Annotated in this window: 51 protein-coding genes (1 of these 51 cut by a window edge); 15 read left to right on the top strand and 36 right to left on the bottom strand. The window is 27.8% G+C overall.

All coding sequences use genetic code 11. The features are described 5' to 3' along the window. Positions 1 to 156 (top strand): integrase core domain-containing protein (locus tag GCL60_RS10330; RefSeq protein ID WP_153420637.1); only part of this gene is annotated, 156 nt, incomplete at its 5' end. Here the strand turns inward: GCL60_RS10330 and GCL60_RS10325 are convergent. After that, positions 153 to 434: a hypothetical protein gene (locus GCL60_RS10325; protein WP_153420580.1), complete on the bottom strand. Its 282-nt coding sequence runs from the start codon at positions 432 to 434 to the stop codon at positions 153 to 155. The genes GCL60_RS10330 and GCL60_RS10325 overlap by 4 nt on opposite strands. A gap of 164 nt (positions 435 to 598) precedes the next feature. Continuing rightward, the gene (locus GCL60_RS10320; protein ID WP_153420579.1) at positions 599 to 961 is read right to left on the bottom strand and encodes a hypothetical protein; all 363 of its coding nucleotides are present in this window, start codon (positions 959 to 961) and stop codon (positions 599 to 601) included. Between the two features lie 339 nt (positions 962 to 1,300). Between GCL60_RS10320 and GCL60_RS10315 the strand changes: the two genes are divergently transcribed. Beyond that, on the top strand, positions 1,301 to 2,785 hold the full coding sequence (locus GCL60_RS10315) for a hypothetical protein (protein WP_153420578.1): 1,485 nt from the start codon (positions 1,301 to 1,303) through the stop codon (positions 2,783 to 2,785). On the opposite strand, the gene GCL60_RS10310 is transcribed toward GCL60_RS10315, so the two are convergent. From GCL60_RS10310 to GCL60_RS10300, 3 genes are all read right to left on the bottom strand, one after another. Further along, a complete protein-coding gene (locus GCL60_RS10310) occupies positions 2,780 to 3,412 on the bottom strand; it encodes a hypothetical protein (RefSeq protein WP_153420577.1) in 633 nt (210 codons plus the stop codon). The genes GCL60_RS10315 and GCL60_RS10310 overlap by 6 nt on opposite strands. A gap of 725 nt (positions 3,413 to 4,137) precedes the next feature. Beyond that, on the bottom strand, positions 4,138 to 5,970 hold the full coding sequence (locus tag GCL60_RS10305; protein ID WP_153420576.1) for a P-loop NTPase fold protein: 1,833 nt from the start codon (positions 5,968 to 5,970) through the stop codon (positions 4,138 to 4,140). Between the two features lie 27 nt (positions 5,971 to 5,997). After that, positions 5,998 to 6,975 carry a tyrosine-type recombinase/integrase gene (locus GCL60_RS10300; RefSeq protein ID WP_153420575.1) on the bottom strand — a complete coding sequence of 326 codons (978 nt, stop codon included), beginning with the start codon at positions 6,973 to 6,975 and terminating at the stop codon, positions 5,998 to 6,000. 359 nt (positions 6,976 to 7,334) lie between these two features. Between GCL60_RS10300 and GCL60_RS10295 the strand changes: the two genes are divergently transcribed. Together GCL60_RS10295 and GCL60_RS10290 are read left to right on the top strand one after the other, a co-directional pair. After that, positions 7,335 to 8,201: a type IV toxin-antitoxin system AbiEi family antitoxin domain-containing protein gene (locus GCL60_RS10295; RefSeq protein ID WP_153420574.1), complete on the top strand. Its 867-nt coding sequence runs from the start codon at positions 7,335 to 7,337 to the stop codon at positions 8,199 to 8,201. Next, positions 8,185 to 9,027, top strand: coding sequence for a nucleotidyl transferase AbiEii/AbiGii toxin family protein (locus tag GCL60_RS10290; RefSeq protein ID WP_153420573.1), 843 nt, complete (start codon positions 8,185 to 8,187; stop codon positions 9,025 to 9,027). Before GCL60_RS10295 ends, GCL60_RS10290 begins: the two co-directional genes overlap by 17 nt. Position 9,028: 1 nt before the next feature. On the opposite strand, the gene GCL60_RS10285 is transcribed toward GCL60_RS10290, so the two are convergent. Next, a complete protein-coding gene (locus tag GCL60_RS10285) occupies positions 9,029 to 9,382 on the bottom strand; it encodes a hypothetical protein (protein ID WP_153420572.1) in 354 nt (117 codons plus the stop codon). Beyond that, positions 9,382 to 10,344 carry a ParM/StbA family protein gene (locus GCL60_RS10280; RefSeq protein ID WP_153420571.1) on the bottom strand — a complete coding sequence of 321 codons (963 nt, stop codon included), beginning with the start codon at positions 10,342 to 10,344 and terminating at the stop codon, positions 9,382 to 9,384. The genes GCL60_RS10285 and GCL60_RS10280 overlap by 1 nt, the downstream gene beginning before the upstream one ends. 350 nt (positions 10,345 to 10,694) lie before the next feature. On the opposite strand from GCL60_RS10280, the gene GCL60_RS10275 reads away from it, so the two are divergent. Beyond that, positions 10,695 to 11,141: a hypothetical protein gene (locus GCL60_RS10275; RefSeq protein WP_153420570.1), complete on the top strand. Its 447-nt coding sequence runs from the start codon at positions 10,695 to 10,697 to the stop codon at positions 11,139 to 11,141. A gap of 10 nt (positions 11,142 to 11,151) precedes the next feature. Here GCL60_RS10275 and GCL60_RS10270 read toward each other — a convergent pair whose 3' ends face one another. The 10 genes from GCL60_RS10270 to GCL60_RS10225 form a co-directional block, all read right to left on the bottom strand. Further along, positions 11,152 to 11,457 carry a hypothetical protein gene (locus GCL60_RS10270; protein WP_153420569.1) on the bottom strand — a complete coding sequence of 102 codons (306 nt, stop codon included), beginning with the start codon at positions 11,455 to 11,457 and terminating at the stop codon, positions 11,152 to 11,154. Next, complete coding sequence (locus tag GCL60_RS10265; protein ID WP_153420568.1) at positions 11,457 to 11,984, bottom strand: HNH endonuclease; 528 nt, start codon at positions 11,982 to 11,984, stop codon at positions 11,457 to 11,459. The genes GCL60_RS10270 and GCL60_RS10265 overlap by 1 nt, the downstream gene beginning before the upstream one ends. A 14-nt stretch (positions 11,985 to 11,998) precedes the next feature. Beyond that, positions 11,999 to 12,298 (bottom strand): hypothetical protein, encoded by a 300-nt coding sequence (locus GCL60_RS10260; protein WP_153420567.1) that lies wholly within the window; start codon positions 12,296 to 12,298, stop codon positions 11,999 to 12,001. 120 nt (positions 12,299 to 12,418) lie between these two features. Continuing rightward, on the bottom strand, positions 12,419 to 12,625 hold the full coding sequence (locus GCL60_RS10255) for a hypothetical protein (RefSeq protein ID WP_153420566.1): 207 nt from the start codon (positions 12,623 to 12,625) through the stop codon (positions 12,419 to 12,421). Between the two features lie 56 nt (positions 12,626 to 12,681). Continuing rightward, positions 12,682 to 13,509 (bottom strand): DUF932 domain-containing protein, encoded by an 828-nt coding sequence (locus GCL60_RS10250; RefSeq protein ID WP_153420565.1) that lies wholly within the window; start codon positions 13,507 to 13,509, stop codon positions 12,682 to 12,684. Between the two features lie 86 nt (positions 13,510 to 13,595). Further along, complete coding sequence (locus GCL60_RS10245) at positions 13,596 to 14,003, bottom strand: hypothetical protein (RefSeq protein ID WP_153420564.1); 408 nt, start codon at positions 14,001 to 14,003, stop codon at positions 13,596 to 13,598. Between the two features lie 47 nt (positions 14,004 to 14,050). Beyond that, a complete protein-coding gene (locus GCL60_RS10240; RefSeq protein WP_153420563.1) occupies positions 14,051 to 14,365 on the bottom strand; it encodes a hypothetical protein in 315 nt (104 codons plus the stop codon). Positions 14,366 to 14,428: 63 nt separating this feature from the next. Then, on the bottom strand, positions 14,429 to 14,821 hold the full coding sequence (locus GCL60_RS10235; protein WP_153420562.1) for a hypothetical protein: 393 nt from the start codon (positions 14,819 to 14,821) through the stop codon (positions 14,429 to 14,431). 22 nt (positions 14,822 to 14,843) lie between these two features. Beyond that, positions 14,844 to 15,314 carry a hypothetical protein gene (locus GCL60_RS10230; RefSeq protein WP_153420561.1) on the bottom strand — a complete coding sequence of 157 codons (471 nt, stop codon included), beginning with the start codon at positions 15,312 to 15,314 and terminating at the stop codon, positions 14,844 to 14,846. A 60-nt stretch (positions 15,315 to 15,374) separates the two neighbouring features. Next, positions 15,375 to 15,713 (bottom strand): hypothetical protein, encoded by a 339-nt coding sequence (locus tag GCL60_RS10225; protein WP_153420560.1) that lies wholly within the window; start codon positions 15,711 to 15,713, stop codon positions 15,375 to 15,377. A gap of 448 nt (positions 15,714 to 16,161) precedes the next feature. On the opposite strand from GCL60_RS10225, the gene GCL60_RS10220 reads away from it, so the two are divergent. The 8 genes from GCL60_RS10220 to GCL60_RS10185 all read left to right on the top strand — a co-directional run bounded on the left by GCL60_RS10220 (position 16,162) and on the right by GCL60_RS10185 (position 30,955). Next, on the top strand, positions 16,162 to 16,533 hold the full coding sequence (locus tag GCL60_RS10220; RefSeq protein WP_153420559.1) for a hypothetical protein: 372 nt from the start codon (positions 16,162 to 16,164) through the stop codon (positions 16,531 to 16,533). After that, positions 16,530 to 18,815, top strand: a complete 2,286-nt coding sequence (locus tag GCL60_RS10215) for a type IV secretory system conjugative DNA transfer family protein (RefSeq protein WP_153420558.1) — start codon at positions 16,530 to 16,532, stop codon at positions 18,813 to 18,815. Before GCL60_RS10220 ends, GCL60_RS10215 begins: the two co-directional genes overlap by 4 nt. A 25-nt stretch (positions 18,816 to 18,840) precedes the next feature. Continuing rightward, the gene (gene mobF / locus GCL60_RS10210) at positions 18,841 to 26,289 is read left to right on the top strand and encodes a MobF family relaxase (protein ID WP_153420557.1); all 7,449 of its coding nucleotides are present in this window, start codon (positions 18,841 to 18,843) and stop codon (positions 26,287 to 26,289) included. 23 nt (positions 26,290 to 26,312) lie between these two features. Continuing rightward, positions 26,313 to 27,725 carry a UvrD-helicase domain-containing protein gene (locus GCL60_RS10205; protein ID WP_153420556.1) on the top strand — a complete coding sequence of 471 codons (1,413 nt, stop codon included), beginning with the start codon at positions 26,313 to 26,315 and terminating at the stop codon, positions 27,723 to 27,725. An 877-nt stretch (positions 27,726 to 28,602) separates the two neighbouring features. Next, on the top strand, positions 28,603 to 28,854 hold the full coding sequence (locus GCL60_RS10200) for a hypothetical protein (RefSeq protein ID WP_153420555.1): 252 nt from the start codon (positions 28,603 to 28,605) through the stop codon (positions 28,852 to 28,854). A gap of 171 nt (positions 28,855 to 29,025) precedes the next feature. Next, positions 29,026 to 29,736 carry a hypothetical protein gene (locus GCL60_RS10195; protein ID WP_153420554.1) on the top strand — a complete coding sequence of 237 codons (711 nt, stop codon included), beginning with the start codon at positions 29,026 to 29,028 and terminating at the stop codon, positions 29,734 to 29,736. A gap of 38 nt (positions 29,737 to 29,774) precedes the next feature. After that, on the top strand, positions 29,775 to 29,969 hold the full coding sequence (locus GCL60_RS10190) for a hypothetical protein (RefSeq protein ID WP_153420553.1): 195 nt from the start codon (positions 29,775 to 29,777) through the stop codon (positions 29,967 to 29,969). A gap of 254 nt (positions 29,970 to 30,223) precedes the next feature. After that, positions 30,224 to 30,955, top strand: a complete 732-nt coding sequence (locus tag GCL60_RS10185) for a BTB/POZ domain-containing protein (protein ID WP_153420552.1) — start codon at positions 30,224 to 30,226, stop codon at positions 30,953 to 30,955. A 1,049-nt stretch (positions 30,956 to 32,004) separates the two neighbouring features. Here GCL60_RS10185 and GCL60_RS10180 read toward each other — a convergent pair. From GCL60_RS10180 to GCL60_RS10090, 19 genes are all read right to left on the bottom strand, one after another. Beyond that, a complete protein-coding gene (locus tag GCL60_RS10180; RefSeq protein ID WP_153420551.1) occupies positions 32,005 to 32,418 on the bottom strand; it encodes a hypothetical protein in 414 nt (137 codons plus the stop codon). Positions 32,419 to 32,609: 191 nt separating this feature from the next. Further along, positions 32,610 to 33,392 carry a restriction endonuclease gene (locus GCL60_RS10175; RefSeq protein ID WP_153420550.1) on the bottom strand — a complete coding sequence of 261 codons (783 nt, stop codon included), beginning with the start codon at positions 33,390 to 33,392 and terminating at the stop codon, positions 32,610 to 32,612. A gap of 102 nt (positions 33,393 to 33,494) precedes the next feature. Further along, positions 33,495 to 33,806, bottom strand: coding sequence for a hypothetical protein (locus GCL60_RS10170; RefSeq protein WP_153420549.1), 312 nt, complete (start codon positions 33,804 to 33,806; stop codon positions 33,495 to 33,497). Positions 33,807 to 33,906: 100 nt separating this feature from the next. After that, the gene (locus tag GCL60_RS10165; RefSeq protein ID WP_153420548.1) at positions 33,907 to 34,122 is read right to left on the bottom strand and encodes a hypothetical protein; all 216 of its coding nucleotides are present in this window, start codon (positions 34,120 to 34,122) and stop codon (positions 33,907 to 33,909) included. Between the two features lie 51 nt (positions 34,123 to 34,173). Then, entirely contained in the window at positions 34,174 to 34,479 is a 306-nt protein-coding gene (locus GCL60_RS10160; RefSeq protein ID WP_153420547.1) for a hypothetical protein, read from the bottom strand. A 96-nt stretch (positions 34,480 to 34,575) separates the two neighbouring features. Next, positions 34,576 to 35,172, bottom strand: coding sequence for a hypothetical protein (locus tag GCL60_RS10155; RefSeq protein WP_153420546.1), 597 nt, complete (start codon positions 35,170 to 35,172; stop codon positions 34,576 to 34,578). Between the two features lie 184 nt (positions 35,173 to 35,356). Further along, the gene (locus tag GCL60_RS10150) at positions 35,357 to 36,112 is read right to left on the bottom strand and encodes a M23 family metallopeptidase (protein ID WP_153420545.1); all 756 of its coding nucleotides are present in this window, start codon (positions 36,110 to 36,112) and stop codon (positions 35,357 to 35,359) included. Further along, on the bottom strand, positions 36,109 to 37,209 hold the full coding sequence (locus GCL60_RS10145; RefSeq protein ID WP_153420544.1) for a hypothetical protein: 1,101 nt from the start codon (positions 37,207 to 37,209) through the stop codon (positions 36,109 to 36,111). The genes GCL60_RS10150 and GCL60_RS10145 overlap by 4 nt, the downstream gene beginning before the upstream one ends. Beyond that, on the bottom strand, positions 37,202 to 38,083 hold the full coding sequence (locus tag GCL60_RS10140) for a hypothetical protein (RefSeq protein ID WP_153420543.1): 882 nt from the start codon (positions 38,081 to 38,083) through the stop codon (positions 37,202 to 37,204). The genes GCL60_RS10145 and GCL60_RS10140 overlap by 8 nt, the downstream gene beginning before the upstream one ends. Continuing rightward, positions 38,073 to 38,702 carry a hypothetical protein gene (locus GCL60_RS10135; RefSeq protein ID WP_153420542.1) on the bottom strand — a complete coding sequence of 210 codons (630 nt, stop codon included), beginning with the start codon at positions 38,700 to 38,702 and terminating at the stop codon, positions 38,073 to 38,075. Before GCL60_RS10135 ends, GCL60_RS10140 begins: the two co-directional genes overlap by 11 nt. A 6-nt stretch (positions 38,703 to 38,708) precedes the next feature. Continuing rightward, positions 38,709 to 39,797: a hypothetical protein gene (locus GCL60_RS10130; RefSeq protein ID WP_153420541.1), complete on the bottom strand. Its 1,089-nt coding sequence runs from the start codon at positions 39,795 to 39,797 to the stop codon at positions 38,709 to 38,711. Positions 39,798 to 39,802: 5 nt separating this feature from the next. Continuing rightward, positions 39,803 to 40,750 carry a hypothetical protein gene (locus GCL60_RS10125; protein WP_153420540.1) on the bottom strand — a complete coding sequence of 316 codons (948 nt, stop codon included), beginning with the start codon at positions 40,748 to 40,750 and terminating at the stop codon, positions 39,803 to 39,805. Positions 40,751 to 40,765: 15 nt separating this feature from the next. Continuing rightward, on the bottom strand, positions 40,766 to 43,504 hold the full coding sequence (locus GCL60_RS10120) for a hypothetical protein (protein ID WP_153420539.1): 2,739 nt from the start codon (positions 43,502 to 43,504) through the stop codon (positions 40,766 to 40,768). A 10-nt stretch (positions 43,505 to 43,514) separates the two neighbouring features. Beyond that, positions 43,515 to 43,850, bottom strand: a complete 336-nt coding sequence (locus tag GCL60_RS10115; protein ID WP_153420538.1) for a hypothetical protein — start codon at positions 43,848 to 43,850, stop codon at positions 43,515 to 43,517. A gap of 24 nt (positions 43,851 to 43,874) precedes the next feature. Further along, a complete protein-coding gene (locus tag GCL60_RS10110) occupies positions 43,875 to 44,624 on the bottom strand; it encodes a hypothetical protein (protein ID WP_153420537.1) in 750 nt (249 codons plus the stop codon). Continuing rightward, entirely contained in the window at positions 44,621 to 44,866 is a 246-nt protein-coding gene (locus tag GCL60_RS10105; protein WP_153420536.1) for a hypothetical protein, read from the bottom strand. The genes GCL60_RS10110 and GCL60_RS10105 overlap by 4 nt, the downstream gene beginning before the upstream one ends. Before the next feature lie 105 nt (positions 44,867 to 44,971). Beyond that, on the bottom strand, positions 44,972 to 45,412 hold the full coding sequence (locus GCL60_RS10100; protein WP_153420535.1) for a hypothetical protein: 441 nt from the start codon (positions 45,410 to 45,412) through the stop codon (positions 44,972 to 44,974). A gap of 112 nt (positions 45,413 to 45,524) precedes the next feature. Continuing rightward, a complete protein-coding gene (locus GCL60_RS17470) occupies positions 45,525 to 47,963 on the bottom strand; it encodes a leucine-rich repeat domain-containing protein (RefSeq protein WP_153420534.1) in 2,439 nt (812 codons plus the stop codon). A gap of 83 nt (positions 47,964 to 48,046) precedes the next feature. After that, positions 48,047 to 49,687, bottom strand: a complete 1,641-nt coding sequence (locus tag GCL60_RS10090) for a leucine-rich repeat domain-containing protein (RefSeq protein WP_153420533.1) — start codon at positions 49,685 to 49,687, stop codon at positions 48,047 to 48,049. 512 nt (positions 49,688 to 50,199) lie between these two features. Between GCL60_RS10090 and GCL60_RS10085 the strand changes: the two genes are divergently transcribed. Next, on the top strand, positions 50,200 to 50,724 hold the full coding sequence (locus tag GCL60_RS10085) for a hypothetical protein (RefSeq protein ID WP_153420532.1): 525 nt from the start codon (positions 50,200 to 50,202) through the stop codon (positions 50,722 to 50,724). Between the two features lie 24 nt (positions 50,725 to 50,748). After that, a protein-coding gene (locus GCL60_RS10080; protein WP_153420531.1) for a hypothetical protein crosses the window boundary here: on the top strand, positions 50,749 to 51,035 show its beginning. 394 nt of this gene lie beyond the right edge of the window; the window shows 287 of its 681 coding nt (coding positions 1-287); its start codon is at positions 50,749 to 50,751; the stop codon falls past the right edge of the window.

The following is a 51,035-nucleotide window of genomic DNA, read 5'->3' as shown; positions in this document are numbered from 1 at the left end:
GGTACGTTTAAAAGAGATTATGTTTATGTCAATGATTGTTATTCTGCTGATTGGGTTTTAGAGCATTTAGAGGAATGGTTTTATGATTATAATCATCACGCACCACATTCCGGACTTGCAATGATGAGCCCAATACAGTATCAAAATTCACATTAATCATGTGTCAACTTAAATGGGGTCCAAAGCATAATATAGTATTTAATTTCTTCATTCAGATACATACTTAAAATGTCAATAAATTTAGGATCTCGATATTTTAAGTCATCTCTATTGTAGTTTTTCATAAAAAGTATAATTTCTTCGACATAAATAGTTTCAAAAGCTTCATTAATATGACCTTCCATAGCGTCATCTATTGTAATATCAACGTATTTTTTCATGTATCTTATTACATCTGAAAGGTCATATTTGTTAAAATCTTCAATATCTCGCATATCAAATCTCTAATAAACGTTATAAATACTATCAAAAACACAACTAACACTATTAAATAAGGATTTCAATCTATTTGTAGACAAGTTTTGTAATATTTTTACACGAATAAATACTATATTAATATTTAAAATTATAACTGAATTATCCAAAAATAATTAAAATCTTAATTTTTTTGATTTAACTTTAATTCATTTTTTGTAAGGGAAGATTCAATTAAATTTATAAACCAGATGATAATCTCACTTGGTTTTTCGATTTTTTTATATTTGCTTTTATTTTGCTTTAAATAAAATTCAGAAATTATTGTGAGCACATTAAGCTGATCCTCTTTTAGGTCTTCCCCAAGCCAACCTCCAACTTCTTTATCTTTAAGACCATTAGAAATATAATAAAGTAATTCAGAAAATGTCTTTGATTCTTTGATATATTCATTCACTTTTTCTTCAGGAAGAAAGCTACAAATACAAACGATAATAGAATTTAAATATTTTTTTAACATTAATTTTTCATTTTTACTTAATTTCATAAAGAATTATATCTCATAAACATAATTAATATTCTAATTTAAAATAAACATTTTTAAATCAGTAATAGGTTATCTCAAATATCCACTACTTTAGTAGAAACTCACTGTCTATTAAACCAATTATCCGTATATTTTTTTGCTAAGACTGAATCTTAAATTAGGGTTACCAACCTGCTTCGAGAGAAAAACATCTTCATTAAATTTAACCTTAAAAAATTAATGCTTTTATCAATACTCAAATACTACTTTTAGGTTATATTTGACAAAGACGCAATGAAGTATAAACTTATTCTGATTGTTCATAAAATAACTCAAATCTTAATAATGAAGGAATTATAGTTGAACATAAATGAAACAAAAGATGTTGCTACACTTCAATTAGAGCTTTTTAATCATTTTGAAAATGTTTTTAAATCGATCACTGGCTCTTCTTATCAAGATATACATAATGAAGAAGATATTGGAAAACATATTCTATCTTATAATTCTGAAAAAGGTCCTGAATTAATCCATAAATTATATGAAAATTCCATAAATGATTTAAAACAGTTTTATCATAATTATTCAGTAATTCTATTCAATCAAGCAAAAGAACTTGGTGGCTTAAAAATTGTCTTAGGAGGACAAAAAACTTTTTGGGAATCAGCGTCTCATGCTGTAAAACAAATGTCCACTTATGTTGACACTCAATTAATCCCCGACCCTATATACCCTTTCTTTGAAGGTGATTTAGATTTAAAATTTAAATATGCAAATTTTCTGCTTAATCTTCTTTATATTTTACAATTTAAACCATTTGTTGAATTAAAAATGAATTGCCCTCCAATTTTTATTTTTCCAAGTTTTGAAAAAACATTAGAAAGTCATGACAAAAAAACTTTTGATGGAATACTTGTTATCTTAGTGAATTTAATAAAACACTTTTCTTCAGAAAACATAAATTCAATTGAAGAATTACTAGATTTTGAAAATAAATTTCCTGATAAATTTATCAAATTAGTGTTAGAAAATAAACTATTTATTCCTCAAGGAGAGTCACCAGATGAACATTTTTCAGAAAATGAACTTTTTGAAAAATATCTTAAATCATTAGAAGAAACAAAAAGTGAAAAATATGTTCTTGATATAAAAAAACTTCCTAGATCTAGAATGCTCATGCATGGAATAACCGAACGTATTTTACCTCAATATCATTTGCTTGAGAATTGTGAAGAGTTGTCTGCACAACCTCTTTTAAGCCAAGAAGTACATTGGCACTATTACACAAAATGTTCAGAAGCAAACTCAAGAGGTCTTCTAAAAAGTGAGCTTATTAATGAAGAAACATTTAATCTAATTAAAGCGTTTCAAAATAAAAAATTCTCATGGATGTCATCTATTAATATTAATGAATTAGCATTAATTATTAAAAATCGAGAACATCTAGACTTTCGCAATAAACTAAATGAATGTATTTCATTTATCTCCACAGCAGATAAAAAAAATATAAATAATATTGTAAAAGAAATTAATTATTGTTTTAATACATTAATTGATGATCATAATAAAAAGATAAGTGAATTAAGCATTCATTACAAAAATACCAACCCATTAAATATATTAGGTTTAGGATCAGGATTGCTTGCATTTCCTACAGCAATATTATCATGCTTTGGAAACATGAATTTAAGTACAGTAGTACCTTCTCTTATAGGAAGTTTGGGGGCAGGATATGCTCTATCCAAAGTTAATAATTTAAATAAAGAGATGAAAGAAAAGCAAAAATTAAATAAATCCTTAATTGGAATTTTTGCAAAATACAAAAAAGTTCGTACTAATTTATAAAACACTAAATATTTCTTCATAACTTTCAAGAGTAATTCCCTCTAAATCAGAAAATTCTTTTATAATTTTTTTGTTGATAAAATGATGACAATTTTTATAAATATTCCCTGGACAGCATTCTCCATAATCGTTTAATTTAAAATTAATTAAAGCATTTGTAAGTAAGCCTTTATATTTTAAAAATTCTTGAGAAAAAAAGACTGCTCTTTTAGATGATCTGGTAACATTTCCCAACTGCTTTATAGATATCTTATCCTCAAGTTCAGAAAATAATATATAATCAGCTAAAGCTAGATTTTTTTCTAGCGCTCTTCTTATATTGCGCTTTACAGTTCCATCATAAATTAATTCAGAATCACTAACAAAAATAATGGAACTAGATTCATCTATATTATGTGTTATATCAATTAATTTATTATTATGGTTGCACCAAACTGAATGAAATTCAGCTTCTACAAAATTCATTAATTTACATTTTCTAATACGCCATCCGTAAATTTGACTTCCACCGTTTCTTTTAACATGATCTTCGACATTAAAAAAACATTCATTTAAAGTTGATTTTCTTGAAGGATTTACCTTAACTGATATTGGCCCTCTAAGCCGATAGCTTCGTTTTGACGCCATTTGAAGCCAGAAAATAACTTTTTTCCCTTTAAAAAAGGGAATTTAACTTGCAAAAAATTTGGTTACACTTGTTTTAACTTTTAAGAAAAAAATGTTCGCATTTTTTTAACAGAGTGAGAATTTAAAGGTATTTTTAAAAATAATTGTATTCAAAGTGTGCAATTTTATCTCAAAATCAAGTTAAAAGTTCGTACTCTGCCCGTTGTGCGAACTTTTTTAGTGTTTTTCTCATAACCAATTTTTTTAAAATTTAATACTATATAAAATATGGATAACTATTAAAAAAACGGGGTCAAATGGCGTCTGGCCACAGCCATCGGCTTAGAGTGCCATATTGGATATTTATCAAAAAAATGTTTAGAAAATTTTTTAATTACTTTATCATTTATTAAATCCATATAAAATCCCTAATCTTTATTTGTTATCTATTATATTTCATAGTTCTGAGATGATTTTAGTTTTCTTTTTCTTCAAGAAACCTAGCAAGGTTGTCATTTCCTTTAGACATTCTGACTGACACCTTAATAATATTAATATCTTGCCCAAAAACGATTGGACTGAATTTGACCCATAGTTTTGTTGACTGAGCATCAATATCCCAGAAGATCTTGCGACTGTATAACGAGTAAAATTAAAATCTTCTGTAATATCAATTCAAGTCTTAAGCACACCAGGAATAGTCCAATTGGCTGAGGGAAATGACATGCATATTTTAGTCTAATAATTTATATTTTTTTCTTATAATTTTCAATTTTTTCAATAGCATTTTTTATTTCTAATTTAAGCTTTTCCATAAAATATTTAGATAGCAAATTTAATTTATTAGTTTCTGATTCTACTCTAATTTCTAAATCTTTTAGCCAATCTAATTCATCTAAAAGCGCATCATTATTTACTAAATAATTATAACGTTCCTCAAATACATGTTTTATAAATCCTCTATTTTCTGGTTTAATTTCAATCCATTTTTTTATAAAATCAGTTTGACTTAAAAATTTTAAAATTGAAATATTGCTGAATTTACCATTAATTATTAATTCTTTCATAAAATCAATTGGATTTTTTTCCATAGTAATAAGTAGTTCTTTAGCTTGCTTTTCTAGTTCCTCATTTTCTTTAAATTCTTGATAATCATTTAGTAACTTGGAAATTTCTTTAAATTCATGTGATTCCCTTTCCCAAAAAATATATCCTTCAAAAGAATAATCTCGCCATTCTTTATAAAATCTGTTTTCTAACTCAAAACTCTCTAATTCAACTAGATTATTATGAATCATATGTTGAATTATATATTTAGATTTTTGAAATATTTCATTCTCATTTTTTTCTATAATTTTCATTTTTGAAAAGTATAGAAACATTCCAAAAGTATGTTTTAAAATACCTTGTTTTTTATACTTATAGCTTTTAAACTCTTCATAGACAAGCTTAAATAATTCTTCAAATTCAATATCGGTTAATTTGTCATAATTAATAAGTTTTTTCCAATTCGGCATGGAATCATTATAAAAATATTTACTATTATTTATATCATCAGAAGAAACAAAACCAAACTCAAAGAACTGATAAATTGAATTCAAATCTGGATATAATCCAATATAGCCAAATTTTTCTAAATAATTTAAAATTCCTTCAATACTTTTTTCTTTTTCATCCAGTTCCTTTTTCTCTTTATTTTTTTGATAAATAGAAACTCTTAGTTTTTCAACTAAATTAATATCAGAGTTTTTTAACTTACCATTTTTTAAATGAATATCTATTATAAATAAGGAATAAATACATGATTTTATAAACTCATCATTTAATCTAGCATTTTCTGGTAAATTTTTGATAAAACGATCACATTCAATAATAGATTTTTTTAATGTTCTTAAGTTTATATAATCAAAATTTTTATAAATATCTAAAATATTATCTTTGTTTTTTTCAAATATATTTTTATTTTTTATATCTTTTAAGAATTCTAAAAATGCTTTATTTAAATCCGTTTTAATTTTAAATTTACGACCAACTATTTTTTCTATGATTTTATCATATTTTTCAGTGCAAATATCTTTTGTTTTTTCAATTTCTTTTTCATTTGCTATAATAATGATTTTTTGATTATTATTTTCTATAAAATTGTTAAGATATCCTAATAATTCTGTTGTAGGCAATTGGCACCGTTCAAAGTCATCAATAATAAAAATATGTTTATCTGTATTAGTTAAATAATCAGGAATTTTATCAATTTCTTTTTGAAGATCAATTTTAATCGTATTTTTTACTAGAGATGAAATTATTCTCGATGTAATTTCAAATGGTTTTGATTTTAATACTGGATATAATTGCCTAAATATTTGATCATCAATTTCAGATATAGATCTAACTCCAAAAAGAGAAATTCTTAAAAAATTACTCCCTATATTTTTGTTAGTAAAATTATTAATAAACCAAGTTTTTCCACTGCCCCATTCTCCATCAACAAGAACTGCAAAAGATGGATGAACCATTTTTATATACTCATTTAGATAATTTTCAATATGCTCATTATTTACTGAATAATCAATATTTGCCATAAAATTAAAAATCCTTTTTTATTTATTTTATGAATTAATTATCACTTCTCCCTTTTCTTCAAGAAACCTCGCATGGTCCTCATGAGTGAATTCAGAGTAAATTGAAGTGGTTTCAATTCTAGAATGTCCTAACATTTTTTTAAGAGCAGGTAAGGGAACAGGCTCACGATTTAAAGCGTAACCCTTTGGATCAAGTGCAGCACGAGCAAACGTATGTCTTAATCTATGGGGCCCAAGGCAAACATCTAAATTTGCAAGCTGCCCAATTTTTTGGGTGATATAATGAACCCCACGAGTGGTTAAAACGCCTCTTTGTCCTATGAATAAATAATCAGAATAAACCCACTTGGGAACCTCTTTTCCTTTTTTTAAAAAACGCTCTTCTATTTTTTTTAAAATATCATTTCTTGCATAAAGCCAAGGTTTTAATCCTTCCCTTGCATCTAAATTTAAAGGAACAAGACGTTCCTTTAATCCTTTTCCTTTTCTAACAAGAACTTTTCCTGTTTTTTCTCTGATTTCAAGATCAGAAATACGAATAGCAACAAGTTCACTTGCCCGAAGCCCTGCATGTCGTAATAAAGTAACAATCGCTAAAGAAAGACCATGATCCTTTTCTTCTAAATTATCGGCAAAACGGAATACTTTATTGGACTCATTGCGATCAATGGATTTAGGGGAGGTGCGGACAATTTGAATTTGTTTTAAATTGCGAAAGGGATTTTGCTTATCAGCAACATCAAGGTAAGATAAAAAAGCTGCAATGCTTTGGATTCTGCGGTTGATGGTGGATGCCTTATGACTTTTTGCAATCAAATTCTCACGGTAGTTTCTTGCTGTGCTCATGCCGATGTTTTTGGCAGACGAGTAACCGCCACCACTTTCTTTAAGCCACTCCAAAAATTGTCTCACATCGCGTTTGTATTCACGAAGACTTGCTGGACTCAGATCCTTTGTTTCGAGAAATTGAACCCAGTGATTAAAATCGTCCCAAATTTTTTCCATAACAAGCCCTTTCCGATTAGCAGACGAGATTTTGCTTGGATCTGCAAATCCACTTCAAGTCTAGTCTGCATGAAATGACAAGGCAAAGTGGGCATTCGAAAAAGTAAGGCAAATCTTCAAAACGAGAAACTTGTCTGCTAATGGAACTTAGCGGATGAATATAGAAACTTAAGATTAGATGTCTTATAAATATATCAACAATTTCATTATATTATATAAATACATGATATTGTTATTGATGTTTTATTTGAGATAAAACCTTTATAGGGGTTTAACTAAAATAAAATATCAATTGATTCAAACTTATCCTTGTATTGATATTTTGTTTGAGATAAAACCTTTATAGGGGTTTAGCCAAAATGAAATATCAAGAGGTCCCAAAAAAAAATCGAAATGTTCAAGACTATCAATTGATTGCCTATGGAATTAAAAAATCCCAGGGAAAACCATGGGCTATCCTTTCTACTGAAGAGGTAATGCAAACCTTGGGTCTTTCTTTGGCACAGACAACGAAGCTTTTCACAAGACTTCATTCACAAAATAGAATCCAGAAAATTAAAAAAGGTTTATATATTGTACCAGGCCGTTTTCCTCCTCTTGGAAAAATCTGGAAACCATCCCCCTATGAAGTGCTTTGGTCTTATATGAACTGGCTTGGAGCTTCATGGCAAATTACAGGTCTAGCTGCATTTACGCGCTACTCATTTTCAACCCAAGTTCCACAAGTTATCACTGTCTGTAATGATAAATTATCTGGAAAAATGGAAATCGGTGGGAATTCATTTGTTTTTATAAAGATACCAAAAAAAAAGATTGGAAATAATAATGCTTTTCCAATAATAGGAGCCCTTCAAATTCCATTTTCATCTAAGGCAAGAACTATTTTTGATGCTGTTTATTTTTCTAATATATTTGGAACACTCCCGGCTGCTTATACTTGGATAGCATTAATTGCTAAAAATAAAGATGATATTAAAGAACTAATTGAATGCTGTAATTTATATGGGAATAAGCAGACTATTGCCAGAATAGGATTTTTCCTGGAAAAAATGAACATAGATACTTCTCTAATTAAAATTGAAAAAGAAAAAATAACAGAAACACTTTTTCCTCTAATCCCTGGTACTCGCAGAGGTCCTATTAATCGTCATTGGGGTATTATTGAAAATGAATCGACAACTAAAATTCTATCTGTAATGGAGAACCCTGATGAAGATGACATCTGATGATCTAAGAGATGCCATTAGTTATACAGCACAACGAACTGGCTTTTCTTCTTCTCTTATAGAAAAGGATTATTATTGTTCATTAGTTTTAAAAATTCTTTATGAACATGACCAATTAAAAAATTTATTAATTTTTAAAGGGGGAACTCTTCTATCAAAAGGGTTTTTTAATTTCTTTAGATTGAGTGAAGATCTCGATTTTTCTATAAGTAACAATTTCTGTACCAATCGCAATGAAAGAAAAAAAATAGCGGATATTTTTAAAACAATGATACCTCTTGTTCTTAAAGAGCTTAACTTCAAAGTAGTTTCACCATTTAGAGGATACAATGAATCCAGTCATTATAATGGAATATTTGGATACGATTCTGTTAATGGCTTACCTGATACTATTAAATTTGATGTTGCCTTAAAAGGAGATCTTGTTCATGAACCAATTGGAACAAATCTTAAAACCCTATTGATGAATCCAATCTCAAATACTGCTATTTTCCCAAATATATTTGCATTAGCGCTTACCAAAGAAGAAGTTTATGCTGAAAAATTTAGAGCTGCTTTAACTAGAGAACCTTCAGCAATAAGAGATTTTTTTGATATCGAAAAAATTCTTGACTCAGGTTTTAATATATTTGAAGAGTCTTTTATTGAGCTTGTAAAAAATAAAATATCTTTTGATACTCAAGCAAATATTAATTTAACTCTTGAAAAAAGAAAAACTCTTGAATCTCAGATTATAACAGATCTAAGACCAGTCTTAAAATTAAATGAAGATTTTAATTTAGAAAAAACGTGGTCATCTATTCAAGATTTAGTTAAAGTATTATAATTTATTGCTTAACAAGTCCACTATAAGAAGATTTTTTCTGAGAAGTTTTTTGTTCAGCTATTTCTTCATTTTTATCGTAATTTTCCTGAGAATATCTATTCTCTTTAGAAGCATTCTTTAAATTTGTTTGTTCGAAATTTCTTAGCTCAATTGGTTTATGAATAATTTTTACTTCTTCAGTGGCTTCAATCATTTTACGCACTTCAAGAGGGTGCATTCCTTCAAAATTTCTGGCGCAAGCTAGAAGCCATTTTACACGCATTCCTCTCCCAAGAGTATCTAAAAAGTCGATCACTTTTTGATGCTCTTGGTTTAAAGGATCTAGAGAAAATTTAACGACTTTTTCTTTATTCATTAAATCATGCCTTTTCCAATAATGAGTTGCCCTTTGACATTTGAAAAGAGATCCATTCTTTTAGTCCTTTTTTCACATTCCCATGGAAGTATAAATGAAGCACCACCACCAGTGAGAACAACTTCATTTGAAGCTCTCCATGTATCCGCTAAAAGTTCACTTAACTTGTTACTTAATTCACTTGTAAGAAGTTTCGTTTGATTATGATATATATCTTTAAAATCAATTTCATTACTTCCTATTTGCAAAACAAATTCACCTTTTTGAATTGCTCTAGTTATCTCATGATATCCAAAATCAACTGGAATAGTTCTCTTTTCATTTATCTTATCACGAATTCTTCTAATAAAAACAGAAGTTGAAATTTCAAGAATAGAAGTACAATCCTTTTCTTTATAAATATAAGTTTGATCATCGTCGTCCCACACAACGCTTACAATATCTGTTGTACATGAGCCAATATCAATAAGAGTAAGTAAACGTGGCATTTTTGAGCCTTGAAATTCATTTTGATACAACGCCAAAGCGCCTACTCCCTGTGGGACCACAATAACTTTCTTAAAAATAATTTCTTTTTCAATGCCATTAGAATTTTTCCATTTAAAAGTTTTTCTATTATTTATTAAATTAACAACTTTATCATTTGAAAATGTTTCATAAGGAAGAGAAACAATGAGCACCTCATGATTCCCTTCTAAATTTTCTTTTTCAAAAGCATACACCCATTGAATGACTTGTTTCTCTGAACCATGGAAATTTCCGCTAATTTCAGGCTCCACCTCATATGAACTTTTTTGTTGTTCAGCTCTTTTGCCTGCAACATACCATTTACCAGAATAAAAAATTTTCTCTTGAATTGAACTCTTTTCTGAAACTTCCTCTACTAATGAGGGTTCACAAAAAACCTTGTCCGAAAGCGCAATTTTTAAATTCGAGCTGCCACTATCTATTGAAATGATCATACCGCATCTCCTTTTGCGATGAACTGTTAATAAAGTACATTTAGTCTACATAATTTAATTTTAAAGACTTTATGTACTTTTATATTGTATGTTGTTACTTTTAAAATGTCTATACTGTCCTTAAAATAGTTTTTAAAAGGCTTTATGTTCTAATAAAATGGTCTCTATGTAATGAAATTTTGACACATTTGGTATGTTTAGATTAATTTTTAAATCTTTCTCATTATATTTGTACATTTATATAACTAATCTTTATCTTTTAATTGTATTGGAAGGTTTAACTCTTTCTTTTTTTTATGAATTGTCATAGTTTAAATTTCTAATTCATTCTTTGATCGAGAGTTTTAGAAATGTTTCTTTATTTCATGAAAATTGAACAGGCTTTAAATAATTTTACGGAACGTATTTCAAAATTATCCTATAATTTAGAGTTAAATAATAAAATTATAAAGCAAATTCAGATCTCAATTAAAAGCAAAAAACTCGAACGACTATTGAATGATCCAGCTTTGAGCAAGGAAAAAAGAGATTCATATCGTCAAAAAATAGAAGAAATTTATTTAGAATCATTAAGAGAATTTAGAAAACATAATGTTGGTTCTATTGTATCTCAAGAAGAAATAGAAAAAGATGAGCTTAGGAAACTCAAATATTTTGGGCATAGACTAAAAACAAGAACTAGAGGAAAATTTCTAAGATTTTATAAGAAAGAAGTGAAGCAAAAAAAAATTTCCAAGATACTTTACTTTAACATAAAACGAAATATTCCAATAAAGCATAAATCTAAAATCTTTTAACTAAATATTTTCAAATATAACTATCAGAATAATCTTTTGATAGTTTCCGTAGAATTTTTCCAGAATAAAATGTTGTATTAAGATTATTTACAATATGTTGTTCAGTTGGAAATTCAGAATTATATAGTTTATTATATGCTAAATCCAACACTCTTCTTATAGTGTCTCTTTGCTTGCCAAGAATTTCACATAATTCATTTGTAGAATATAATTTATCATCTCTAAAAAACTGATTAATATGAAGATCAAGAAGCCAATCTGGAGGTGGACGCCCCTTACCTCTATTTTTTTTAGATATTAAAATTTTTGAAGTCATTACACATCATCCCATAAAGTATTGCCAACATATCCGATAAATTCATTTCTCTGTTGCTCTTTTGTTAACTTAAAATGACAACCCGAACAGAGAGTTTGCATGCCTTCAAGCCCACAACCTCCCCCTCCATGGCGAACTGGGACAACATGATCGGCATCCCATAAGGCTAAATTTCTACTTATAAAACCTTTTATTCTACCAATAGGTATAGAGAATGAGCTTAAAAATTCAGAAACCCTGTACTCATCAGTAACATTAAAAAGTAACCGAGCCTCATATTTTAATAATTCGCAGTCCAAACCGCATTTAGCGCAAATTCCTAAATCTCGTTTAAAAACATGCTCTCGCATGTAGTCAATATTGGAACGTAGGCGATGTTCATGTACGCAATCATTTGAGCAAAATGTACGCCTTTTTTTAGGGACCTCTTTGCCACACCATCGACATAAAAAATTTTCACTGCCTTTTTCAATTCTTCCGCGTAAAGGCTCACGAAGTTTTTTGTTTATTTTGCGGCCAGCATCCATATTAAACCAATAAGTTAAATTGAATTTTCTGTTTCTATTGACTCTGTTTGTTGTTTCTTTTGTTCAATAGATAAATTAAATTTTCTCCATGAAACAAAATCAGCATCATTGTTAAGAGTGGCAATAAGAGCATCAATAATCGAATCTTCAGATAAGTTTTTTAATTCGCTTTGATCATTTTTAAATTGCGTATACATTTTTAAAAGCGATTCTGATTCTCTCATAATTGTAAATTTTTTATGAACGGGTTCATAAATTTTTATATCCAAAAAAGGTTTTGTTTTTTTTGACTCTGCACCAGATCTTTTTACCATCACTATCTCCTCTAGTATACACACTACGCTTGACGTGTGTTTTTTAATTTCATTTTAAGCATAGCATCAAAAATTATTAATATAAACTCAAATGAGTATATATTAATAAAAATTATAAAATCAAGAGGTCTCAAATTTTTCTTTTTCAAGATTTTCTTTTAAAATTTTTTTCATTCTTTTGATGATATCAGGATCAACATCTAAAATTAAATTATTAGCATCAATATAATTATAAGCCCGACCTTCAAGCTTTCTTTGCTTATCTCTTTTAAGCCAAAGAGTTTTACTTCTTTTTTTGAATTCTTTAAGATTAATTACATTAGTCATAAAAAAACCTACCTCGATAAATTAAGAAATTATTTTTAAACTTATAAAATATTTTGCTATCTCAAATACTTTTCTGCCAAATTCCATAGCCCTTTATTAATTTTCAAATTTGCTTCAATTGATCCTACCGCTCTGGTTCTCGAACGTTTCAAATATCCTTTTTCATCTCTTTTAAAAACTCTTATGCCACCTCTTATTAAATTTTCCTGTGTTGCGTTAAATATATTAAATAAATTTTCTGATTTATCAGCATAGCGTCTAGGCGTTAATAACTGCAATGGTGAAAAGTCTTCAAATTCATGATCATCAAACCTTAAATCGTATGCCTCGCTTGCAAATTTAATTTTTTGGGATTCAGATAGATCAATTTTTTGCATTTCAGATGATAATAAAAGCCCCGAATTTGATGTGTCCAAAACTTCAAAAACAGCATCAATGATATCGCTTTCATTGGATCCAACATGCCTGATATTTATTGATGAATTAATATCGCCTTTTATTAAGCCATTCGTACATACAAATCGGAAAATGCCGCTCATAAATCGAAATGAAGAGAGCCCATCGTGAGATGTCATCAAAACGATTTCAGGAATTAGACCGCCTGCATTTTCTAATTGACGTTTAGATTCTGAATGACGAAACCTGATCATGTGTTTAGTAGTTTCTTTTTTCTCTATAGTTCTAGCTCGAGACTGCATTGCTGAATAAGGTAAAAATTTATTTTTTTCTAAAATATCCATAATATTTTTCGTTGAAATAAAATTGTATTTATTAGAAACAACGCAGCTAGGAGTTTGAGCAAATGCCGCCGGACAAATTTCTACTAGCTGACTTTGTAAAAGTGGACTGTGATCAGAATTTCTATAATCATAAGAATAATTCATAATGGATCCTTTTTTTATAAATAAGAAATTGTTTACAATATTTTATACTCTAATAAGTATATAATAATTAATTATGAAAAATAAAATCAATAACACTCATTATATTTTGAACAATATTTCCCAATTTCTAAGATCTCAGGAACAAGACCATAACTATCACATTGAATATCTAATTTAATTTTTTCTATGTATTCATTTTTTAATTGGAAATAATCACATTTTTCACACATTTCATTTGTAAAACCTAAATTGATTTTTTTAAATGAATGTTGACATTTATTCATCTCATTGTATCGTTTCCATATCCAACCCTCAAAATGCTCTAGTGTTTTTAATTCACACAAAATAACAGTACAAAGATCAGGTATAAAAATTTGAAAATGCAGATGCTCAGAAAAATCATTGTACAATCCTTTAGCTATAGTGCCTGCAGGCCATGATTTAGTGAATTCAAATTTTGATCTAAAATTAATTTTATTAAAAAATGGTTTCATATAAACTTCCTTTTTTTCAGATTCTTTTAAATTATCAAGATTCAGGTTTAATTGTAAATGCATTCGTAATTACATCTTTTTTCGGTTTCTGTTTGTCCCTCGCTATACGACAATTTTCTTATTAAAACTTCGCTATCCATGCGATTACAAATTGGCGAGCCTCCAAAAAAATCTTTTAACGAATTATATAAAGCGCACTTCTCGATATCTTCATCAAACGGATTTCCAAACCAATTTTCAAAATCCAGACGATCAAAAGTTTCTTTTTTTTCATCATAAGACATCTTTGTAATTAAAATTTGCGCCTCTTTATTTAAGTGCTCATATGTTTTTAATTCATTCTCGTACATGATATCGCTCATTGATAGCTCCTAAAAATTTTAAACTAAGTTAATATATACTTATTTGAGTATATATTAAGGACATTATCTTAAATTACCAAGAACATCAGTTTTAACCAAAGTCTTACCTTCAATCATAGCTGTATATTGTTTTGCAGTTGTATCAATAAGAGCAACTCTACAACGTCCATTATCTTCAAATTTTATACAATGCTCATTTATATCAGAAATCAATTTTTTTTCGCTTTCATGCACACGAACAAATTTATAATGTACAAGCTCAAATTTTTTACAGACAAAATCAATATCCGAATTTTCAGATGAAGAATATTCACCTCTTAAGCAATGTAAAAATTTATGTTCAACATGATAATTTTTTTTATTTTGCCATGCCGCAAAAACAAAAAGACTTATAAAAAATAAAGCAATTAATGATGTATAAAAAATCGTATCTATTAAACACTTGCGATTATTCATTTTTGCCTCCTAAGTATTAATCTCAACCTATAATTATTTTATACTCATTTAAGCATATAATCAAGTGATCAAAATTTATTTTTAATTCATAGTCGAGCAAGATTTCAATTATTGCATCTTTAACTTTTTCGAGATTATCATGTTCAGAATTTAATTCTATAGAATTATAAGCATACTCATGATCTATGCTCTTATAATTTCTATAGTATGAAAGTAAAATATCTTCATGCCGTGGGATCAAATCCAAATAATCTTTTGCCGTGTTATATGCAAATATAAATACTGAAGTTTTATTTTGACAAAAAAAGTTATAAGTAATTTTAAAAATTCTTTCACTTAGATTATTAATACTTTTAATTTCACTATCACTCAATAATTTTTTTACTTGCTCATACTTCATTGTTCCGTAATGATATTTGATTTTTCTGTATTCTGAATCATGGTTGAATTGATAATATTCTAAAACCCTGTTAAACAACGAAAGCTCATACATAAAACACCTCCAAAAAGAAATTATTTTCTATATATAATATAAACTTATATGAGTATAAAATCAAGAGGCAACTTCAATTTTTTTAAAATTATTAAAATCATCTAGGTCAAAACTTTGAGCATTTATTCCTTCAGTGATAACAGCCCCAAACTCAAAAGGTAGAAAGTTTTTTTCCCAAATTATTTTTTTAAAATTATTTTCTGCAAAATTTATAAAGTCACCGAAATATAAAACATCGCAATCGTGAACTTCAAAAATTCCACAGTTCCTATTCATAATAACTTTTTTAAGATTAATTTCTAATTCAATCAAAAATTTAATTAGTGAAGCTGATAGATCAACAAATTGATCTTCGGGTATGTTGTCAATCAAAAGAGTGAAGAGAAATGAGTAACGCATAAAATGAGTTCCTAGCATCAAATAAAAGTTAATGAATGTTAACGGCGCAGGCGTAACGGGTGACTTCAAAAAGCATCTCACGCCGGAACAAAAAACTAAGAGAACCGGAAGAGGAGAGCTTCGCCGCCTTGGGGCGTCTCGCTATCCACACACTACGCCACTTCGTGGCAGACGTTTGTAATTAACTTATTGTTGATAAATATAGATATCTTATGTTTGAAATTTTGACGTCATGAGTGACGTCAGCTTTAAAAATGTGACGTCAAAATTTGATTTAACCCATTATTTTAATTATATTTATTTTGACGTCACGATGACATCACTCATGACGTCACATGCATTTTTTATAAAATTGTGACGTCATTTTTGTAATTTTTTAATTAGTATTCTATATATTTAAATATTATTTTTATGACGTCATGTTAATAAATTATTAGGGAGGATATTAGTGAAGAGAATAACAATACGACTGGATGAAAAGCACTATCAGCATTTAAAATTTCTTGCAGACTCATCACAAAAAAGTGTGAATGCAGTAGTTGAAAGTTTAATTGAAGATGATAAAAATAAGTATGAAGCAGCACAAAAAAAAATAGAATTTGAACTTTCTGAACTAAAAAAAATGATACATGAAACAAACAAAAACGTAGTTACAGGTCTCCTTATCAATCGAGAAATTTTTAAAGAATCTGCAAAATGTGGGTTTCTTACCAAGGCAAATATTGGAGAAGATCAGGATTTGATAAATCAAATGAATGGATATGTTTCTGAAAAAGACAAGGCTGCAATTAAAATTTTAAAGGGAGCTGAACTACAATGAAAGAAAACTATGGACGTAAAATTTTCGGAATAAAAGCTAACAACTGGTTACAAAGTTTAATATATTACTGTTTATTTTCGTTTATAGGTGCAATTCCTCTTACCTGTATTTTTATTCAATTACATTTTAAATATGGTCTAATTACATATCTAGAATTAATTCGACAGAAGTTATATCTATATTTTAGAGTTGAATATTTACCAAATGCAATTCACCATTCTAAAATGAAACCTACTAATGAAGACATCATTTTTTATGATAAAATAAACCAATACTGGGAAATTTTACAAGAAACTACAAAAATGTATCAGGCTATTTTTGTAGTTTCTTTTTTAGTGTGCATGTTTATTTGTTACAAATTTTTCAAGACTTATGGAGAAAAAGAACAAGAAGTAAAATATGAAAGAGAAGATGAGTTACGATTAGTTAGCAATACAGAATTAATAAGAGAAATTAAATTAGAAGTAAAAAGAAAAAACAATGACATCATATTTACACCCTATGATTTGTACATTGGGAAAACTAAAATCAGAATTCCGCTTGGTTTATTAGAAACTCATATCGGTTTTGGGGGAGCAAGCAGGACAGGTAAAACAAATGGAATGAACGAATTATTAATTCAAGATAGACAGTTAAAAAGTAAATGCCTTATCGTAGATCCAAGAGGAGAATTTTTTGAAAGGCACGGCAGAAAGGGAGATAAAATTTTATCTCTATTCGATATTAGACAGGAAAAATGGAATTTTTGGTGTGAAAATATCGCATTTAAATTTCTTGCAGATGCTTTAGTCGAACTTAAAGAATCTAGTAATAATAAAAATTTTTTTGATAAGTCTGGTCGAGAAGTTCTCACTGCGGCACTAAAACATACAAGAAGTTTAGAAGAACTTTGGGAAGTTGTAAATTATACGATGAAAAGTTTACACGACTTTCTTGTGGATAAAAATGAGCTTTCTAAACAACTTTTGGGTGAAGGTGCTGGTCCACAAAGCGCAGGTATTATTGCTACCTCTATCCTAAATATGAGTTTTATAAAATCTATGAATCACCATGTATATGAAAGAGAAAAAACTAATTGTATTGAAGAAAAATGCTTTTCACTTACAGAATGGGTAAATAATGATGAGGATGATTCTTGGGTATTTATCATTGATGACATACGTAATTTACCAGAAGCACAACCTTTACATCGCTTATGGTTCGATATTGTTACAAGCTCCGCATATGATCGAGATAAAAAAAATCCTAATCTCAGACAAATAAATTTATACTGTGATGAAATCACAACTGTAGGAAATTTACCGACACTTCCAAGTGTTTTGGACAAAGGCAGAAATTATAAATTAAGACTTATCATTGGTTTTCAATCATACGCTCAACTTGAATTAATATACGGTAAAGATTCCGCAGTAAATATCTTTCAGGGCCTACAAACTGTATTTTGTTTTGCTTCAAATAATGAAACAGAGGCGAGTTTATTTGCCGCAAGAATGGGAAAGTCAATCATTGTTGAAGCAGATCAAAGTCTAGGACTAGGAGATAAAAATGGAAATGCTAGCATCAGTTATCGAACGAGACAAATAGATAATGTTACAGCTTCACAGATACAAGCCTTAAAAGACAACTTTTGTTTTGCTAAAATTGCTAGAGTAAATCCAACTAAAATTGAATTTGAATTTCATAAAATGGAAAGAATTAATGAAGGTTCAAAATCAATTGTACCTACAGTAACACGTTTTGATGGAGTAAAAACAAAACAATACGAATCAGAAGAATTGATAAGAGAACGAGAACAAGCAGCTCAAGCTGAAAAATCAAATAGCAAAGCTTCTGCAACAAATGAACTAGTAAAATCAATTGTTGAAGAAGTAATTACACTAATGTCTGAAAGATCTGATTCAAATAAAATTGAAGAACTCGGAAAGAAAATTATGGATAAATTTGGTGCTTCACAAGGAATAAAAGCTAAATTTGGTCCACACATCTATTCAATTACAATTCATAAGCAATCGAAAACGATTTATATTAGTACAAATGAAATTGAATTTTCTATTCCCTTTCCAAAAGTAAAAATTAGTGCAGTAGAAACAGTAGATGAAGAAAATACAAACGCACCAAAAAGTCAAAACTCTTCTGAAACTCAAGATCACAGAGGAAACTTTGAAAGTGATGATGCAAAAGAAACTGATAAATCAAAAGGACAGTTTAAGTCCATCCCAATCAATTTAAAAAAATCATTAATTGAAAAAGAAACAGCACCAAAGAACGAAATGGGTCTTTAAATTATTAAATTAAGGAGGATTTGCTATGTTATCTGTGAGTAATGTTTCATTAAGTAAGGGCCGCTCATACTACGAAAAAGAAAATTATTATTCGAAAGAATCCGCTAAAGAACACTCACAATGGCATGGCAAGCTTGCTTCAGAACTTGGGTTAACAGGACAAGTTGATTTTAAAACATTTGATAATTTACTTTTTGGTCTTGATAAAAATGGTAAGTCAATATCTACAAATTCAGTTGATTCCAAGCTTTACAGAGAAGCTGAAATTACAAAAAAAGAACGTGGAAATCTCGAATTTTCAATTTCTAAAATATGTGAAAAGCATCCATTCAAAGAGTCTGAATATAAAAAAATTAATGAGATAATTAAATTTCATACTAGACACAACAAAAAAATAACCGCAGGTAACAAAAAAACCTGTCTATCCCAAATAAATAATGTAATAAAAAAAACTAAACTAAGCCCATTACAAAAAGAAGAAGCCAAAGAAGCTTTTAAAACTATACTTTCTTCAGTAACTCGACCAAAAGAACGCAGAGCAGGCTACGATCTGACTTTTAGTGCTCCTAAATCTGTTTCGGTAATGGGTCTTGTAGGCAAGGATAATGACCTTATTAAAGCTCATAGAGAGGCTGTATTTGATGTCCTGAACTATATAGAAGCGAAATACGCAAACACAAGAACAGGAGATAATTTAAAACGTGAAATTGAAAACACGAAAAAGCTTCTCATTGCACAATTCGAACACAATACGTCTCGTGAAAATGATCCTCAATTACACACACATTGTGTTGTATTAAATTTAATTCAACGCATGGATGGAGAATGGAGATCATTGCATGCGGATGATTTTAGGAATCATTCGAAACTATTTGGGACCATCTACCAGAACCAGCTTGCAAAACGAGTCTATGAACTTGGGTACGATATTGCTCCTGATAAAGACAGCACCTTTAAAATAAGCAATGTCCCTAATGAATTGTGTGAAAAGTTTTCAAAAAGAAGAAAACAACTCATTGACCTTGGGGTTAAAGATCAAAAATCCGCTAGAGATCTTGTTTATCAAGACAGAGCTAAAAAATCAGAAAATATTAGCGCAGAAGAACAACTAAAAAAGTGGATTAAAGAAACAAAAGAAATTGGTACGGATTTATCAAAAATTAAAGGAGAGATAAGGAAAACCCAAGAAATTGGAGTCATAAAAATCAATGAAATGATTCAAGACGCTTTTTCAGAAGCTTCAAAAATGAAAATGGCTTTTAAATATGAAGAAGCTTTTCAAATTTTTGCAAAATATAGCCAAGGTAAAATTGATTTAATGAAAGCAACCGAAACTTTCGAAGAACAAGTTAGCCAAAAACTAATTAAGCTTCAAAACGGAATGTATATTACTAAAGAAGCTTTAGAATTAGAGCAAAAAACAATACTAAACTTAGAAAATCAACAATCCGTTAAAAGCATTTTAAATCTTGAATCTGGAATACTTGATAATCTCATTAAAGAAAAAGCTGCATTTTCTAGCGAAAAGAAAAATGAAATCATTAATGAAGTATTTGCAAAAACGAAACATTTATCACCAGAAGCAAGCCTACATATTTCTGAAATTATGAAACATTTTATTCATGATGATAAAAGGCTTAGTTTTCAAGAAAATGAAAATATAAAGTCATATCTTTCAGAGGCATTAAAAGAATTAAAAATCTCAAAATCTGAAAAGAAAGAATTAAAAGCCAATTTAAATTTATTAATTGATAAAGCTACAGAACTCACAGAAGGCCAAAAAGAAGCAATTAAACAAACACTTTCTACAACTGATAAGCACATCATTTGGCTCGGAGCAGCAGGGGCAGGAAAAACTTTTTCGCTTTCTACAGTGGTAGAACAAGCAAAACTTGCAGGCTATCAAGTAGAAGGATTTGCCCAAAATAAAAAAGCCGCTGATATTTTAGCTAACGAAACAAATATGGAAGTGAATACAATAGCAAGTCTTCTTTTAAAAGAAAGTGAAGTATCCCAAAGTAAAAATGAAAAAATATGGATTATTGATGAAGCAGGAATGGTTGGCACAAAGCTAGGTCATGATTTTGTGGAACGTGCTAAAAGTGAAAATGCAAGATTAATTATAGTAGGAGATAACCGTCAATTATCTTCCCCAACAGCAGGGCATTTTTTAAAGCTTACAACAAATCATACCAATTTAAAACGTGTTGAATTAAACAAATCAATGCGACAAAAAGATGAAAATCTTGCAAAAGGTGTTGAGATATTAAATAGCATGCTCTTTGATAAGCTATCAAAACAAAATTATAAATCTACTGGTAAAACTCTTATCAATGAAGCAATGGGATATTTTAAAAACTCAATTAAAGAATTTAAAACGGAAGAAGCGAGGGTTATAAATCTCGTAAAAGAATATTTGTCTATGAGCCCATCTGAACGAGAAAAAACTTTAATTGTAGCAAGAACTCACAGATCAATTGGTGAAATTACAAATCAAATTAGAGAAAACTTGAAACACGAAGGATTTCTCAAAAATGAAATCAACACACAAACCTTTACAGCAGTAGACTTAAGTGGCAGCAAAGGCAAATATGCTTCTAACTACGAAGTTGGAAATATTATGATATTTGATGCAGATAACAAAATATATTTTGAGAATAAAACATTAAATGTCATTAAAAATGAAGAGTACAAAATTATTCAAACAGACTTTATGAATAATATTGTTACGATTCAAGACAAAAATGGGACTCTTTTTAGTTTGAATCCAGCCAAGTTTAAATACGATAAACCACCAAAATCAAAAGAATTTAGTATTATTCCTGTTTATAAAAAATCAGAAATTAAAATTTGTGAAAATGATAAACTCGCATGGAGTAAAAACGATTGGAAAACGAGCAGAATTAACAAGAAAGAGTTTAAAGTTTTAAGCATTGATCAGACAAATCACAAAATGGAAATTATTTATCAAAATGGAAAAACAGAAAACATTGATCTAAAATCAATGAATTTTCTCCAACACAATTGGGCAGTAACTTACAATGCAGCCCAAGGAGACACAAAGAAAAATGTATTAGGAATTATAGATGGTATCAGTTCAATTGAAGACATTTATACTGTATTTACAAGACCTACTCATAATTTAAAAGTTTTTGTCGAATCAGAAGAAAAATTAAAAGCTGCGATGGAAGTAAGTCGTTCCAAAAAAACAGCAATGGAATTAGTTAACAGCCAAAAAGAAGAATATTTAATTACAAAAAGCAATAAAATGGATTTTTATGATAAATATCAAAGAGTCGTTTCCGTAGATAAAGATAAACTTTTTCTTTCATTTGCTGCCCCTAGTGACATTTCATCTCTGCTTTTTTCTCATGAACATTTAAAAGAAAACATTTTATCAGCACATAATAAAGCAATAGATCAAACTTTAAATAAATTTAATCAATTGATTGGAAATGAATATTTATACAATTCAAAGACAAATGAAATTTTATTTGATCAAAATAATTTTTCAAATATCCCATATTTGCATACAAATATTGAAGTTACTAGATTAAAAAACCAAATGGATAAAAGTATTAATCATTATGCTTTCATGGAAAACCAAGGAATATTGAAAAATATTTACCAAAGTCATCTTGCTGAAAATCTAAATAATATAGGAATCTCATGCTTTAATGAGAATGGGATTCTCCGTGCCCAAGACAGAAACGATCATATTCATTCTCTATTCTCAGAAGATTTTGAAAAAAATATAAAGGCACTAGAAGAAAAATTTAAGGCTAAGGGATTTGATAAGTTTTCATCAGCCTATGAAATTGAAAAGACTTCAAAGCAATATATAGATAATAATATTAGAAAATTAAATCTAGATAAAATATCAAAAGAGAATATAAATAGTTATGAAAAGCAATATCAAAAATTAGAGCATGATGAAATTATAAAGAATACAATTCATTCTTTATCTAAAGATTTACAAGTATTTAATGAAGTTAAATTATTTGAAACATTGCTAAACGAATCAAAAGGACATATTTCTACTGAAGAAATTAATGTTATACATGCTCAAATATTAACAAATCCTAATTTAAGAATGGTTGACTATGATAAATTTGGAAAAATGGTTTTTGCTCACAATGATTTAAAACATGATGAAGCAAAAATTTTAATGCACTCAGCTACAAGAAATGAAGATAAAAACTATTCTTTAAGCTTTGAAAGAGTAATGAGAAGAGCTGAAAATAAGAAGTTTTCACAAGAACAAATAGCAGCGCTTGCACATTGCACAATAGATCAAGGAAATGTTAAATTTTTATCAGGATTAAATGATAAAGAGGCAAAAAATGTTTTTATAGAAACAACAAATCTTTATAAAAATAATGGATATAAGGTTCTTAATGTATATGCAGGAAATCAAGCTCACACCGAAACAATTTTAGATGGCAATAGAGATCTTCACCTTGGATTTTTATTAAATAAAATAGCAGATAAAAAGATTTCACTAGATAATAAAACGGTAATAATTTTAAAAGATATTGGAAATAACATTACTCAAAATGCTTCTATTTTGTTTGATCTTGCTAAAGAGAATGGTTCAAAGGTCATTTTCCATGCAAATGAAGTTGATTTTAAAAGTGGAGAAAACAAGGTTTATTTAAAAAATCTAAAAAGTTTAGCAGGTATTAACTTAAAACAGAGATACACAGGTATACAAAAGCAAAAAGAATTTTATTTAAAGCAAGAACAAAATAAAAAACAATCATTTACAAATAGCTTGTCTTCAGAAAAATTTTCAACAAATAAAAAAGAGGTTTCTAAAGAAGAAATCACAAAGAATCATAATATAATGAATGATATAAAATCTTATTACTCTAATAATTTGTTTTTAGAGCAAGGAAAAGAAGCCCTTGAATATCTCACAAAGAGAGGATTTACTCACGAACAAATTAAAGAATTTGGCTTTGGATTATCCTTTACAAAAGGAATCGAAGACTATGCAAATTCAAAAGGTTATTCAAAAAAAGATTTAATATCCTTATCTCTTATTAGTGAAAAAACAGATGGTACAAGTTATGATTTTTACAGAAATAGAATCATGATTCCAATCCATGATGAAAATGGACAATGCCTTGGTTTTGGTGGACGTATCTATCGCAAATACGAAATTGACAAACAAGTCAGTAAATATATCAACCCTAAAAATAATTTATTATTTGATAAAAAATCTACCTTATTTGGTCTTGATTCCGCAAAAGAACATATTCAAAGTTCGGGTAAAGTATACGTGGTAGAAGGTTATATGGATGCTATTGCTATGCAAAAAGCAGGCATAAAAAATGTAGTTGCTGTAATGGGAACAGCTCTTACAAAAGAAAATATTGACCTACTTTCTAAATCTTCTAAAGAAGTTATCTTATTATTTGATAATGATAAAGCTGGATATAATGCGGCTAAATTAAGTTATCTACAAGCCGTTCAATCAAATCTTTTATTATCTTATACAAAACTCTCAACAGAAAAAGACCCTGACGAATTTATTCGTAAATATGGCAACGAAGCGTTTAAAAAAGAAATAGAATCAAATAAAATTCCCTTAGAATATTTTGTCAATACTCTATATAAAAATGAAAATATAAAAGCAGATTATGGGCAAATCCTACAATGGAGAAGAGAAGTATTACCTTCTATTTTAAATATTGCTGACCCTATTAAAAGGAACTTGGAATTAAAAAGCGCATCTATTTCATTAAATCAACCTATAACACTTATGCTTGAAGAAAAACATTACAAATATATTCCAGAGGCATTTTTAAACCCTGAAGAGATTGAAAAAAGAAGGGAATATTTTAATCAAGTAAATAAAAATAAAACACAAAAAATTGAATTTAAACCTTTTGATAATACCCTAAAATCTAAACTTCAAACAAAAAAAATATTTCATGATAATGAGTTAAATAAAGGCATTCATTTTGAAATGAAAAATAAAGGTTTAGATTTTAATAATAAAAGCTTAAAATTAGATTTTATAAATGAAAACAAAAGCCTTATAAATAATATCAAAGAAATAATTGAATTAAACGAAATGATGATTCATGAAAAAATTTCAAATACAAATATCATCAAAGAAAACAACATAAAAATATACAAATTTATAGAAAAAGAATACAAAAATGCTTCCCCTCAAGAAATCTCAGAGAAATTAATGAATGAGCAACTAGAGAAACAAAAAGAACAAAAACATGCAAATGAATTCATAAATCCTTATTTTCATTCTGAAAAACTTTTAAATGAAATTAAAGCAGGAGCTATAAAAGAAGAAGTTGAACTGATTCATAAGCAATTTAATAATCAAAATATTTTAAATTTTCTTGCTTTTAAGTACGCATCCGAGAAAATAAATAATGTTACTGAACTAAATACTCTCAATAATTATGATAATAAAGTATCTACAAATGACATTAATATAGATAATTTTAAAGACTATTTACAGTCTTATAGACTTCAAAAAGCTGTTTTATATCAAGAAGAGTTAAAAAATCATGTCAGGAAAACGATTCAAAACGATCTAGAAAAAGATTCTGACAAGTCCTATAAATTAAATAAACTAAATATGAATGAAAGAGAGTTCTTAATCAATAAAGTATTTCCAGATCAAATTAACAGGAACGTGAGTTTAAAAGAGAATGTTGAAACAGTTGATAAAAAGTTCAATGAAATTATGAACAATAAAGAAAATACTTTTGAGTCATTTAATAAAAATTTAAATGAGTTAGATAAAAACAAACAAGAGTTAATAAGAAATAAAACAATTGAGATTAGTAAATTTTCTTTAGAAAAATCAATGGAGCAATATCATTTAAAACAAAATTTAAAGAGTTTTGAAGAATCAATTCATCAAGACATTCATTCTAAAGTAAATAATAAAGAACTTAGCAATAATGTTTTTTTAGAAGTCAGAAAAACTATGATTAAAGAATCAAAATTTATGAATACAGAAGAAATAAATCCAGAAAAAGCATATTTACAAATGGCTAAAAAAGAAAATATTCCGAAATATAAAGATATTATTGAAGATATAAATATTTCAAAGATTGAATCTAGAATTGAGCAAGAAAACAAATTGAAAAATACGAAACCATTAGAATATAAACAAGAACCGTCTAAATTAAAAAGCGAATTTTTAAATAAAATTCAAAATGATGATTCTCTTCAAATCAAAAATGAAAAAGAAAGAGATTCTTTTCTGAATTCTTTAGCCCAAAAAGCAGGAATAAAGTTTCAATATCCATCAAATGAACATACTAAAAATAGCATTCAAAGAGATACAACATTCTCAAATGTTAAAATGAATAATGAATTTAATAACCATTTTAGTAACAACACGATGGCCATTAGAAATGATGAACAAAAATCTAAAGGAAAAGTGATATTAAAAACACAAGAAAAAACAAAAGGGCAAGAGATTTCTAAATAATTTAATTGAGATAAGGAATAATTATGCAAGCTACATTAGAGCAAGTAAAAGTCCTTGAATTTACGAAAAACTCCCAAGATGATTTTAAAATCTCTGCTTTTGCAGGAGCAGGAAAAACCTCGACCTTAAGAATGCTTGCAAAAGAATTTAATAAATTGAGTTTTCTTTATCTTGCCTTTAATAAAGACATTAAAAAAGAAGCAGAGGAGAGTTTCACGAGAAATGTTTATTGTACAACTTACCATGCTTTAGCAAGAAGAGCTATGCAAATTGATAATTCAAACTACAAAAATAAACTTAATTTAAAATTAAAAACATCTGAAATAGTAAAAATATTAAAAGTTGATCAACAGGATTTTTGTAATCCTTATTCTGTTTTGCCTATTATTAAAAAGACTCTTGCGAATTTTAAGATATCAAGTTCGTTTGATTTTCATGAATCTCACATTGATTTAGAATCCATAATTGAGTTAACAGGAGTACCTACAGAACAATCAAGAATAGCAACATTTGTATATAAAATGGCTAAAAAATATTGGCAATATGAAACAGATTGTGAAAAAGAATTTCCAATGGATCACGATACATATTTAAAAATGTGGCACTTAGCGGACCCAAAAATTGATGTTGATGCGATATTTTTTGATGAAGCGCAGGATGCTAATGCAGTAATTTTAGATATTGTTCGTATGCAAAATTGCAGAAAAATATTTGTCGGCGATACACACCAGAAAATTTATTCTTGGAGAGGTGCAGTAAACGCTATGGAATCTCTTAAGATTCCTGAATTGTCTCTAACGCAAAGTTTTCGTTTTGGAGTTAATATAGCTAAATTTGCAAATATTATTTTAAAGAAGAAAGGGGAGAAAAGGGAACTACTTGGATTTGATAAAATCCAATCTAAATTAGGAAGTATTGATGAGACAAAAAAATTTACTCACCTTTGCAGAACTAATGCGGAATTAGTCATGCAAGCTATATTTTACGCTAGTCAAAATAAGAAAATTTATCTGATGGGAACTGAAGCTGAGTTATTTAATCGCTGTAAACAGGCTTATTTATTGTTTGCAAATAAAAAAGATTTACTGCCTATCAATTGTGAGTTTAAAACATACAAAAGCTGGAATGATTTTGTTGCTATTGCAAAAGGAAATCGTGAAAATAACATCTTAGTTAAAGTGGTTCTAAAGTTCCAAGAGCAATTGCCTCAACGGATTGATGAGATTAAAAAATATTTGGCCAATGAAAAAGATGCTAATGTTATTCTCTGTTCCGCCCACAAGAGCAAAGGTTTACAATGGGAACAAGTTAGGATTGGCAGTGATTTTAGTTTTAAGATAGAAGAAGAGCAAAACCTCTTTTATGTAGCTAGTACAAGAGCTATAGAAGTTTTGGATATATCAAATTGTGAAAATATTCTCAAAGAAATTATTTAAACCACTTGGTAAGGATCTAGACTTGAAAGGCTCACCACTTAGCTTAAATAACTAAAATCATAGATATAATTATAGAATCAAATAAAAGGCATTTTTAGAGAGGTTTTAGGAGTTTTTGACTTGGAGTTCAAGGCAATACGAAACTATATATGCTTAAAAATTAATCAAGTATTTTAATAAAAATATTCAATTCTGAATACCGCAATCAAAGCCTCCAATAAGTAAAAATCAAATCAAATTTTAAGAAATCATTTAACATATTAATAATATTATAAAATAAATATTGGTTTTAAAATTTAATAAATCCCATTCTAAAAAAAAAGTACGTTTTTTATAGTCTGTCTATTTTAGACAGACCGCTGATTTTAAATTTTTTTGTAAGTCTTTTTCTTAGAAATGAGTTCTAAGATTTGATTATAAATAATAGAAAGGAATCTATTGAAATGAAGAACAATAATGAAGAGAAAAAACTCAGTATAAGTAATCTTAATAATATTAATATCATCTTATACATAAATGGTGATTTTAATTTAAATTCAAAAAGTGAAAAAAAAGGTTTGCTTGTGCATATAAAGAGACTTTTAAAAACCTTTTTAAAGATAAAAGATTCTTTTTCTTGAAGCACATCAGATCTGTATAGGGGTCTTGAACTCGTTTAGATTTTAGTACGAGTGAAAATTTGTGACGTATTTTATCCACTTTCACACCCAAGCTCACAAGACCCAATATTATTTTGTAATATTTTTAATACTATGAATGTATTTTCATATATTTTTTCAATTTTAAAAAACGAGGATTGAAATTATATTTTATTCAAATCAAAATGCCTTAGCCTACTTTTTTAGGCTATTGCAATAATTTTTTGGAAGGATTTTATATGAGAAATATTAATTACTCTGTTTTTACTGATTTAGTACTAAATAAATACATGGATAAATTTAATGATATTTTTTTCCAATCGCAGGGAGGTGTCTCAAATATCAATTTAAATAATTTAAATAATACTTATATTGTTCCCGTTCAAATACTTCTTAACTCAGGACTTTGCAATATAGATTTAAATAACCAGCTTTGTTTTAATAGTAACAATTCTTTTTATCTTTCATTTTACCAAATGGTTAGACCCTAGTCATTAATTCACTTAATCATTTTTTCAATTCAAACTTAATATGATTTAATTATATTATTAGACCACTTTTAGGTAAGCTCTTGTTAATTTATGAATAATGCTATTGACAATTTATAAGTTTGATAAATATTAATTAGTGTTTAGAAAATTTAATAAATTTTAGGAGACTAAATGCTAGAAAACTTAAAAGAAAAATTATTTAGGAATAAAGAAAATCAATTTATTACTTTGGTAAGCTCAGTAGTTGGTAAATACACTCTCCATGATTATTATGATGAATACACTTCTGCATTAATTGAGTCGTATTATGAAAATAATACTTTTATTGAAAGAGAAGAAATTGCTTTATATCTGGCATTTCATTTACACGTAACTAGAACTTTTAAATCTCTAGGGAACGAAACAGAATTAAACAAGATTTATGAAACAGCAGAAAAAGCTTCTAAAGAAATTATTATTAAAGCAAAAGAACAAAGATTTGATAAAATATTCGATAAAATTAATTTACAGGATGAATTTAAAATCAATAGACTAAATCGAATAGATTTTATATCTGCCTTTTTTAAAAGATTTGAAAATTACAATGAGTTAATAGAATCAAAAAGAGATGTTATTAGAGTTTACTTACCAAATGAGAATTGTGTTGTTTACCCAAATCCTAAAGAATTTTCTTATGTTGATCTCGCTATTAATCGTTTTAATTTACCAATAGGTTTTTTAAGGATAGGGTTTGACTATTATTTAATGAATAAAAATAGTGAAAAACATTATACTATAGGTTTACGTTCAACGAAACGAATGAGAGAATTATTAGACTTTAACGACAATACTGATTATAATACAGCTCTTAAAGATAATTGGACTTTAACCATTGTACCATAAATTACTAATTTAAAAACAAGTAAAATAAGGGAGATAATATGAGCAATAATACTGATTCAATTGAATATGAAAAAGAGCTTTTAGTTTTAGAAAAAAGACTTCTTAAGTGTCTTAAAAATGGAGAAGATAATGTTGATGAAATCATGAATTTACTCTGTACACGCTATCCAAATGAATGGAAACCTCTATCAAAGGAAGAACTCGAAGAGTATAAAATTTCTCATACAAATTAATTAAATTTGTTTTAAATTTAACTGACATTAAGCTTCTCTTGTAAAAAATTACAAGACCCCTTAAACTAATCTCTTTAAATAAGCTAAAAATAGTTGCCTTATTTCAAGTTAAAGAAAAATAAATTTAATTTAATTTTTAAAGCTTATTTCTGAAAATTATTTAAATCTTAAAATAAATTGTTAATAAGTAATTGACAATCATATTATTCAGAACATATTTAATTTTTATATTATTGGATTTAATGGGAGGATAAATGTTAGAAACTTTAAAAGAGAAGATTTTTAAAGATAAAGATTGCAAATTTGTTTCACTTATAAGCTCTGTTATAAAGGATTATACATCTCGAGATTATTATGATCAATATACGTCAAGTTTAATTGAATCTTACATCTTGAATGATTGTTTTATTAATAGAGAAGAAATCGCTCTGTATTTGGCTTTTCATTTACATTCAACTCGAATTTTTAAATCGAATGATATATTTGATAAAGAATCTGAATTAAAGAATATTTATGAAACAGCAGAAAAGTCATCTAAAGATATTATTACTAAATTGAAAGAACTTGGCTATAAAAAAATATTTGATAAAATAGATTTACAACAGGATTTCAAGCTAAATCAAATGAATCGAATAGATTTCTTTACTTATTTTTTCAAACGATTTGATAAGCATAGTGATTTAATTGCATCCAAAAAAGATGTGATTAGAGTTTATTTTCCTAATGAAATGCTTGAAGTCCTTCCAGATCCTCTAGAATTCAAATATGTTGATGTTTCTATCAGCAGAACAGACTTACCCATCGGGTTTTTAAGAACTGGTTTTGAATATTGTTTGATAAATCAAGCTCAAGAAGATGATATCCTTTTTAAAACTGGACTTCGTTCTGTAAAAAGAATGAAAGAATGGTTAGTTTTTAGAAATGAATTAGATTATATTAATGCATTTGCATCAAATGATGACTGGAGTTTTGCAATTAACCGTTAATTTTAAAAATGAATCTTGAAGAAATAAGATATTTTTATTGAAGTTGTATCTGAAACTCATAAGAGTTTCACTTATCATAATTGGAAATATTGGTCAAATATAATATCAAAATTATAAAAAACTAAAATATTTTTAAGAGTTTCCATTTGTATTTAGAAAATACATATAGGAATACCAGAAGATAATTAACTACATAACCAATAAATTTGTATTTTATAAAACCTTCGAATTCTTATGCTTAAGACATTTTTAGATGCAACTTAGCATGTCTTAAGTTTCAAATTTGATACCTTCGAACGCAATTAAAAGTTATTCAACTTAGAGTAATATTTCTTTATAAAATCATTTTAAGGCCATTCCTAGTGATTTTTTAATACAAATTGGCCTTAGACTCATTACACCTAAAATTTTTATAAACCCAATGTTGTAGTATCAAAGAATTTGAACTTTAGACCAAATTGAAGATAGATAAAAAAATTTTTTTATTTTTTAGCTGACCCCATTTTTTAAAAATTTGTGTGAATCCGTAATCTCAAAACTAGCATCCAAAAATAGTCCATAACCATCAAAATATAAAAAGCTTATCTTATTATTAACAGCGAATGGCGCATTATTTTTATTTTTTCAATATCCTTATTTCTCAACAATAACTTTAAATTTATACCCCCTAAAACCCTAATATTGAAAAAAAACTACAGCAAAAATTTAAACGGCTTATTTGAAACTAATTATCCTAAATCTAGAACGGTAAATTTTGGGAATCCGTTCACTTCTTTTGTTCTATGAAAAAAGAAGCAATTATTTTCTTAACTTTTTTATTTTGAAAAGGACTTTAAAGAAATGGTTATTAGAAAAAAGGATATAAATATTAATGTGTATAATATAACCTTTAAAGATATAGATAAACTAGAAGCTATTTTTGTTTCTGGAGAAAAAAATAAAAACATAAAAAGTAATAAAGAAAAGGAGAGTTTATTTATAAATTTTATCAAAAAATTCATAATAATTATTTATAAAATAAAGAAATTTTTAATATAAAATAAAAAATGTTATTCATTTTCTAAATGACAAACCATAGAAAGCGAGAAACCTTTTGATTCTTTTTCATCTGAAATAATTATATTTGCTGCTGAATTTGCAGGGGTAACACCATTAACGGCAGCACAAATCGAAGCTGATGAATGTGTGTATTTATCACCTTCTTTAGAGCATGATATTATTCTCTTCATTGCAATTGCTTTACTGGAATTTTGATTTATAGGAGCGGTATAATTACAAACAAATCCATCTTTTCCTAATTGCTTATCAAATTTTCCTGCTTTAGTATCTATATCTAATTTATTTTCTTTCCCTGTTTCTAAATCTATAATTTGTACGCTCCAAACTATTTTAGGTGTCTTATTTGAAGCCATTGCCATAAATGGAGTTAAAGAAATTCCTAAAATTAGGGAGAATAATTTCATGTGAAATCCTTTCATAATAAATTATTTTCTACAGAGAATTAAAATATATACTCTGTTTTGTTTTTACATTTACCTATCAAGAAAAAATATAATGTTCTTAAGTTCCGATAATGTCAAGCGTATTAGACATAATAGCTGAATTTAATTGAAGCTATCACATAATTAATGACCCTTAATTAAAAAATAGATTATTAATGATTTTTGCTTAAAAGAAGTTCTTTTAATTGAGGCACTAAAAAAGTTTTTCCATTAAAATCGCTTTTTTTAGGTTGAAGGATTAAATGAAGAACTTTTTCGCCAGATATAAAATATGCATTATTATTAAGTTTAGAATAACTCATAGGACCAGTTTTACCAGTATGAATAAAATATCCAAACTGAGCGCTTTTTTTTAAAATAAGATTTGAAAACTCTTCCACATTTTGATTATTAATATAACCTTTCCAACATTTTGATTGCAATAATACTTTAACATCATTAATAAATACCATGCCGTCTAATCCACCATCATTTGTATGAGATGGGCTTCGCCAAACCCTAAAACCAGCTTCACTAAGACATGAAAGAACCATTTCTTCAAATATTAATCCCTCAATTTTTTTTAACTGATACATAATATAAGCAGGGCTTTTCCCATCTTCAAAGAACATTTTCCTTAAGTGCTTTATGTTTGTATTTGCTTCTTCAATTTTTTTTCGATGATGATAAGGGTTAAAATCTTTTTTTTCTTTCTTTAAAGAAATATTTACAATATTATCTGATATATTTTTGTTTATATCTGTACTCGGACTTTTAGATACTTCTCTTTTTTCTATTTGATTATTATTGAATCTATTGATACTAATAGAATCATCAGTTTTTAAATTTTCTTTATCACTCTCTTTTGGTTTTAAATCATTTTTTTTACTTTTATAAATTTCATAAAAAATATAAGTTACTATAGTAAACAAAAGTATTGAAATAAAAATATCCATTTTTTATCCTCATGTTAAGAATAGGCATGAAAAGAACCTTAAATATAAAAAACTCCTTTAATAAATATCAAAGGAGTTTTTTATTATTATTTATAGCAATATTTAAAAACGTTTTCTTAGATATTTAGTAAGTAGTAATGAAATGAAAAAACATAATAATAGTTTTGGCATTGAATTTATCAATGCAATAATATCTAATTTTGGCAAGAAATTTGGGTTATTATAATGATTTACTACTATATAAAAAATACACAGAGAAGAAACTCCTATAAATATATATAATAAAACTTCTAATATTTCTAATGATATATGAAATATTGGCCTTATAAATTCTTCAAAATCATTTTGTAGTCTATCTATTACATCAAAAATTATTTTAAGTTTATTATTCGATTTTTCTAAATTTGTATTCATTTTTTTTTCCATTATTGATAGTTTTTAAACACATTTTAATCTAAAAAATGTGTTCATAAGAAAGATGTGGTATTTTTAATAAAAACTTTATTAACAAAAATCAATGAGAAGCATATTTACAAATAAAGGAAGCTAATACCGCATGTGTCATCGTATTCGGCTGATAAGGTAGGTTACATTTTTTTAAAACTTCTTTTTGAAAATCGCTGTTATTTATAAATTTATCTATAATTTTTTCCTTTTCATTCGAAGACTCTAATAATAATTCTTTTTCTATCAAAGAAACACATGAATCAAAAAAATTTGAAGTAGTCATCTTTAACCCTTTATTTATTTTAATTTTATAAACATATTTAATTTAACTAAATTATCCAAAAACCTTATCATAAACTTTTGTAATAAAAATCATGAAAAAATTGATGAGTAAAAAAGTTACTTGATTAGGACCAATTTTTGAGAAATCAATAATAATTTCGTTGCTGAAATGGAATTTCTGAATCAAATAAATAACAATATGAGTTACAGTACCTGTAATAATCAAATAATAGTTTATCATTCTGATAGTGGAAAAAAATGAAGAAGCTATCCCTGACATAAAAAATGAAAATAACTCACTAAAATTCTTTTTATTCTTATTGCTTAATTCAATCCCAGACTGTGCTGTATTTTGCATAAATAACCTCATTAATTTAAAATTTTAAAAAATTTGCACAAAAATATTATATCTTTATTTCCTATAAAACCTCCTTTTATTTAATTTTTGATGAAATTAAAATCTGTTAAGAATATTTTCAAGAGCTAACTTTTGAGGATCTGAAATTTTGTCTTTGTAATCATATTTTTTGATAGTATAATATCCAGATGGTATGCGATTTCCTAAACAATTAAGCTGTCCATTTTTTTCAATGATATAAAATTGACCACCCATAAGTAAAACAGGATTAAATTCATTGCCTTTGTTTTTACAATATACAAATTCACACCCCCATCTCACGCCCGTATTTGCTTTATTTTTATATTCATTCATAGTACTAAATGATTTTTTTTTAATTATAACAGGTTTTTGATTAGCGCATTGAATATCACAAGTTTCACAAAAATTTGAAAATATTTTTCCCATCATAAATCTTTTTTTACATTTTAAACAAGTTTTAAGAGAAACTTGTTTATTTATATTTATAGCATCTAATTTCTCTTTTTTTTCTTTAACAAGACAAGGCTGACAAAATTTACTAAATACATTTTTAATAAAAAACTTTTCTTTGCATTTTTTACATGGCCTATCCGATATTTTTTCATATAAGCTCATTGGTTTGTCAAAGCGGATTAGATTCTCTGAAGACATTTTAGCTTTATCTCTATTCATAAAATCTCCTTATTTTTCAATTAAATAATATATTGAAATAAAATACTTTTCAAATTTAATTTTAATTTTTTTGTCAAATATTTTACTATTATAATGTTATTAAATATACATAATTTTAACAAATTAATATAATATAATTCTTTTATTTTTAAATATTTTTTTGTTATTTAAAATTGAAAATATTTTAGATACTACAAAATCTTGAATATTTATTATATGTAACCCATGCACGAAAACCTTGATTTCTTAAAACAACTTTTGCACATCTAGCGTTATTTGTTGCATCAAATAAATCTTTTCTGGACATGTCGCATTTTTTTAACCAAATATCATTGATTTGAAATAAACCTGTATCTTGTGTCCGATTTTTATTAATATTTACCGCATTCCGATTGAACGAAGATTCCCAGGAAGCAATACAAAACATTGTCGGAATTTCGTGATGAAAAAAACCATTGCGCTTCATAAAATCCACAAATTTTGGATAGAAATCCGTTTTTATCTTTTTTTTCTTTTGATGGTGACTATTTATAGTTAAATAATCATTAGGATCTTGAGCCTTGCCATCAAACGTTCTCACTTCAAATAATAAATACTTATTTGAAGTGCCTAAGTTGTGTCCAGATTTAACAATCATTCCCTCCTTAATTTTAAAATGATTTACATTGCGATAAATTGTATATATTTTATATGTTTCTGATTGAATAACGATCATATTTTGTTGGATTTTAGAAAATTCACCAGCATAGATAACTTTTCCGTCCATCGCAGAATAAACTTGTTTACTTTGCCTTGTATCAATTAAAATTCCTTGCACATCAGCACCATTAAAATCTTTAATTAATGCTCCTGCTGCTGGAGATGTTAAAACAATTTTCGCTTGAATTTTAAAATGAAAATGAAACGCAATCATAAATATAATAATATATTTTTTTATCATGTGTTATTTTGATCATTCCATGTTTGAGTTGTTTCAGTGAAAAATATTTGAACAATTGCTCCTTGCGCAAGAACAATTTCCGTGCCTGATTTATCCAAATTTGATATCAGACGATTTGCAACAGCCGTAACCGTTCCAGCAATACTTTGTCTGATTTGATTTGATGTAGTTTGATCGACTGTTTGACCATTCTGTGTTGCTGAAGTTGTTAGCTGAGAAAGTACAGAGGTATTAATATAAGCCCCAACAGAAGCTATAATAAGTTGCCAGTTCGAAGGATCGTAAATTTTCCCAGTAAGTCCATTATCTCCTAAAATGTCCTTCACAACAGCCACGCAAGGCATTGGTGGAGACGAATCTTTTGTGTTCACACAATTTTCTATTGCAATTTCAACTCGTCTTTCGGATTTATTTAATTTTGCTTTTCCCACAAAAGTTAAATTGTTTGGAACTTTTTGATCCGCAGAACCAAGAGCGGTTAGACTTGTATAAACAGATTCTCCTGAAGTAATAGTTAACTTATCAGGTAAAATAGCAAGCACACGAGTTCCTGCTTTAAACATGGCTCCTCTATCTGTAGTTTGCGCCATGCCTGTAAGGGTTGTCACTGGACCGCTTAATTTAGACTGACGAGCAAATTTTGTTTTGGGTAATTCAGATGCTTTAGGTTGTTCATAAATTTTTTCTTGCTGTTGTGAGTCTGAATTTCTGAATGTTTTAATATCAGCATGTTTAACTGTTGGTGGTTTATTTGCATCAAATAAAGCATTGTCATTTACTGCTGTAATATTACTTGCAATTTCTTCTGGTACTTTACCTGATGCTACAAGCTTGGTCATTGACCAACTATCTAATTTTGGATTTTTTTCTTTATCTATATTTTTACTTTCAACTACGGTATCAGACATCGTAGGTTGTTCTGTATTTTTATTTACGTCATGTGAATTTGCTCTTAAATGCTCAGTGAAAGACAGCCCATCTAGTTCTTTATTTAAAACATCAGAGCTTTTTTTTGAAGATGAAAGAGATTTAATTATCACAAAAGCAAGAAGCCCAACTCCACCATAAATTAAATAATTTTTTACTCTTTTATTCATTTGTCTTCCCTTTATTTTCAGCAATGATACCCGCAGCTTTTAGTAAGGACTCCATTTTATTTTCTTTATCACTTTTTGTAACATTATCGTTTTGGATTTTATTATCTGAATAAATTCCCATTTTTTCTAAACTAGATTTTATTGATTCAGAATTCTTCTCTTTAAAAGAAGATGGAATATTTTTTTTATCTAAATTCTTATTAACAAAACTTGGGCTAACTTCATTTATTTCCATCTTTTTTTCAATTATTTTATTTTGTATTGCTTCAGGTTTTTCTTCTTTCTGATTTTTATTCTTCTTATCTTTTTTGAAATAAGAACTATTATCTTTATCAGAAAACCCTTTTTCAAATCCAAATTGATCTAGTGAAAGAGCATAATTTTCTTGTTTTTTGAGAAACTTTACGATTGAATATGGGTTATCTTCAACAAATTCGACACCAAGAGGATATGCATTATTATCAACACTTTTACAGATCATTGCTGTTTGATCAGGTGCGCTTCCATCTGTTATTGCTTCACCTTTTACATTTAAAATGACTTGTGAAAAATTAGTTGGTTTCCCAGTTGAATCTTTGACAATATTTGCATCAGAAATTGAAAGAGCATTATTATTCCCCCAACAATTTGAAACCTGGAAAGGGAATAATAACAAAGTAGGTTGCGCAACTGTTATTTTAATAACTGGAGGTTGTTTTTTGGATAGATACATTGTTGCAAAAGGAATAACGGAATTAAAACCTTTATTAGGAATAAGAACTCCTTCTATTTCCTCTGGTGATTCTGAAAAAGATTGTTGAGTAATGAAAAAGGAAGTTGTAACTAAAATTATAAAATATTTAATTAGATTTAAATTAACGATATTAACTTTCATTTTTAATGTTCCTTAATTTAACAGATGTGATTTCTAAAATAATACCTTCACTTTCTTTTCTATCTTTTGCTGTCATTTTTAAATAAATATCTACCGAGAATTTCTTTGTTGTTTCTATTCCATTTCGAACCAATTTTTGAGTTAAATCAGAAACCACAACATAGTTTTTATTTTTAGGATCATAGCCACCTGAAATATAGGTTATATTAAAAGTTGCACTCGCTCCTGAATCTGCAAGGGATAAAGTTTTTTCAGCTTGCGACTTTAAAAAATTCTGAATAGATGAATCTCTTTCTTGAGAAAAATATTTAGAGTAGGTTGCAATTCGTGCCGCTGTTTCTTTTTTATTTGCAGGAAAAGAAAATAATACGTTCAACATTTCTTTCCCTGTTTTCTCAGAAAGAGCAAGCATATTAATATCGTTTGCATCATCCTTTCCACAATATAACTTTCTAGTGTTTCCATTTGCATCCACAAAAGCAATCGGCATAATTTTTTCGGGAGGAGTAGAAGGAGCTTTAAATAAATAATAATAAAATATTGGTGAAATAAAGACATAGGGAATAAAAAATAACCACATTCTTTTTTGAACTAAATAAGCTAAATGATCCAAGTGCATATTTATTTATCCTTTTCTCATAACACTTTTTAATTGTGCGAACTGATTTACACCAATAACGTTTAAAATAAAGTCAAACATTTTCCAGGAAACTAAAGCAATTATTAAGATAAAAAAAGCTAAACCACCAACGAGTTTTAATAGCAGAAAAAAATTATCTCCAACAAAGCCAGCACCATCAACAATATCATTGTTCATTTCTGTTATTGATCCTGAATAATCATGGATTGTCCATCTTGACATGGATGCAAGGAAAAAAATCTGTAATTTTGATAAAAACGTAAGTAATACAACTGCCCCAGTTATTCTAATAGGTCTAAATGGATCTATTCCCGACATAAATGTAAAAATGATGGTAACTAAAGGAATTCCCATTAAACACAAATATTGAATCGAAAATAAGATAAAATTTACGCAAGAAAATATAAATAAAATAATAATATAAAAACCAGCAACAACCGATGAAATAAGTTTTGTAAAATCCCAAACGCTAGCTTCTAATATTGTTGTTTTGCATTGTACTAATAACATGTTCATTGGCGCCATTGTTTCCGCATATCTTGCGTAGAGATCATCGCCAAAAAATATGTTTGAAAACTCATCTAATAAAGATGTCATTGTATTAAAAAAAACATCAAAATAGGAAAGACAAAAAAACGTAACAAGCGAAATAAAAAAAGCTTCCACAACTTCGTTGTGACTTCTCCATCCTCCCATGAGCATTCGAGAATGGAACATCATTGCAGAAAGTAAAATGGAAGCGCTGGCTGTAGCAGAGCCTACAGCGGAATTAGAAATCACATGAGTTAGACTTTCTGCTGCTTTTGCAATAGATTCGATATGAAAAATCCAAGCACCAACTCGATAAATCCCCTCTTGCACTTGCACAGTATCTTGTTCAATAGAGATGGTATGATTTATATTTATTAATGACTTTAAGATTAAATATCCAACTGTAAAAGCACCAAAATATTTAATAATATCAATAAAGGCATCTCTTTTATAAAATCCATATAAATATTTATATGAAATATAAAGCGCTACTCCTATCAAACAAAGATAGGTTGATGTTTCAAACATATCATCTAGAATCATTTATTTTATCTCCCATTATTTGATGAGACAGAAGAAGCATTTGGCTTTTTATCGTCATCCAAAGGCAAACCAGTGGAAGCTCTTTCATATGCCTTTTTGAAATCTGAAAGTTTTGGAAAAGAGGTATTTGGAACTGAATTTCCTGATTGAACTTGCAACATAGCAACCAAAGTTGAGTGAATTTCTTTCATCATTTTTAATTGATCTAATTGAATTTTAATAGACATATGTTTTGTTGATTCGTAAAAAACTTCTTCTGGCGATTTATCAATCGGAAATTTGTCTGTCATTCGATCTAAAAGTATTTGATTTTCAATTTCTTGGATTTCCTGCTCATAAGCCATTCCTTTTGTTCTATAGTACATATCTTTTACATTTTGATTAGCTGCATAAATATAAGCACTATTTGATGGATTTCTATTAATTTCCTTCATTTTATCTTTATCTAGCAAAGGTTTTGCTGCTCTTTTCCAAGCTCTTTCTGTTACGTCATATTGATAAGAAAGTTCTTCATATTTTTGTACAAGTATTTGAGCTTCTAAATCAAATTTCTTAAGTCTAATTTTAAATGGATCATCATTATTATGTGTAAATGTTTTTATATATCCTGAGAGCTGTTTTGCTTGTTTGTAAAAAATATTTTTTTCAGGAGAAATCATCATTTCCATGAATTGTTTTGTTTTATCCGCAGCTCTGAATACATTATTTACGGCTTCTATTTGTTTGTTATATAGATCAAGCATATTTTTTGCATAAGTAACAATTGCGGTTGCTTTTGCTTCAATTGAAGCAAGAAGACTTGTATCCGCAGGGTTTACAGCAAACAAATATTTTTGCATGATAAAAGAAGAAACTAAAAAAGTAACTATGAGTACCCTTCTTCTATTTTTTTTTTGAATCTTATTTTGTCTATCTTCTTCTATTTTAATTATATAATCTGAATCTAATTTCATATCATAACCCTTCATTTATTGAAGACTAATTTCTTTTAAATCAAATGCAGTTTTTAGAATGTCATTTTCATATTGTTTAGAAACTTGATTTTCTGGAATTTGACCAGGCCATTTTGCAAGTAATTTACATGTTTCTGTATAGGTTAATCTGCAATACTTCAAAGCTTTTTTACGGATAGACCTTGCCCCATCATGGGTTGTAAATGCCCAGAGTTGTTCTTTATCTATATCTACACATACAGGCATTAAATTTAGTTCTTCGTCACAGTAGCCAACAATTCGATCTAATTTAATTGGCGAATCACGCTTGATTGAAATAATATTTTTTATTTCAGAAATACGATTGGCGATTTGATGCATTTTTTCAACACGCCCCCCTTTTAAAGCAATTCCTTTTTCATTTAAGGATTCTTTTGCCAATATTTTAACCACTTCATTGTTTTGTGGGAGTGTATAAAAAAAGAATCTTTGAACAGCTTCAAGCAAAGCGTACGGACTTGAAATTGTTTTCTTTTCCAGTTCCGCACGTGGGACAATTAAATTTTCAAGGTTTTGTGTAATAAGCCAAAGAGAAGCCCCAAATTTTCTATTTTGATTTGCTCTTTCACGAAACCAAGTGTGAGGCATATATTCCGACCACCACTGCATTTCATCCACACAATAAAAAAAGTTTGAAGCATCATTTTCACCGCCAGATTTAAATTTTTCTTCCATGAGATCGGCAAATGAAATCACTAGAGAAGCAAAAGCAGAAATTAAAGAAACATCATCTTTAGTTTGGGTGTTTTTACTTGCATAAAAAAAGCGAACATTTTTTATATCATCCGCATTGTATTTGGGATGTTCTGGTTCAAAAACTTCACCATTTAAACCTCCTTTACAAAAGACATTTAGTCTTGCTATAAACTCTTCCCAATTCGACATTTTTATTTGCTTTTGCACTGAATTCGCAAAAAATACTTCTAATTTTTCTACCAATATTTTTTTAAAATCTGTGAGATTAGATAAATTATTCTGATAAAATTCTTCTAAACTTTTACTAACAACTTCCCCATCAGTAGCAAAACTTTGTGTTTTATCACTTGGATCAAATCCCATAATATTGCACAAAAACCTTTGGGCATATTTTATTCTGTCTCCAAAAGGCTTAAATAGTTCAAGTGGATGAATTTCAAGAGGCTTATATTTACCAACACTATTATCGTAATTAAGTTGCAAAATAAAATCAGCAAGTTGATCTTCAAGAAAAAGAAATGAGTCGCCAAGATCTAAAACAAAGCCAGCAGCAGGGTATCCATTTTGATACGATTTAATATTTGCATAAAAGAATAAGGAGGCAAGTAAGGATTTCCCAAACCCAGGCAAACCACAAATTAAAGTTGTTTTAGGTTTATAATAAGGAAATAACCAAAGAGCATTATCAATTGTTCGCATCGGAAATGCTCTATCATCTGTTAGATCATTTGCTAATGTTGGGCTTGGGATATATAAAAATGCCTCTTCTGTTGAGTTTACTTTAAGCTCTTTAAATCTATTATTTTTACGACTGCCTGGAAGGATAGAAAGCAAAACTTCTTTTAAGAAATGAGTTTCCCTTGCAAATACAGGACGAAAATTTACCTCGCTTTCATCTGCATTATTTTCCAATTCTAGAAGACCGTTCTCAACGTCATTATTATTTCCAGTAACGACTATAGAAAAATGCATAAATAATTTTGTTTGTTTCCCTTCAGATGCGTCTATTTTTTGTTGTTCGTAAGCTTCCAATTTTTTTTGATTTGATTTTTTTCTAAAATCAAGATTTTCAAATTTAAAGATATTGAGCGTATCTTTAAACGATTGCATCACGTTCATGTTTTTCGTAAATTTAACAGATATGATACTATCTAATTGTTTTATGGGATCTAAAAAATTTTTAAATTGTTCTGTAACATAATGCTTTGGTAAAGCTGCTAAACTTGAAGAAGCTGTAACAAAATTATCCGAACTTGTTTCTAAATATTTATCATTAAAAAACATCGACATTAAATAAAAAGGTAAATCTTTTCCCGAAGGTTTTCTTCTTGGTGCAAATATATATTCTGCTAGATTTGAGATTTCGGATCGGGTTAACCTCCTTCCTAAAATTACCTTATTACTAATACTTTCTTTTAATTTTAAAGTTGTATCTGAAATTGAAAAGAAAATATAAAAATTTTGTTGTTTTACTTTTTTTTCTTTTAAAATTGGATTTTTTTCAAAAAGACTTTCTTTGTTTAAATCTTTGCTGACACGTATAAATTGAATTTGATCCAGTGGTTTTAAATCTTTTAAAATCGTTTCAACGATGTTTTGAAATGTTTTTAATGAATTATCATGTGATAACGTGATTTCAAAGCCAAAAATTTCGTTGCCTTCAATATCAAAAAAGGAATTGATATCACCAGAAAATTTATAATTTGCTAACTTTTCATCATTTAACCATATTTTATTGATTCCTTTATATCTAATTATTGTTCCTTTTATACTCTCTATCCTTTGTGAGGGATATTTTCCATTCAGAAAATACTCCATCATTTTATATCCTACAAACCCAAATATAAAAGGAGTTATTACTCTAATTGTACTATCACTAAAAAAGAAATTTGAAATACTGTCAGAAAAAGACATTCCAATAAGTAATGAAATAAAACCAACTAAAATTGATTTTTCGTTCATAAAAAAAAACTTATTGGGTTGATTAAATTCCCAGCTTGTTACTCTCATGTGCTCCATATTTTAATCCTTATTTCTTGATTAATTTTTGAAAGGCAAATGAATCATTTAATGCAGTTTTTATATTCTCTCCAAAGTACATCATAACAACCCACAGAACGAATATAATTCCAACTGTCCCCCAATGATCTGATAATTTTTTTCTGACTTGAGGGATTAATGCCCAAATTACAATACTAAAAACAAGAATTGCCAATCCTAAAACCCTTACGGAATCCGTCATTCCAAAAATATCTTCTGCTAGTTCTTTTATTTTATCTGTAATATCTCCAAGACCTTCTGCATGAGAAAATTGAGGATAAAATATAAATAGTAATGTAATAATTATTTTATTTATTTTCTTCATAGATTATTTTCCTTTATAAAATTGTTACTTACTTTCACCAACTTTTATAATTTGAGGATTATTTTTTGCTGTAATTACAATTTGATTTTCTAGCATTCTTGCTAAACCTGGAACAATTTTTTCAAAGTAATCATATGACGGATGTGGTTTAAAACATCCCGTTGAAGAATAAATAAACTGCCATGATGACATGGCAAGGTTTGGTGAAACTGGTATCCACAAATTCCGTGGCCTTTCATCTTTTTTTGCTGAATGGGCATAGCCGTTACTATCAAGCCAAATGGAATAATAATCTCCTGAACAATCTGCAATTGTAGGATTTGTTTTCACATCCATTTCATAAATAGATTCCATTTTAGCAATTTTAAAAGAATTTAATGTTGAATTTAAATCTGGTAATTTAACGCTTGGCAAGGGAACACCAAAACTTGAATTGTTTGCACTTTTTTGTAATTCTAGTTGCAATCGATTATTTGTTGCTGTTAATTGTTCGTTTACTTGTGCAAGTGTTTTGCTATCATCATCGTAGAATAAATAGCTAAACAAAGCCCCAGTTAAGCATCCCGTTGCCGCACCCATCCAGGTTACAATCGCACGAGGTTGTGTGTCATATCCTGCACCATTTGCATAAAAATAAGAGCCAGCACCACCCACAGCACAGCCAGCAGCGGTTGTTGCTAAAAATTTTCCTGCATACGACCATTCAGCATAAGCATTATTTACAAAACTTAATAAAGATAATAATAACAATGTAATTTTAAAATTTACTTTCATTTCATAACTCCTTCTTTTTTTAAAACTAAATCCACTTCTCCGAATTCTTTATTTATTTCATTTAGTCCTTTTATAATTAGATATTTTAAAAGACTTGCTCCTGTAAGAGTTTGTTTTTTATTAATTTTCATTTGATATTGTGATATCAAAATAACTTTATATTCATCCGTATCCTTTAATGAAAAACTTAAATTTATTCTTTTTCTAATTTCATTTACATTTATTGCTTTTTTTTGCTTCATGACTCATAACTTTCCTTCACCAAAATGGTTCATATTGTTATAAAAAAAACGGCAATATAATTGCCGATTTGATGATTATTTTTGTTTCATATTTTTTTATGGATTTTAATTTATTAAAATCAGATCTTCGTTTTCCTTCTCTATTTTTATAGTTTTTGCATTTATTTTATTGTTTTCATTTGATTTTTCGATTGTTTTATCTTTGACATTTTCTTTAAAATTATCCTTATCGAATCCGCCAGTTTGCATTTTAATTTTTTGCAACTCCAAAGCTTGCGTTTGATTTACTAACATCTCATTTAAAATGGTAATCATGGAATTTAATTTTAATTTGATATCTCTTATATTATCATTATTATTTCTTTCCATAAGTATTTTGGATTTGTTGTTTTCTTCTGTTTCTTTCCTTAAAAAGGCTAATTCTGAAGATATTTTTGATAATATTATATTTTCGCTGTTATATTCATTACTGAATGCCGATGAGTTTGCAAATGTACTTAAGGATAATACTGTTAACGCCATCATTTTTTTAAGTTTTAATCTCATTTTAAATACCTTATTATGCTGTAATATTTGAATATAAAAATGATTATAAAATAAACTTATATTCTATAATCATTTTATTTTTTGTTTTTGTTTTATATTTTGTGTGGTTTTATTATAATGATTCGTAAAAGATTTTTATAAATCCATCCGAGCCAGAACTTCCACCAGAACCAGGACTTCCAACATGGGAGCCACGATAATAACCTCCATTTTGCTTTGATCCGCCTGCACCGCCGCCGCCGCCAGAACCTCCTGCACCGACATTAATTTGAATTGTTTGACCTGGTGTTACCTGCACCGTGTATGTTTCAATTTTAGATGACCATCCATACGAGTAAGCAGGGGTCGCTCCTGCGCCACCAGGACCACCAATTAAACCTGATATATGAGAGTTTGTCCCACCAGGACCACCTGAACCACTAACACCACCTACACAAGATAAATTTGGATCTCGCAAAATATATTGTGATGGATTTGAAAAATTTTGATTTCCAAAGCTTGTTATGACTCCAAGACCTCCAGATCCACCTGAACCGCCATGTTGCCAAGAATCTAAATGGTTCCTATCTGTTGGAACACAAACTGTTTCATTGTTTTGATCATAACAAAGTCTTCCTGCTTGCCCTGAACCACCTCCTACAGCTCCTGCATCGTTTACAGCTCCTGCATTTCCTCCATTGCCTCCCCATGAGCTACCACCCCATGATCCACCAAATATTGCCCCAGCGGCTCCACCACCGCCTCCGCCAGCTCCCCCATTTGCTCCAGAACATCCTACAATTTTGACTGATGTTACGTTAGCTGGAACAGTCCAAAATTGTGCGCCTGGAGTTTTAAATTCAATTGATTTTTCCGATCCATCAAAAAGATAATTGCACGCTTTTTGGCTTTGTCCGAGAACTTCCTTACAACGATTTTTTGTAACCATAATTGCATTTTCAGGTTTATAAAAACCATTATCGTCTGGTTCATTTAAAATTAGGTTATTAATGTTTAAATTTTTTATTCCATCAAGATTTGAAACGGCAGTATTCGAAATGTTTAATGTTTTTAAAAGACTCATTTTTTTAAATGAATCTAGCGAAGTTAAACCTTGATAATTATCATTTGCTATCTGACAACTATTTCCACTTAAATCTAAATATTCTAAATTAATTAAATATTTAATATTCTTAACTAAACTAAAATTATTATAATTACAATCTCCGATTGTATTTCTATTAAATTTATTTCTATCTATAAAAGAAATCAAACGACTTGCAGATAATGAATTAAAATAATTATTTAAGACTTCATCAGGAAATTTAGAGTTTGATATATTTAATGATGTTAATTTATAAAGATTTATTAAAATATTGGATTCTTCATTTTTAATTTTTGAAAAATCATTTCCTGAAATATCTAAACCTGAAATTTGTGTAAGATTTTCTAACTGCTTTAAAGTCTTAAGAGCAATGCTTTTTGCTTTTAATATTCTTAAATTTTTAAGATTTTTGATATTATCTAAATTCTCAATTTTAGTATTTTCAGAAATATCTAGTTCTTCAAGATTTGGAAGGTATTTTGTTATAATAGAAATATCCTTAATATCCATATCACGAACAGATAACTTTTTTAAGTTAGGCAATTTTGCTAAAAGTCTTAAATCTTTAGGGTCAACCTTAGTTCCAGATATATCAAGTAATACTAAATTAGGTAGATTTATTATTGCATTTAAATTATTTAAATTCGTATTTGCTAAATAAAGTGAAGTCAGAGACTGTACAGCAGTAATCGCATCGAAAGTTGTAAATTTCTCGTCTAATGGGATTAAATCAGGGTTATAATTTAAATTTAAATCTTGATTAGATTTATCTTTTAAATATTGGGAAATACGTAAAATAGAGTCATCTAAATCAGAGCTTTTAATACCTGAATATTTCTTAATATATAAAGCGCCTTTATCATTTAACCTATAATATCCTGCAAAAGTTAAATTTAAAACAATTTCAAAACTTGTTGATGCTGTATAAACTTTATTATCTTCAGCAGAGCTTGCATTAATAGTCACTTTACAAATAGTTAATGCAGTAATGTTTTTTGTATTAATTGAAATAACATTTTCTGCTTTATTATAGTTAAATAAATTTGGACAAGCTTCGTCATTTGCAGAGCCAACAACACCTGATGCAGAAATTTCAATAGTTGGGTCTCCTGTAATTTCATTTTTTTCTATTTTAATAGGAATTCCTGAATATGGAGCTAATTTATTTTCGTCATCAAAATCAGCACCGAGCCCTCCATTTTTAGTCGCTGTAAAAAGATTTCCTCTTTCGTTATAGATCACTTCTGATTTAGATTCTGTATTTACATTAATACTTTTATTAAGCTTTATTTGAGTTGGAGAAGAATAAATGGGATCCAGCGGTATTGAAGCAGACATATTGAGTTTCGGAGTTTTTAAGACCGTTATATCTTTTGAATTTGTATCATTTTTTGGTTCAATTCCACAGCCAAAAAGAAATTTTGTTGTAACTAAAACTAAAATAAATAAATAATAATTCTTTATCATTTTTCCTCCTTAGAAAAGAACTAAAATATGTGAAAAAAAAATATTTAATTTTAAATGTTGGATTTTATTTATTAATCATGCTTTTAATTTTTTTTGAAATTTGGATCTAGACCTTCACATTGAAGACGATTTTTATTTCCTGTAGGGAACGTTGATAAACAAGATTCTTTTGTCATGAACACCCCTGCATCATAATTCCAAGGTGTTTCATTAAATACAAAAGTAATATTATTATCTCGCCAATCAATAACACGATTAAAATCTCTCACTGGAGCGTCTGAAATATTCAAATACTTTATTTTGCGATAGTTCATAAAAGGAAGAGAAGTTAAACCAGAATAAAATCCTAATGAGTCTACACAACCATTTCCATGTAAATCTAAATATTCAATATTTTCTAAATAATCAATTGAGCCAATATTTCTTTCAAAATCATTTATCATATTACAATCCTTATATTTTTTCTCCCATTTATTTCTTGCTATGAACTTTTTAAGTTTTTGTGTTTTACTATCTAAAACAAAAGATCTAAAATAGTCGCTCAAAACTTTATCGGTAATTGGAGTAGAATTTGGATTATCTCGGTCGACGGAAACATTTAAAGCTTCCAAATTTATTAAACTAGATAAATATCCAGTATCCACATCCGTAAATCTTCTTAGTGGATTTTCAGAAATATCAAGATCCTTTATTTGTGTTACATTATTTAATGGAAGCAGCGTTGTTAGATTCATATTTCGCAATATAACTGTATTTAATTTAGCTAGAGCTTTAATTTCTGATAAATTTTGTATCGGATTAGCAGATACATCAAGAGAAATCAAATCAGGCTTTGTATCAATTATAGTTCTTAAACTAGTTAACAAATTATCTCGAATTGATAACCTATCAAGCTTCGGTAACATCCCTAGTATTTTTTTTGCACTTGAATCATTGATATTCAGCTTATTTAAAGATACATCTTTTAAAATTTTGAATTCTTTAAAAAGATTGTAATCACCAATACTAGAATTGCTAATTTCAAACGTCTGGATATAATCTTTTGCACCTTCTAAGAAATTAAAATTATCTAAACTTAAATTTGTTATTGAAACTTTTCTAGTTGACTTAATCTGACTTACTATTTCACGAAATTTTGAATCGTCAGGATATTGCTGACCTGAAAATTTCAAATAATTCTTGTCATTACTATACATGTAAGCTTTCATTGTAAGATTAAACCGAACTTTAATTTTACTAATCGACGGATTCTCAACTACTCCAGTTTTAATACTCTTTGCATTTAAATTTATGCTTAAATTGCATGTTAAAGGTTTTATAAAATTTGGAAGATTTATATTGATTTGAGGACTATACTTTGAATATGAAAATATATTTTTACATTCTTGATCTGATTTATCAATTATATCTATCGTAACATTTGTATCATAATTAGAATTCACTTGAACAGGTATTCCTGAATATAAATCAAGTTTGTCTTCAGTAGTTTCAACTCCAAGCCCACCTAGATTTGTTGATTTATAAAAAGTATTCTCGCTGCCATTTTTTTTATATAATGTTAGGGTATCTTCATTTGGTAATATGACTTGAGGAAGAACAGTCGTATTTGTGCTTTCGTTTGTGGAATCATTTGTATTTGAACTACCTTTTTTACCGCAGCTTGATATAATAAAAACAATACTTAATAAAGAAACTCTAAAGACATCTTGCAAATATAAAGACATTTTTATCCTTTCATGTATTTTAGAAACACATAATTAAATTATACAGAAATTTCATATCATATTTTAAGTTTATAATTCATATTTAAATTATTAAATAAATTATTTTTGCATTAATACTTTATTTAATAATTTAAATTGAAGAGTAATTTCAATTAATCACTCTATTATAATTCAACTTATAGGCTAACCCTTTCCCACGAACTCAGGGCGCTGAAATTATCAAATGACAAAATTAATTAATATTTTTCTATAAATTATTAATTAAATATCTAAAACTTTACTAATTTTTTTCTCCTACAATTCTTGAGAAAATTTATTTATAAAAAATTTATAATCTAAAAAAAAGATACTGTCAACTATATTGTATCTTTTTTTTAGATACAATATAACATTTTATATTGTTTGATATATATTTAAAATTTTAATGTTTTATTAAAAAATAATAGATGGTTGATCTAAAAAAACACGAATGATATGAATTAATTATTGATATTAATATAAAAAGGAGTTTTATGAATAAAATTCATCTTATAAAAGATTTAAACTTCAAAGAAGAAAAAAATGATATTCTTAAATTATTGCATGATAATTTTTCTTACGGATTTAATAATATTAGTTACGCTATTTGCAATATAAATACAAAATCAAACATTGCATTTTCTACAAATACAAGCTTTATTAATGATTATATTAAAAAAAATTGGATTCAAATAGATACTGTTGATGTATTTGAATCAAATATGATAAAAAAAAGTTCTCATGAGATTGCATGCTATGAAGAAATCCATGGAATTTCAAGAAATGGAGAAAAAATGAGAGAGAATAGAGCTAGATTTGGAATGAAAAATGGAGGAATGGAGTATTTTGCTTTAAATGAAAAAATCAGTATTTCAATATACTATCATACATACATATTAGATTTTGATTTTACAGATACTTATATTAGAAAAAATTTTTATTTTAATGAACTTAGACAAAATTTAATAAAATCATCTAAAAAATATATTGACAGTATTTATCATATAGAAGAAAATTGAGAATTATCTCATGAAAGAAATAAAATGAAAAAATTGGAAAATTTCGGAGATAGAGTTAAATATCTAAGAAATTTAATAAAAAGATCAAGAAAATATTTGGAAGAAAAATATAACTTTCCAGAAATTACACAAAAAAAACTTGAATATAATGAAAGAAATATAAGTCAAAATTATATTTTAAAAATTATAAATATATACTTAAAAGAAAATTTATTTGTTACTGAAAATTGGTTATTAACTGGTAATGGTAAATATCCATATTTTATTAATAATTTCAATGAAAGTAAAATATTACAAATTAAAAACAATGA

The sequence above is a fragment of the Silvanigrella paludirubra genome (assembly GCF_009208775.1).
Classification (GTDB): domain Bacteria; phylum Bdellovibrionota_B; class Oligoflexia; order Silvanigrellales; family Silvanigrellaceae; genus Silvanigrella; species Silvanigrella paludirubra.
Note: the sequence above shows the minus strand (reverse complement) of the source record. Positions and strands in the feature narration are given on the sequence as shown.

Coding starts and splice junctions, on each gene's coding strand:
- GCL60_RS10145 (WP_153420544.1), bottom strand. CDS start 37,209: ATGAATAAAAGAGTAAAAAATTATTTAATTTATGGTGGAGTTGGGCTT.
- GCL60_RS10270 (WP_153420569.1), bottom strand. CDS start 11,457: ATGACTTCAAAAATTTTAATATCTAAAAAAAATAGAGGTAAGGGGCGT.
- GCL60_RS10265 (WP_153420568.1), bottom strand. CDS start 11,984: ATGGATGCTGGCCGCAAAATAAACAAAAAACTTCGTGAGCCTTTACGC.
- GCL60_RS10290 (WP_153420573.1), top strand. CDS start 8,185: ATGAAGATGACATCTGATGATCTAAGAGATGCCATTAGTTATACAGCA.
- GCL60_RS10175 (WP_153420550.1), bottom strand. CDS start 33,392: ATGGATATTTTTATTTCAATACTTTTGTTTACTATAGTAACTTATATT.
- GCL60_RS17470 (WP_153420534.1), bottom strand. CDS start 47,963: ATGATAAAGAATTATTATTTATTTATTTTAGTTTTAGTTACAACAAAA.
- GCL60_RS10295 (WP_153420574.1), top strand. CDS start 7,335: ATGAAATATCAAGAGGTCCCAAAAAAAAATCGAAATGTTCAAGACTAT.
- GCL60_RS10235 (WP_153420562.1), bottom strand. CDS start 14,821: ATGAATAATCGCAAGTGTTTAATAGATACGATTTTTTATACATCATTA.
- GCL60_RS10230 (WP_153420561.1), bottom strand. CDS start 15,314: ATGTATGAGCTTTCGTTGTTTAACAGGGTTTTAGAATATTATCAATTC.
- GCL60_RS10085 (WP_153420532.1), top strand. CDS start 50,200: ATGAATAAAATTCATCTTATAAAAGATTTAAACTTCAAAGAAGAAAAA.
- GCL60_RS10275 (WP_153420570.1), top strand. CDS start 10,695: ATGTTTCTTTATTTCATGAAAATTGAACAGGCTTTAAATAATTTTACG.
- GCL60_RS10305 (WP_153420576.1), bottom strand. CDS start 5,970: ATGGCAAATATTGATTATTCAGTAAATAATGAGCATATTGAAAATTAT.
- GCL60_RS10190 (WP_153420553.1), top strand. CDS start 29,775: ATGAGCAATAATACTGATTCAATTGAATATGAAAAAGAGCTTTTAGTT.
- GCL60_RS10200 (WP_153420555.1), top strand. CDS start 28,603: ATGAGAAATATTAATTACTCTGTTTTTACTGATTTAGTACTAAATAAA.
- GCL60_RS10240 (WP_153420563.1), bottom strand. CDS start 14,365: ATGAGCGATATCATGTACGAGAATGAATTAAAAACATATGAGCACTTA.
- GCL60_RS10090 (WP_153420533.1), bottom strand. CDS start 49,687: ATGTCTTTATATTTGCAAGATGTCTTTAGAGTTTCTTTATTAAGTATT.
- GCL60_RS10285 (WP_153420572.1), bottom strand. CDS start 9,382: ATGAATAAAGAAAAAGTCGTTAAATTTTCTCTAGATCCTTTAAACCAA.
- GCL60_RS10185 (WP_153420552.1), top strand. CDS start 30,224: ATGTTAGAAACTTTAAAAGAGAAGATTTTTAAAGATAAAGATTGCAAA.
- GCL60_RS10120 (WP_153420539.1), bottom strand. CDS start 43,504: ATGGAGCACATGAGAGTAACAAGCTGGGAATTTAATCAACCCAATAAG.
- GCL60_RS10300 (WP_153420575.1), bottom strand. CDS start 6,975: ATGGAAAAAATTTGGGACGATTTTAATCACTGGGTTCAATTTCTCGAA.
- GCL60_RS10160 (WP_153420547.1), bottom strand. CDS start 34,479: ATGCAAAATACAGCACAGTCTGGGATTGAATTAAGCAATAAGAATAAA.
- GCL60_RS10320 (WP_153420579.1), bottom strand. CDS start 961: ATGAAATTAAGTAAAAATGAAAAATTAATGTTAAAAAAATATTTAAAT.
- GCL60_RS10180 (WP_153420551.1), bottom strand. CDS start 32,418: ATGAAATTATTCTCCCTAATTTTAGGAATTTCTTTAACTCCATTTATG.
- GCL60_RS10140 (WP_153420543.1), bottom strand. CDS start 38,083: ATGAAAGTTAATATCGTTAATTTAAATCTAATTAAATATTTTATAATT.
- GCL60_RS10205 (WP_153420556.1), top strand. CDS start 26,313: ATGCAAGCTACATTAGAGCAAGTAAAAGTCCTTGAATTTACGAAAAAC.
- mobF (WP_153420557.1), top strand. CDS start 18,841: ATGTTATCTGTGAGTAATGTTTCATTAAGTAAGGGCCGCTCATACTAC.
- GCL60_RS10215 (WP_153420558.1), top strand. CDS start 16,530: ATGAAAGAAAACTATGGACGTAAAATTTTCGGAATAAAAGCTAACAAC.
- GCL60_RS10105 (WP_153420536.1), bottom strand. CDS start 44,866: ATGAAGCAAAAAAAAGCAATAAATGTAAATGAAATTAGAAAAAGAATA.
- GCL60_RS10195 (WP_153420554.1), top strand. CDS start 29,026: ATGCTAGAAAACTTAAAAGAAAAATTATTTAGGAATAAAGAAAATCAA.
- GCL60_RS10255 (WP_153420566.1), bottom strand. CDS start 12,625: ATGACTAATGTAATTAATCTTAAAGAATTCAAAAAAAGAAGTAAAACT.
- GCL60_RS10165 (WP_153420548.1), bottom strand. CDS start 34,122: ATGACTACTTCAAATTTTTTTGATTCATGTGTTTCTTTGATAGAAAAA.
- GCL60_RS10100 (WP_153420535.1), bottom strand. CDS start 45,412: ATGAGATTAAAACTTAAAAAAATGATGGCGTTAACAGTATTATCCTTA.
- GCL60_RS10225 (WP_153420560.1), bottom strand. CDS start 15,713: ATGCGTTACTCATTTCTCTTCACTCTTTTGATTGACAACATACCCGAA.
- GCL60_RS10310 (WP_153420577.1), bottom strand. CDS start 3,412: ATGGCGTCAAAACGAAGCTATCGGCTTAGAGGGCCAATATCAGTTAAG.
- GCL60_RS10110 (WP_153420537.1), bottom strand. CDS start 44,624: ATGAAAGTAAATTTTAAAATTACATTGTTATTATTATCTTTATTAAGT.
- GCL60_RS10280 (WP_153420571.1), bottom strand. CDS start 10,344: ATGATCATTTCAATAGATAGTGGCAGCTCGAATTTAAAAATTGCGCTT.
- GCL60_RS10260 (WP_153420567.1), bottom strand. CDS start 12,298: ATGGTAAAAAGATCTGGTGCAGAGTCAAAAAAAACAAAACCTTTTTTG.
- GCL60_RS10150 (WP_153420545.1), bottom strand. CDS start 36,112: ATGATAAAAAAATATATTATTATATTTATGATTGCGTTTCATTTTCAT.
- GCL60_RS10135 (WP_153420542.1), bottom strand. CDS start 38,702: ATGCACTTGGATCATTTAGCTTATTTAGTTCAAAAAAGAATGTGGTTA.
- GCL60_RS10325 (WP_153420580.1), bottom strand. CDS start 434: ATGCGAGATATTGAAGATTTTAACAAATATGACCTTTCAGATGTAATA.
- GCL60_RS10130 (WP_153420541.1), bottom strand. CDS start 39,797: ATGATTCTAGATGATATGTTTGAAACATCAACCTATCTTTGTTTGATA.
- GCL60_RS10245 (WP_153420564.1), bottom strand. CDS start 14,003: ATGAAACCATTTTTTAATAAAATTAATTTTAGATCAAAATTTGAATTC.
- GCL60_RS10250 (WP_153420565.1), bottom strand. CDS start 13,509: ATGAATTATTCTTATGATTATAGAAATTCTGATCACAGTCCACTTTTA.
- GCL60_RS10115 (WP_153420538.1), bottom strand. CDS start 43,850: ATGAAGAAAATAAATAAAATAATTATTACATTACTATTTATATTTTAT.
- GCL60_RS10170 (WP_153420549.1), bottom strand. CDS start 33,806: ATGAATACAAATTTAGAAAAATCGAATAATAAACTTAAAATAATTTTT.
- GCL60_RS10155 (WP_153420546.1), bottom strand. CDS start 35,172: ATGAATAGAGATAAAGCTAAAATGTCTTCAGAGAATCTAATCCGCTTT.
- GCL60_RS10125 (WP_153420540.1), bottom strand. CDS start 40,750: ATGAAATTAGATTCAGATTATATAATTAAAATAGAAGAAGATAGACAA.